The organism is Pseudomonas sp. QS1027 (genome assembly GCF_002814235.1).
GTDB lineage: Bacteria > Pseudomonadota > Gammaproteobacteria > Pseudomonadales > Pseudomonadaceae > Aquipseudomonas.
This window is the reverse complement of sequence record NZ_PHSU01000018.1, coordinates 115,343-158,884: the sequence shown is the minus strand read 5'-3', so window position 1 is coordinate 158,884 and position 43,542 is coordinate 115,343. Positions and strand designations below refer to the sequence as shown.

42 protein-coding genes are annotated in these 43,542 nt (G+C 61.5%); 17 read left to right on the top strand and 25 right to left on the bottom strand.

The window, feature by feature from the left end:
* Positions 1 to 57 precede the first annotated feature (57 nt).
* The 9 genes from pdxJ to lptF form a co-directional block, all read right to left on the bottom strand.
* A complete protein-coding gene (gene pdxJ / locus CWE01_RS17790) occupies positions 58 to 804 on the bottom strand; it encodes a pyridoxine 5'-phosphate synthase (protein WP_100941844.1) in 747 nt (248 codons plus the stop codon).
* 158 nt (positions 805 to 962) lie between these two features.
* Positions 963 to 1,652 (bottom strand): DNA repair protein RecO, encoded by a 690-nt coding sequence (recO, locus tag CWE01_RS17785; protein ID WP_100941843.1) that lies wholly within the window; start codon positions 1,650 to 1,652, stop codon positions 963 to 965.
* A 210-nt stretch (positions 1,653 to 1,862) separates the two neighbouring features.
* Positions 1,863 to 2,765: a GTPase Era gene (gene era / locus CWE01_RS17780; RefSeq protein ID WP_100941842.1), complete on the bottom strand. Its 903-nt coding sequence runs from the start codon at positions 2,763 to 2,765 to the stop codon at positions 1,863 to 1,865.
* The gene (gene rnc, locus CWE01_RS17775) at positions 2,758 to 3,447 is read right to left on the bottom strand and encodes a ribonuclease III (protein WP_100941841.1); all 690 of its coding nucleotides are present in this window, start codon (positions 3,445 to 3,447) and stop codon (positions 2,758 to 2,760) included. Before rnc ends, era begins: the two co-directional genes overlap by 8 nt.
* Positions 3,444 to 3,821, bottom strand: coding sequence for a DUF4845 domain-containing protein (locus tag CWE01_RS17770; RefSeq protein WP_100941852.1), 378 nt, complete (start codon positions 3,819 to 3,821; stop codon positions 3,444 to 3,446). Before CWE01_RS17770 ends, rnc begins: the two co-directional genes overlap by 4 nt.
* A 61-nt stretch (positions 3,822 to 3,882) precedes the next feature.
* Positions 3,883 to 4,737, bottom strand: a complete 855-nt coding sequence (gene lepB, locus CWE01_RS17765; protein WP_100941840.1) for a signal peptidase I — start codon at positions 4,735 to 4,737, stop codon at positions 3,883 to 3,885.
* 5 nt (positions 4,738 to 4,742) lie between these two features.
* Positions 4,743 to 6,542 carry a translation elongation factor 4 gene (gene lepA, locus CWE01_RS17760; RefSeq protein ID WP_100941839.1) on the bottom strand — a complete coding sequence of 600 codons (1,800 nt, stop codon included), beginning with the start codon at positions 6,540 to 6,542 and terminating at the stop codon, positions 4,743 to 4,745.
* 170 nt (positions 6,543 to 6,712) lie between these two features.
* Positions 6,713 to 7,774 (bottom strand): LPS export ABC transporter permease LptG, encoded by a 1,062-nt coding sequence (lptG, locus tag CWE01_RS17755; RefSeq protein WP_100941838.1) that lies wholly within the window; start codon positions 7,772 to 7,774, stop codon positions 6,713 to 6,715.
* A complete protein-coding gene (gene lptF, locus CWE01_RS17750) occupies positions 7,767 to 8,885 on the bottom strand; it encodes an LPS export ABC transporter permease LptF (protein ID WP_100941837.1) in 1,119 nt (372 codons plus the stop codon). Before lptF ends, lptG begins: the two co-directional genes overlap by 8 nt.
* Before the next feature lie 323 nt (positions 8,886 to 9,208).
* On the opposite strand from lptF, the gene CWE01_RS17745 reads away from it, so the two are divergent.
* The 5 genes from CWE01_RS17745 (at position 9,209) to rlmF (ending at position 15,743) form a co-directional block, all read left to right on the top strand.
* Positions 9,209 to 10,699 (top strand): leucyl aminopeptidase, encoded by a 1,491-nt coding sequence (locus CWE01_RS17745; RefSeq protein ID WP_100941836.1) that lies wholly within the window; start codon positions 9,209 to 9,211, stop codon positions 10,697 to 10,699.
* Between the two features lie 57 nt (positions 10,700 to 10,756).
* The gene (locus CWE01_RS17740; RefSeq protein ID WP_100941835.1) at positions 10,757 to 11,185 is read left to right on the top strand and encodes a DNA polymerase III subunit chi; all 429 of its coding nucleotides are present in this window, start codon (positions 10,757 to 10,759) and stop codon (positions 11,183 to 11,185) included.
* A gap of 8 nt (positions 11,186 to 11,193) precedes the next feature.
* A complete protein-coding gene (locus CWE01_RS17735) occupies positions 11,194 to 11,610 on the top strand; it encodes a DNA polymerase III subunit chi (protein ID WP_100941834.1) in 417 nt (138 codons plus the stop codon).
* Positions 11,611 to 11,748: 138 nt separating this feature from the next.
* Positions 11,749 to 14,595: a valine--tRNA ligase gene (locus CWE01_RS17730; RefSeq protein WP_100941833.1), complete on the top strand. Its 2,847-nt coding sequence runs from the start codon at positions 11,749 to 11,751 to the stop codon at positions 14,593 to 14,595.
* A gap of 119 nt (positions 14,596 to 14,714) precedes the next feature.
* A complete protein-coding gene (gene rlmF / locus CWE01_RS17725; protein ID WP_100941851.1) occupies positions 14,715 to 15,743 on the top strand; it encodes a 23S rRNA (adenine(1618)-N(6))-methyltransferase RlmF in 1,029 nt (342 codons plus the stop codon).
* Positions 15,744 to 15,831: 88 nt separating this feature from the next.
* Here rlmF and CWE01_RS17720 read toward each other — a convergent pair whose 3' ends face one another.
* Complete coding sequence (locus CWE01_RS17720) at positions 15,832 to 16,113, bottom strand: HU family DNA-binding protein (protein ID WP_040064476.1); 282 nt, start codon at positions 16,111 to 16,113, stop codon at positions 15,832 to 15,834.
* A gap of 390 nt (positions 16,114 to 16,503) precedes the next feature.
* On the opposite strand from CWE01_RS17720, the gene yejK reads away from it, so the two are divergent.
* Positions 16,504 to 17,511 (top strand): nucleoid-associated protein YejK, encoded by a 1,008-nt coding sequence (gene yejK / locus CWE01_RS17715; protein WP_100941832.1) that lies wholly within the window; start codon positions 16,504 to 16,506, stop codon positions 17,509 to 17,511.
* 3 nt (positions 17,512 to 17,514) lie between these two features.
* Entirely contained in the window at positions 17,515 to 17,865 is a 351-nt protein-coding gene (locus CWE01_RS17710) for a glutaredoxin family protein (RefSeq protein ID WP_100941831.1), read from the top strand.
* 124 nt (positions 17,866 to 17,989) lie between these two features.
* Here CWE01_RS17710 and CWE01_RS17705 read toward each other — a convergent pair whose 3' ends face one another.
* Positions 17,990 to 18,931, bottom strand: coding sequence for a glutathione S-transferase family protein (locus CWE01_RS17705; protein ID WP_100941830.1), 942 nt, complete (start codon positions 18,929 to 18,931; stop codon positions 17,990 to 17,992).
* Between the two features lie 150 nt (positions 18,932 to 19,081).
* Here CWE01_RS17705 and CWE01_RS17700 point away from each other — a divergent pair, with 150 nt between their 5' ends.
* The gene (locus tag CWE01_RS17700; protein ID WP_100941829.1) at positions 19,082 to 19,636 is read left to right on the top strand and encodes a hypothetical protein; all 555 of its coding nucleotides are present in this window, start codon (positions 19,082 to 19,084) and stop codon (positions 19,634 to 19,636) included.
* A 230-nt stretch (positions 19,637 to 19,866) separates the two neighbouring features.
* Here the strand turns inward: CWE01_RS17700 and CWE01_RS17695 are convergent, their stop codons facing one another.
* The 4 genes from CWE01_RS17695 to CWE01_RS17680 all read right to left on the bottom strand — a co-directional run bounded on the left by CWE01_RS17695 (position 19,867) and on the right by CWE01_RS17680 (position 22,772).
* On the bottom strand, positions 19,867 to 20,196 hold the full coding sequence (locus CWE01_RS17695) for a GIY-YIG nuclease family protein (RefSeq protein ID WP_100941828.1): 330 nt from the start codon (positions 20,194 to 20,196) through the stop codon (positions 19,867 to 19,869).
* Positions 20,197 to 20,242: 46 nt separating this feature from the next.
* A complete protein-coding gene (locus CWE01_RS17690) occupies positions 20,243 to 20,713 on the bottom strand; it encodes a nuclear transport factor 2 family protein (protein ID WP_100941827.1) in 471 nt (156 codons plus the stop codon).
* Between the two features lie 102 nt (positions 20,714 to 20,815).
* The gene (locus tag CWE01_RS17685) at positions 20,816 to 22,123 is read right to left on the bottom strand and encodes a CynX/NimT family MFS transporter (RefSeq protein WP_100941826.1); all 1,308 of its coding nucleotides are present in this window, start codon (positions 22,121 to 22,123) and stop codon (positions 20,816 to 20,818) included.
* Positions 22,113 to 22,772, bottom strand: coding sequence for a FadR/GntR family transcriptional regulator (locus CWE01_RS17680; protein WP_100941825.1), 660 nt, complete (start codon positions 22,770 to 22,772; stop codon positions 22,113 to 22,115). The genes CWE01_RS17685 and CWE01_RS17680 overlap by 11 nt, the downstream gene beginning before the upstream one ends.
* A gap of 214 nt (positions 22,773 to 22,986) precedes the next feature.
* Between CWE01_RS17680 and CWE01_RS17675 the strand changes: the two genes are divergently transcribed.
* Entirely contained in the window at positions 22,987 to 23,226 is a 240-nt protein-coding gene (locus CWE01_RS17675) for a YgiT-type zinc finger protein (RefSeq protein ID WP_100941824.1), read from the top strand.
* Positions 23,227 to 23,289: 63 nt separating this feature from the next.
* Here CWE01_RS17675 and CWE01_RS17670 read toward each other — a convergent pair whose 3' ends face one another.
* The 4 genes from CWE01_RS17670 to CWE01_RS17655 form a co-directional block, all read right to left on the bottom strand.
* The gene (locus CWE01_RS17670; protein ID WP_100941823.1) at positions 23,290 to 24,054 is read right to left on the bottom strand and encodes an amino acid ABC transporter ATP-binding protein; all 765 of its coding nucleotides are present in this window, start codon (positions 24,052 to 24,054) and stop codon (positions 23,290 to 23,292) included.
* A gap of 10 nt (positions 24,055 to 24,064) precedes the next feature.
* A complete protein-coding gene (locus tag CWE01_RS17665) occupies positions 24,065 to 25,162 on the bottom strand; it encodes an amino acid ABC transporter permease (protein WP_100941822.1) in 1,098 nt (365 codons plus the stop codon).
* A 10-nt stretch (positions 25,163 to 25,172) separates the two neighbouring features.
* Positions 25,173 to 26,354, bottom strand: a complete 1,182-nt coding sequence (locus CWE01_RS17660; RefSeq protein ID WP_100941850.1) for an amino acid ABC transporter permease — start codon at positions 26,352 to 26,354, stop codon at positions 25,173 to 25,175.
* Positions 26,355 to 26,420: 66 nt separating this feature from the next.
* The gene (locus CWE01_RS17655) at positions 26,421 to 27,452 is read right to left on the bottom strand and encodes an amino acid ABC transporter substrate-binding protein (RefSeq protein WP_100941821.1); all 1,032 of its coding nucleotides are present in this window, start codon (positions 27,450 to 27,452) and stop codon (positions 26,421 to 26,423) included.
* A gap of 480 nt (positions 27,453 to 27,932) precedes the next feature.
* Here CWE01_RS17655 and CWE01_RS17650 point away from each other — a divergent pair, with 480 nt between their 5' ends.
* The 5 genes from CWE01_RS17650 to CWE01_RS17630 all read left to right on the top strand — a co-directional run bounded on the left by CWE01_RS17650 (position 27,933) and on the right by CWE01_RS17630 (position 33,185).
* Positions 27,933 to 28,589 carry an alpha/beta hydrolase gene (locus tag CWE01_RS17650; protein ID WP_100941820.1) on the top strand — a complete coding sequence of 219 codons (657 nt, stop codon included), beginning with the start codon at positions 27,933 to 27,935 and terminating at the stop codon, positions 28,587 to 28,589.
* Positions 28,590 to 28,671: 82 nt separating this feature from the next.
* Positions 28,672 to 30,144, top strand: coding sequence for an ATP-dependent RNA helicase RhlB (rhlB, locus tag CWE01_RS17645; protein ID WP_100941849.1), 1,473 nt, complete (start codon positions 28,672 to 28,674; stop codon positions 30,142 to 30,144).
* A gap of 141 nt (positions 30,145 to 30,285) precedes the next feature.
* Positions 30,286 to 31,236, top strand: coding sequence for an ornithine cyclodeaminase family protein (locus CWE01_RS17640; protein ID WP_100941819.1), 951 nt, complete (start codon positions 30,286 to 30,288; stop codon positions 31,234 to 31,236).
* A gap of 25 nt (positions 31,237 to 31,261) precedes the next feature.
* Positions 31,262 to 32,389 (top strand): FAD-binding oxidoreductase, encoded by a 1,128-nt coding sequence (locus CWE01_RS17635; protein ID WP_100941818.1) that lies wholly within the window; start codon positions 31,262 to 31,264, stop codon positions 32,387 to 32,389.
* Between the two features lie 166 nt (positions 32,390 to 32,555).
* Positions 32,556 to 33,185, top strand: coding sequence for a transcriptional regulator (locus CWE01_RS17630; protein WP_100941817.1), 630 nt, complete (start codon positions 32,556 to 32,558; stop codon positions 33,183 to 33,185).
* 46 nt (positions 33,186 to 33,231) lie between these two features.
* On the opposite strand, the gene CWE01_RS17625 is transcribed toward CWE01_RS17630, so the two are convergent.
* From CWE01_RS17625 to CWE01_RS17605, 5 genes are all read right to left on the bottom strand, one after another.
* Positions 33,232 to 34,008 (bottom strand): ABC transporter substrate-binding protein, encoded by a 777-nt coding sequence (locus tag CWE01_RS17625; protein WP_100941816.1) that lies wholly within the window; start codon positions 34,006 to 34,008, stop codon positions 33,232 to 33,234.
* Positions 34,009 to 34,182: 174 nt separating this feature from the next.
* Entirely contained in the window at positions 34,183 to 34,632 is a 450-nt protein-coding gene (moaE, locus tag CWE01_RS17620) for a molybdopterin synthase catalytic subunit MoaE (protein WP_100941815.1), read from the bottom strand.
* A gap of 1 nt (position 34,633) precedes the next feature.
* A complete protein-coding gene (locus CWE01_RS17615; protein ID WP_100941814.1) occupies positions 34,634 to 34,876 on the bottom strand; it encodes a MoaD/ThiS family protein in 243 nt (80 codons plus the stop codon).
* Positions 34,873 to 35,346, bottom strand: a complete 474-nt coding sequence (gene moaC, locus CWE01_RS17610; protein WP_100941813.1) for a cyclic pyranopterin monophosphate synthase MoaC — start codon at positions 35,344 to 35,346, stop codon at positions 34,873 to 34,875. Before moaC ends, CWE01_RS17615 begins: the two co-directional genes overlap by 4 nt.
* A 107-nt stretch (positions 35,347 to 35,453) precedes the next feature.
* Positions 35,454 to 36,848 (bottom strand): PhoH family protein, encoded by a 1,395-nt coding sequence (locus CWE01_RS17605; protein ID WP_100941812.1) that lies wholly within the window; start codon positions 36,846 to 36,848, stop codon positions 35,454 to 35,456.
* A gap of 513 nt (positions 36,849 to 37,361) precedes the next feature.
* Between CWE01_RS17605 and CWE01_RS17600 the strand changes: the two genes are divergently transcribed.
* On the top strand, positions 37,362 to 38,972 hold the full coding sequence (locus CWE01_RS17600) for an alpha/beta fold hydrolase (protein WP_177410491.1): 1,611 nt from the start codon (positions 37,362 to 37,364) through the stop codon (positions 38,970 to 38,972).
* Between the two features lie 68 nt (positions 38,973 to 39,040).
* Here the strand turns inward: CWE01_RS17600 and CWE01_RS17595 are convergent, their stop codons facing one another.
* Positions 39,041 to 40,165 (bottom strand): polysaccharide deacetylase family protein, encoded by a 1,125-nt coding sequence (locus tag CWE01_RS17595; protein WP_100941847.1) that lies wholly within the window; start codon positions 40,163 to 40,165, stop codon positions 39,041 to 39,043.
* A gap of 128 nt (positions 40,166 to 40,293) precedes the next feature.
* On the opposite strand from CWE01_RS17595, the gene yaaA reads away from it, so the two are divergent.
* Positions 40,294 to 41,073 carry a peroxide stress protein YaaA gene (gene yaaA, locus CWE01_RS17590; RefSeq protein ID WP_100941811.1) on the top strand — a complete coding sequence of 260 codons (780 nt, stop codon included), beginning with the start codon at positions 40,294 to 40,296 and terminating at the stop codon, positions 41,071 to 41,073.
* 1,008 nt (positions 41,074 to 42,081) lie between these two features.
* On the top strand, positions 42,082 to 43,398 hold the full coding sequence (locus tag CWE01_RS17580) for a nucleotide sugar dehydrogenase (RefSeq protein WP_100941809.1): 1,317 nt from the start codon (positions 42,082 to 42,084) through the stop codon (positions 43,396 to 43,398).
* Positions 43,399 to 43,542: the final 144 nt, after the last annotated feature.

The window sequence follows — 43,542 nt, the reverse complement described above, 5'->3', positions numbered from 1 at the left end:
GTCAAGACAGTTGCTCCTACAGGTTTGGTGTACAGCCCGTCAGGATGAGGCCGGGCCTCAAGCCTTCGGCGCCGCCGCCAGGATCAACTCTTTCATCTCCACCACCGCGGCCTTGAATCCGACGAACAGCGCATGGGCCACCAATGCGTGACCGATGTTCAGCTCATTGATCCCCGGAATCGCCGCCACCGCCTCGACGTTGTGGTAATGCAGGCCATGCCCGGCATTGACGATCAGCCCCTGGGCCACGCCAAACGCCACGCCATCGGCGATCCGCTTCAGCTCTTCGGCGACTTCCGCCGGTGTATGGGCATCGGCATAACGCCCGGTGTGCAATTCGATAGCCGGCGCACCGACACGCTTGGCCGCGGCAATCTGACGCTCGTCGGCATCGATGAACAGCGACACTTCGCTGCCGATCTTGCTCAGACGCTCCACCGCCGCCTTGATCCGCTCCTCCTGCCCCGCCACGTCAAGGCCGCCTTCGGTGGTCAGCTCCTGGCGGGTTTCCGGCACCAGGCAGATATGCGCCGGCCGAATGCGCTCGGCAAACGCCATCATCTCTTCGGTCACGCCCATCTCGAAGTTCATCCGCGTCTGCAACACATCCTTGAGCAGCAGCACATCGCGCTCCTGGATATGCCGGCGGTCTTCACGCAGGTGCACGGTGATGCCATCGGCGCCCGCCTCTTCGGCATCCAGCGCAGCCTTGACCGGATCGGGATAACGCGTGCCCCGGGCCTGACGCAGGGTGGCGACGTGGTCGATGTTCACGCCGAGAAGGATACGAGTGCTGGTGCTCACGGAAAGACTCCTGAAGAGTGGAAGATTCGGTGCACAGCATACACGTCAGTCGTGGCCTGTACGGCCAGTTCTGTGTGTCGAGTGTGGATGTCGAGGGTTCACCGGGGATCACTGAAGCCGCCAACCAGACCTCGGCCCTGTCGCCAATGAGCCCGCCCTCAGGGCTTGCGAAACAACTCGCGACTGACCAGCGGCTTGCCGCCCAGGTGCACCGCCAGGGCCTGGCGCATCAGGCGCTTGGCCGCCGACAAGGCGCCCACCGCCGTCCAGTCGGCCTCGGCCATGGCCAGCAGCTCGGTGCCCTGGAACAGACCCGGTTGCAACAGGTAGACCCGCTCCAGGCCGGCATCGACTTGCAGGCGGTACAAGCCATCCGCCGCCAGCGGTTCGCCGTGAATATCCTGGTCCAGGGAAAAACCATAGCCGAGGTCGTCCAGCAGCCGCCATTCAAAGGAGCGCAGCAGTGGTTCGAGAGGTCGGCCTTCGGCCAGGGCGAGCAAGGTCGCGGCGTAATGGTCGAAGACCGCGGGGTGCGGGTCTTCGGCGGGGAGCAGGCGGATCAACAGCTCATTGAGGTAGAGACCGCTGAACAGGGCCTCGCCAACCAGCCAGGTGGCGACACCGGCGCTTTCCATCCGTCCGACGTTCTTCAGCTCGCCGCGACCGCGAAATTCAACTTCGAGGGGCACGAAGGGCCGCGCCAGGGTCCCGGCCTTGCCCCGCGCACTGCGCAGCACGGCACGCAGCCGACCTTGCGGGGTGATGAAATCCACCAAGGCGCTGTTTTCGCGGTAGGCACGGGAGTGCAGGACGTAGGCCGGTTGGCCGGGAGGTGGCTGGGTGGACATCGGCGTATGAATGTCTCTGAAGGAATACTACTTCTGGCAGGCAAACTTATTGTGGCGAGCGGGCTTGCCCGCGCTGGGCCGCGAAGCGGCCCTAAAACCAGAGATCGCGGTGTGCCAGGTAGAACGAGGTACCTGGTTTTGGGGGGGCTTCGCCCCCCAACGCGGGCAAGCCCGCTCGCCACAAGACCGCGTTAGCCACAAGATGGCGTGTTACAGGTCGCCGTAACCCAGCGAACGCAGTGCACGCTCGTCATCGGACCAGCCGCCTTTCACCTTGACCCACAGGTTGAGCATGATCTTCGAATCGAACAGCAGTTCCATATCCTTGCGCGCCTCGGTGCCGATGCGCTTGATGCGCTCGCCCTTGTCGCCAATGATGATCTTCTTCTGGCCGTCACGTTCGACGAGGATCAGCGCATGGATATGCAGGGTCTTGCCCTGCTGCTTGAATTCTTCGATTTCCACGGTGATCTGGTAAGGCAGCTCGGCGCCCATCTGCCGCATGATTTTCTCACGCACCAGTTCCGCCGCCAGGAAACGGCTGCTGCGGTCGGTGATCTGGTCTTCCGGGAAAAAGTGCTCGTTTTCCGGCAGGTGCGCGGCGATCAGGCTTTCCAGGTGCTCAAGGTTATGCCCGTGCTGCGCCGAGATCGGCACGATCTGCGCCTTGGGCAGCTGTTCCTGCAACCAGGTCAGGTGCGGCATCAGCTCAGCCTTGTCCTCGATCCGGTCGGTCTTGTTCAAGGCCACGATCACCGGGCCTTCGACGTACTGGATGCGTTCCAGGACCATCTGGTCCTCGTCGGTCCAGCGGGTCCGATCCACCACGAAGATCACCACGTCGACGTCTTTCAACGCCGCCGAAGCGGTCTTGTTCATGTAGCGGTTCAGGGCCTTTTCGCCGCCCTTGTGCATACCGGGGGTATCCACGTAGACCGCCTGCACGGTGCCTTCGGTCTTGATCCCGAGCATGTTGTGACGAGTGGTCTGGGGCTTGCGCGAGGTGATCGCCAGTTTCTGCCCGAGGATATGGTTCAGCAGCGTGGACTTGCCCACGTTCGGCCGGCCGACGATGGCGACGTAGCCGCAGCGTGTTGCCGTTGAATCAGTCATTACCATTCTCCACGCCCAGGGCAATCAGGGCTGATGCGGCCGCTACCTGTTCGGCAATACGACGGCTCACGCCCTGTCCTCGGCTTTTTTCATTCAATAGGGAGATCTCGCACTCGACGAAGAACGTCCGGCAATGCGGCTCACCCTGGATATCCACCACTTCGTAACGCGGCAGGTCGCAGGCCCGGGACTGGAGAAACTCCTGCAGCCGGGTCTTGGGGTCCTTGTTGGTGTCCACCAGCGTCAGGCTGTCGAACTCCGAGGTCAGCCAGGCCAACACCCGGTCCCGTGCCGCTTCCATGCCGGCATCCAGGTAAATGGCGCCGATCAGGGCTTCCAGGGCGTCGGCGAGAATCGATTCACGGCGAAAACCACCGCTCTTCAATTCGCCGGAACCCAGGCGCAGGTACTCGCCCAACTCGAAACCACGAGCCAGTACCGCCAGTGTTTCACCTTTCACCAGGCGCGCGCGCAAACGCGACAACTGGCCTTCGCGAGCCTGGGGAAAACGCTCGAACAGCGCTTCACCGGCGACGAAGTTGAGAATGGCATCACCGAGGAATTCCAGGCGTTCGTTGTTGCGCCCGGCAAAACTGCGGTGAGTCAGGGCCAGGAGCATCAGCTCCTGATCCTTGAAGGTATAGCCGAGCTGGCGCTCGAGACGACTTAAAGACACGCTCACGGTTTGGCCACGCTGAATTCGTGGTCGAACTTGACCACCAGATCGATGTTCTGGATCAGCGGATCACGCTGCTCATATTTCAAGTGCGCGAGGAACCGGTTGTCCTCCAACGTCACGCTTAACACCTTGTTCAAATCCAAATCCTGAATACTGTTGACCTGCATGCCGCGGGTAACGTGGGTATAAAAGTCGTTGACGGTGGTGATATCCGCCGCCTTGTCGGTTTCCACCGACATGATGATTCTCTTCATCGACAGATAGTCGAGGTAATGCGGGACCACCTTCAGCGCCACACTGGCGGCAAAGGCCACCAACGCCAGGGTCAGCAACCAGCCAAAAAACGACAGGCCTTTTTGCGAGCGAGCAGAGGTCATCTTCATGGTACTGCGGCACCTGAAAAAGCACTCGGCGCTGTGTTCACAGCGCCGGGTTTGGTTACTTGATCAGACCGACCCGGGAAAAATTCGGGAAGTGGCTGAGTTTCGGTTCGGGCCAGCTCATCCAGACCGCAAAGGCCTTGCCGACGATGTTCTCGTCGGGAACCATGCCCAGCAGCTCCTTGGGAATGTTCGGGTCATCCCAGTAGCGGCTGTCGTTGGAGTTGTCGCGGTTGTCGCCCATCATGAAGTAGTGGCCCGCGGGGACCGTCCACTCGTGATCAGGCGGCGCGCGGTAGCGGCCCATCTCCTTGCGGATCAGGTGCTCGGCGGCGCCCAGTTGCTCCTTGTAGAGCTCGGCGCTGCCCAGCATGCCCGGCTCGGCGCCGACCAGCTGTTCGGCCACCGGCTGGCCGTTGACGAACAGCTTCTTGTCAGTGGTGTAGCGCACCACGTCGCCCGGCAGGCCGACTACACGCTTGATGTAGTTGACGTTGGGGTCGCTCGGGTAGCGGAACACCATCACATCGCCGCGCTGCGGATCACCGACCTGGATGACCTTCATGTCGATCACCGGCAAACGGATCCCGTAGGAAAACTTGTTCACCAGGATGAAGTCGCCGACATCCAGGGTCGGCTTCATCGAGCCGGACGGAATCTGGAACGGCTCCACCAGGAACGAACGCAGCACCAGCACGATGAACAACACAGGGAAGAAGGATTTGCCGTATTCAACCAGCAAAGGCTCCTTGCTCAGCTTTTCGACCACCTCGCCATCGGGCTGCGTCACGCTGCCCTGATAGGCCGCGATAGCGGAACGCCGACGAGGCGCCAGAAAGATCAGATCGAACAACGCCAAGACACCACAGACGGCGACGGCGATGACCAGCAACAGCGGGAAATTTAGTGACATAGGACCTAACTATCCAACCTGAGCACTGCAAGGAAGGCTTCCTGTGGAATTTCCACGTTGCCCACTTGCTTCATGCGTTTCTTACCGGCCTTCTGCTTTTCCAACAGCTTGCGCTTACGGCTGACGTCGCCGCCATAGCATTTGGCCAGTACGTTCTTTCTGAGGGCCTTGACGGTTGTCCGCGCCACGATCTGCCCGCCAATGGCGGCCTGGATGGCAACGTCGAACATCTGACGAGGAATCAGTTCTTTCATCTTCTCGGTCAACGCACGACCTTTGTAATGCGCGTTATCACGATGCACGATCAGCGCCAGGGCGTCGACCTTTTCACCGTTGATCAGTACATCCAGCTTGACCAGGTTGGCCGACTGGTAACGATCAAAATGGTAGTCCAGCGAAGCATAGCCGCGACTGGTGGATTTGAGACGGTCAAAGAAGTCCAGGACCACTTCGTTCATCGGCAAATCGTAGGTCACCTGCACCTGGGAACCGAGGAACAGCATGTCGTGCTGGATGCCACGTTTCTCGATACACAGGGTAATGACGTTGCCCAGGTGCTCCTGCGGTACAAGGATATTGGCCCGCACGATCGGTTCGCGCATATCCTCGATGGCCGACAGGTCCGGCAGCTTGGACGGGTTGTCGACGTAAATGGTTTCACCGTTCTTGAGCAGCAGCTCGAAGATTACCGTCGGCGCGGTGGTGATCAGGTCCAGGTCGTACTCGCGCTCCAGGCGCTCCTGGATGATCTCCATGTGCAGCATGCCGAGGAACCCGCAACGGAAGCCGAAGCCCAGGGCGTCGGAGCTTTCCGGGGTGTACTGCAGCGAGGAATCGTTCAGCGTGAGCTTTTGCAGGGCTTCGCGGAAGTCTTCGAAATCGTCGGAGCTGACCGGGAACAGACCGGCGTAGACCTGCGGCTGGATGCGTTTGAAGCCCGGCAGCACGTCGACGTCAGGGGTGGTGCTCAGGGTCAGGGTGTCACCCACCGGCGCGCCGTGGATGTCCTTGATACCGGCGATGATAAAGCCCACTTCGCCAGCCTTCAGGTCGACGGTGGCGGTGTGTTTCGGGTTGAACACGCCGACGCTGTCCACCAGGTGCATCTTGCCGGTGGACTTGACCAGGATCTTGTCGCCCTTGCGCACACGGCCGTGGCGCACGCGCACCAGGGACACGACGCCCAGGTAGTTGTCGAACCAGGAGTCGATGATCAACGCTTGCAGCGGATCTTCGATATTGCCGGTCGGCGCGGGAATGGTGGTCACCAGGCGCTCGAGCACTTCGTCGACACCCAGGCCGGTCTTGGCGCTGCAGGTGACGGCGTCGGTGGCGTCGATACCGATGATCTTCTCGATTTCTTCCTTCACGCGGTCCGGATCGGCCTGGGGCAGGTCGATCTTGTTCAGCACCGGCATGACTTCCAGGCCCTGCTCGATGGCGGTGTAGCAGTTGGCAACGGATTGGGCTTCGACGCCCTGGCCGGCGTCCACCACCAGCAAGGCACCTTCACAGGCCGCCAGGGAACGGCTGACTTCATAGGTGAAGTCGACGTGGCCGGGGGTGTCAATGAAGTTCAGCTGGTAGGTGATGCCATCGCGAGCCTTGTAGTACAGGGTAACGCTATGGGCCTTGATGGTGATCCCGCGCTCGCGCTCCAGGTCCATGGAATCCAGCACCTGTGCTTCCATCTCGCGCTCGGCAAGGCCGCCGCACATCTGGATGAAGCGATCGGCCAGAGTCGACTTGCCATGGTCAATGTGGGCGATGATGGAGAAATTGCGGATATGACTCAAATCACTCACGGATCAACACTCAAAAAGGTTGCAGGCAGACTGCCCGCCGAAAAATAGCCGGGAATTGTACCTGATGCGCGACCAAGGCGTCACGTGAACAGGCCGGACGGCACGGACAAAAAAGCCTCGGTCAGTGGACAGAGGCTTTTCCGTGGATCATTTACCGCTCGATCGCTTCATCATCCGGCTCGACGCAACAGCCAGACACCGGCCACCGCACAGATCGCCGCCGGCACCACCACCGCCAGCAGCGGCGGGAAACCGAACACCAGGCTCGAAGGCCCGAGCAGGTCCTGGGCGATGCGGAAGGTGAAGCCCACCAGCACGCCGGTGAATACCCGTTGGCCCAGGGTAACCGAACGCAGCGGGCCGAAGATGAAGGAAATCGCCATCAATACCAGTGCCGCCGTCACCAGCGGTTGCAGGACCTTGACCCAGAACGCCAGCCAGTAACGACCATTCGCCAGGCCCTGGTCCGCCAGGTAGTGGATATAGCTCCACAGGCCGCTGATCGACAGGGCCTCGGGCACCATCACCACGGTACTCAGCAGGTTCGGGCTCAAGGCCACGTCCCAGCCCTCTTCCGGCACATTGATCACTTCGGTGCGACCGTCACGGAAATAGGTGGTGGTCACGTCCGTCAGCGTCCAGAGGTCCTTGTCGAAGTGAGCCTTCTTGGCAAAGCTCGACGAGAGCATGTGGCGCTCGCTGTCGAAGTGATAGCGGGTCACACCGTAAAGCAGGCCATTGGGCTGCACGGCGTTGATATGGATGAACTCGTCACCCTGACGATGCCAGAGGCCGTTGCGCGAACTCTGCGCATCCCCCGAACCCTGGGCCAGGGCCTTGGCCGCCTGGGCCTTGCTCTCGGTGGCCGGGGCGACGTACTCGCCGACCAGCACGCCGATCAGCATCAACAGCAGCATCGGCTTCATCACCGCCCAGACGATGCGCCCGACGGAGACGCCCGCCGCGCGCATGATGGTCAGTTCGCTGTTGCTGGCCAGGCTGCCGAGGCCGATCAGGCAGCCGATCAGGCCGGCCATCGGCAACATGTCGTAGACCCGGCGCGGCGCCGTCAGCACCACGAAGCTCAGTACGTCGCCCAGGGTGTAGGTATCGGAGATGCTGCCCATCTCGTCGATAAAGGCAAACAGCGAGGCCAGCCCGAGGATGATCCCCAGTACGGCAAGGATCGCCATGAATACACTGCTACCAATGTAGCGATCGAGCTTACCCACGAGCCATCTCCTTCACAGTGCGACGACTCGCCAGTTTCAAACGCAGGGGTTCCCAATACAGCAGCGCCAGGCCGATGGCCAGGAACAGGCCGTGCACCCACCACATGCCCAGCAGCGGTGACAAGTTGCCTTTCTCCAGCGCGCCACGGGCGGAAATCAGCATGGTCAGGTAGGCCATATAAAGAAGGATCGCCGGCAGCAGCTTGAGGAAACGGCCCTGGCGCGGGTTGACCCGCGACAGCGGCACGGCCATCAGCGTCACGATAAACACCAGCAGGGGCAGCGACAGCCGCCATTGCAATTCGGCGACAGCCTTCAGGTCCGGGTTGCCGAACAGGCTGGAGGTGGTCATCGCATCGCGATCGGTGACTTCTTCGCTGATCTCGGGCTTGGGCAGCATGACACCGTAGGTTTCGTACTTGATCGCCCGGTAGTCGGCCATCCCCGGGCTGCCGTCGTAGCGATAGCCGTTTTCCAGGATCAGGTAGCGATTGCCGTCCTTGCGCACTTCCTGGCGGCCTTTCTCGGCCACCAGCACGGAAATGCCCCGGTCCTTCTTGTTCACACCGAAGCGTTTTTCCGAAATGAACACACCGCCCAGGTTCGCCCGGTCATCGGAGAGTTGCTCGGTATAGGTGACCCGCGAGCCATCGTTGAGCTCCTGGAAGCGGCCGGGCACCAGGGTGTCGAATTCGGTCATGGCGTCCTGCTGGTTGAGCAGCAACTGGAATTGCAGGGCGCCCTTGGGTGCCAGGCTCAGGCTGATCCAGGCCACCAGCAAGGCCACCAGCAGCGCCGGCGCCATGGTCATGCCCAGCAGACGCTGCTGGCTCATGCCGGTGGCGGACAGCACGGTCATTTCGCTTTCGAGATAGAGCCGGCCGTAGGCCAGCAGAATCCCGAGGAACAGCCCCAGCGGCAGGATCAGCTGGAGGAAACCGGGCAGGCGGAAGCCCATGATCAGGAACAGCGAGCCCGGGTCCAGTTGACCCGAGGCGGCCTGGGCAAGGAACTTGACGAAGCGTCCGCTCATGGTGATGACCAGCAACACGGCGCTTACCGCACTCAAGGTGATCAAGACTTCGCGGGACAGATAACGAAAAACAATCAAACCAGACACTCCAGGGTTGTCAGGCTAAGGTGGCCGAACAAGCAAACATAGGCACCGACAGAGGGCTCGCCACGGCGGGCCGTCTAAAAAGAGGCGCATTATCCTGTGATTGACCGCGCCTGTCACTGCGCATGCGCAAGCCCCGGCCCCGGGAGCGGCCAAAGGTCACTGTGGGGGCCACCGATGATCGGTATTGGGACTTGCCCCCGGCCAGCGCCGAGGTTCAAACTGCGGCCTTTGCCGAAGACCACGCCCTTGCGTCGCTTCGCCCCGGTGCAGAGCTGTCTCTGCGCCCTTTGACCTTAATATTCAGGGACCCGGACATGGAACTGGTTGTAAAAAGCGTCAGCCCAGAAACGTTGAAAACCGCCACCCTGGTAATCGCCGTCGGCGAAGGCCGGACACTCGGCGCGGTCGCCAGCAAAGTCGATGAACTCAGCGGCGGCGCCATCAGCGCCATCCTCAAGCGCGGCGACCTGGCCGGCAAGGTCGGCCAGACCCTGCTGCTGCAAAGCCTGCCCAACCTCAAGGCCGAACGTGTGCTGCTGGTGGGCGTGGGCAAGGACGCCGAACTCGGTGACCGGCCGTTCCGCAAAGCCGTTGCCGCGATCCTCGCCACCCTCAAGGGCCTGGGCGGCAGCGATGCCGTGCTTGCCCTCGATGAAGTCGTGGTCAAGGGCCGCGACAGCTACGGCAAGACCCGCCTGCTGGCCGAAAGCCTGCTGGACGGTGAATACAGCTTCGACCAGTTCAAGAGCCAGAAGGCCGAACCCCGCGCCCTGAAGAAAATCACCCTGGTGACCATCAAGGCCGCGCAAGCCGAAGTCGAACGCGCCGTCAGCCACGCCCGCGCCATCGCCGGCGGCATGGCATTCACCCGCGACCTGGGCAACCTGCCACCGAACATCTGCCACCCGAGCTACCTCGCCGAACAGGCGAAGAACCTCGGCAAGGCGAACAAAGGCCTGAAGGTCGAGGTCCTTGACGAGAAGAAGATCAAGGAACTGGGCATGGGCTCGTTCTACGCCGTGGGCCAGGGCAGCGACCAGCCGCCACGCCTGATCGTCATGCAATACAACGGCGGCAAGAAATCCGAGAAGCCGTTTGCCCTGGTCGGCAAGGGCATCACCTTCGACACCGGCGGTATCAGCCTCAAGCCGGGCCTGGGCATGGATGAGATGAAATACGACATGGGCGGTGCCGCCAGCGTATTCGGCACCCTGCACGCCGTGCTCGCCCTGCAACTGCCGATCAACCTGGTGTGCATCCTGGCCTGTGCCGAGAACATGCCGAGCGGCGGCGCGACCCGTCCGGGCGACATCGTCACCACCCTCAGCGGCCAGACCGTGGAAATCCTCAACACCGACGCCGAAGGCCGCCTGGTGCTGTGCGACGCCCTGACCTACGCCGAACGCTTCAAGCCCCAGGCGGTGATCGATATCGCCACCCTGACCGGCGCCTGCGTCGTCGCCCTCGGCGCCCACACCTCGGGCCTGCTGGGCAACAACGACGAACTGATCGAGCAACTGCTCAGCGCCGGCCGCCAAGCCGATGACCGCGCCTGGCAACTGCCGCTGTTCGACGAGTACCAGGAACAGCTGGACAGCCCGTTCGCCGACATCGCCAACATCGGCGGGCCGAAAGCCGGGACCATCACCGCGGCGTGCTTCCTGTCGCGCTTCGCCAAACAGTTCAACTGGGCCCACCTGGACATCGCCGGCACCGCCTGGACCAGCGGCGGCAAGGACAAGGGCGCCACCGGCCGTCCGGTGCCCCTGCTGACCCAGTACCTGCTGGACCGCGCCAAGGCCTGAACCTGAGCCTGCCGGGTGGCGTCGGTCAATGACGCTGCCCGGAATCCGGAATCCCCTATGACCCAAGTCGACTTCTATATCCTTCCCAGTGCGGACCCTTCGGCGCGCCTGGACTTTGCCTGCAAGCTGACCGAAAAGGCCTGGCGCCTGGGGCACAAGGTCTACCTGCATTGCAGCGACAGTGCCCAGCGCGACGATCTCGATGCCCGCCTGTGGCAGTTCAAGGGCGAGAGTTTCGTTCCCCACGGCCCGGCGGAAAGCGAGCCGGAAGGCACCGTGGTGCTGGGACTGGGCGAAGACCCCGGCCCCCATCAGGACCTGCTGGTGAACCTCGATATGAAGGTACCGTCGTTTGCATCGCGCTTTGCCCGTGTGGCCGAAGTGGTGGTGGAAGACCCGGCGATTCGTCAAGCGGCGCGGGAGAGTTTCCGCTTCTACCGCGAACAGGGCTATCCTCTGCAAGATCACCGTCTACAGCGACTTTGAGCACCCCGATGGACACTCCAAAACAAACACAAAAAGCCGCGCCCTTGCTGGACGAGCTCGAATCGATCCGCAAGTTGCTGGGCGATGACACCCTGCAACCGCCGCTGCTGACCGAAACGGTCGCCAGCGAAGGACAGATCCCCCTGCTGTTCGACATGGTGGGTAATAAAACCAAGGTCGAGGTGCAGCCCGAAGCTGTCGTTGCGCCCGTCGTCAAGCCTGAACCGGCCCCCGTGGCCGTCGCCGCCGAGCCGAGCAAGAACAAGAGCCAGGACGCCCTGCTGCACCTGGACAGCGAACTGCGCGCCGCCGCGCAACTGATCATGCAGGACGTGATCGACGACTTCGCCCCGCATATCGAAACCGAGATCAAGCGTCGCCTGGACGCGCGCATGGAACGCCTGCTCAGCCAGTATCCTTCCTGACACGACGCCTCACCCGAGCCCTGTCTGCGCCAGCGGGCATTTTTGTGCCACCGGCGCTCACCTCGCTCTACGCCCCGCGCCATATCCCCGTTATACTTGTCGGCTTTCCTGAATTAATGCCTAAGGGTCCCGCCGCGCATGGATAAGACCTACCAGCCGCACGCCATTGAAACTTCCTGGTACCAGACCTGGGAGTCCGAGAATTATTTCGCCCCGCAAGGTACCGGCGACGCCTACACCATCATGATCCCGCCGCCGAACGTCACCGGCAGCCTGCACATGGGCCACGGTTTCAATAACGCGATCATGGACGCCCTGATCCGTTTCCGTCGCATGCAGGGTCGCAACACCCTGTGGCAGCCGGGCACCGACCACGCCGGGATCGCCACGCAGATGCTGGTGGAACGCCAACTCGAAGCCCAGGGCCAGAATCGCCATGACCTGGGCCGCGAGAAATTCCTCGAAAAGGTCTGGGAATGGAAGGATCAGTCCGGCGGCAACATCAGCCGCCAGATCCGTCGCCTGGGCTCGTCCGTGGACTGGAGCCGCGAGCGCTTCACCATGGACGACGGCCTCTCGGAAGCGGTCAAGGAAGCCTTCGTGCGCCTGCACGAAGATGGCCTGATCTATCGCGGCAAGCGCCTGGTCAACTGGGACACCAAGCTGCACACGGCGATCTCCGACCTCGAAGTGGAAAACCACGACGAGAAAGGTTTCCTCTGGAACCTGCGTTATCCACTGGCTGACGGCGCCAAGACCGCCGACGGCCTGGATCACCTGATCGTCGCCACCACCCGTCCGGAAACCATGCTCGGCGACTCGGCCGTGGCGGTAAACCCGGAAGACGAGCGCTACAAGGCCCTGATCGGCAAGTTTATCGAGCTGCCGCTGGTCGGCCGTCGTATCCCGATCATCGCCGACGATTATTGCGATCCTGAATTCGGCACCGGTTGCGTGAAAATCACCCCGGCCCACGATTTCAACGACTACGAAGTCGGCAAGCGCCACAACCTGCCGCTGCTCAACGTCTTCGACAAGAACGCGGCCATTCTCCCGGCCTGCCAGGTGTTCAACCTCGACGGCACGCTGAACGACAGCATCGACGGCAAGATCCCGGCCGAATACGTCGGCCTCGACCGTTTCGAAGCGCGCAAGCAGATCGTTGCCGCCTTCGACGCCGCCGGCCTGCTGGTCAGCGTTGACGACCACGGCCTGAAAGTGCCGAAGGGCGACCGCTCCGGGACCATCATCGAGCCGTGGCTGACCGACCAGTGGTACGTGTCGACCAAGCCCCTGGCCGAACCGGCCATTGCCGCCGTGGAAGACGGCCGCATCGCCTTCGTGCCCAAGCAATACGAAAACATGTACTTCTCCTGGATGCGCGATATCCAGGACTGGTGCATCAGCCGCCAGCTGTGGTGGGGCCATCGGATTCCGGCCTGGTACGACGAGTCGGGCAAGGTCTATGTCGGTCGCGACGAAGCCGAAGTCCGGGCCAAGCACAACCTCGGCCCGGACGTTGCGCTGCAACAGGACAACGACGTCCTCGACACCTGGTTCAGCTCGGGCCTGTGGACCTTCTCCACCCTGGGCTGGCCGGAGCAGACCGACTTCCTCAAGACCTTTCACCCCACCGACGTGCTGGTGACCGGTTTCGACATCATTTTCTTCTGGGTCGCCCGGATGATCATGCTGACCATGCACCTGGTGAAGAACGAGGACGGCACCCCGCAGGTACCGTTCAAGACCGTCTACGTCCACGGCCTGGTGCGTGATGGCCAGGGCCAGAAGATGTCCAAGTCCAAGGGCAACGTCCTTGACCCGCTGGATATCATCGACGGCATCGAACTCGAAGACCTGGTGCACAAACGCACCACCGGCCTGATGCAACCCAAGCTGCAGAAAGCCATCGAGAAGCAGACCCGCGCCGAGTTCGCCGAAGGCATCGCCAGCTACGGTACCGATGCCCTGCGTTTCACCTTCTGCTCGCTGGCGTCCACCGGTCGTGACATCAAGTTCGACATGGGCCGCGTCGAAGGCTATCGCAACTTCTGCAACAAGATCTGGAACGCCGCGCGCTACGTGCTCGACAAGGGCGAAGACTGCGGCCAGAACGGCGAAGCCTACGAGCTGTCCCTGGCTGATCGCTGGATCATCTCGCAGCTGCAACGCACCGAAGCCGAAGTGACCCGCCAGCTCGACCAGTTCCGTTTCGACCTGGCCGCCCAAGCCTTGTACGAGTTCATCTGGAACCAGTATTGCGACTGGTACCTGGAACTGTCCAAGCCGGTGCTGTGGGACGAGAATGCGCCGGTCGAACGCCAGCGCGGCACCCGTCGCACCCTGGTGCGCGTGCTGGAAGTGGCCCTGCGCCTGGCGCATCCGTTCATGCCGTTCATCACCGAGGAAATCTGGCAGCGCCTGGCGCCGCTGGTCGGGGCCGAAGGCAAGACCATCATGCTGCAACCGTGGCCGGTGGCGAACGAAGCGCGGATCGACGAGGCGGCCGAAAGCGATATCGAATGGCTCAAGACCCTCATGCTCGGCACGCGCAACATCCGCGCCGAGATGAACATCGGTCCGGGCAAGCCACTGGCCGTGTTCGTGAAGAACGCCAGTAGCGAGGACCAGCGTCGCCTCACCGAGAACGACGCATTGCTCAAGAAGCTGGCGAAGCTGGAGTCGATCACTGTATTGGCCGCAGGCGACGAAGCACCGCTGTCCGCCACCGCTTTGGTCGGCGAGATGGAAGTGCTGGTGCCGATGGCCGGCCTGATCGACAAGGACGCCGAACTGGCGCGCCTGGACAAGGAAATCCAGCGTCTGCAAGGTGAAGTGCAGCGGGTCGGCGGCAAGCTGTCGAATGCCGCGTTCGTCGACAAGGCTCCGGCCGAAGTCATCGAGAAGGAACGCGCCAAGCTGGCCGAGGCCGAACAGGCCCTGGGCAAGCTGGCCGAGCAACACGCACGGATCGCCAGCCTGTAAGCCTGGCGATTGACTGAAAAAGGGAGGCCCTCGAGCCTCCCTTTTTCATGCCCGCCGCAGCCCCGATGAATATGGGACAATACCCGCCATTCCAAGCCCTGCCCGAATCGACCCAGCCCATGACCGCCCCGAGCAAACCCAAAGCCCCACGCAAGAAGCCCAAGCCCGCCACCCCGGCCAAGGCCGTAGAGCCACGGGAAAAAGCCAGCCTGCACCCGCGCAACCGCCACCAAGGCCGTTACGACTTTCCCCAGTTGATCAAGGGCAGCCCCGAACTGGGCAAGTTCGTGGTCCTCAACCCCTATGGCAAGGAAAGCATCGACTTCGCCGACCCGGCCGCCGTGCGCGTGTTCAACCGCGCCCTGCTCAAGAGCTTCTACGGCATCGCCCACTGGGACATCCCGGCGGACTTCCTCTGCCCGCCAGTGCCAGGCCGGGCGGACTATGTGCACTTTCTCGCCGACCTGCTGGCCGAAGACAACGCCGGTGTGATCCCCCGGGGCCCCGCCGTGCGCGTGCTGGACATCGGCGTCGGCGCCAACTGCATCTACCCACTGATCGGCCACAGCGACTACCGCTGGCAGTTTCTCGGTTCGGACATCCATCCCACGGCGCTGGCCGCGGCCAAGGCCATCGTCCAGTCCAACGGCCTGAACAAGGCCATCGGCCTGCGCCTGCAAGCCAATCCGAAGCACATCCTCAACGGCCTGCTGGAAAGCACCGAGCGATTCGACCTGACCCTGTGCAATCCGCCGTTCCATACGTCCCTGGACGAAGCGCAAAACGGCAGCCGACGCAAATGGCGCGCCCTGGGCAAGGCCGATCCCCAGCGCAAACTGCCGGTGCTGAACTTCGGTGGACAAGCTTCGGAGTTGTGGTGTGAAGGCGGTGAAATACGCTTTGTGACCCAACTGATCGCAGAAAGCGCCACCCTCGGCAAGCAGGTGTTGTGGTTCAGCACCCTGGTGTCCAAGGCCTCCAACCTGCCGGCCATCGAAAGCGCGCTGAAAAAGGCCGGTGTCCTGCAGCGCCAGGTGGTGGAAATGTCCCAAGGGCAGAAACAGAGCCGTTTCGTTGCCTGGACCTTCCAGGATCAGGCGCAGCGCCAAGCGTGGCGTCAGGAGCGCTGGAGCCGGCTTAACGACTGAGGCGCAGCCCCTCCCGGGCTTCCGGCACTTTTCCACAGGCGAAAAAAAACCGTGCCCGGATCGCTCCGAGGCACGGTTTCAATGCATCTTACTTGTTTACAGCGTCGGTCAGAACCTTGGCCACAACCAGTTTGATCACTTTCTTGGCAGGGATTTCGATGGCAGCGCCAGTCGACGGGTTACGGCCGGTACGGGCAGGACGCTCGGTCACTTTCAGTTTGCCAACGCCTGGCAGAGTGATTTCGCCGCCGTTTTCCAATTGATCAGCAACGATCTGGGCCAGTTGGTCCAGAGCGGCACGCGCGGTGGTTTTCGGCGCGTCGATAGCTTCGGCGATATCGGCGATCAGTTGGTCTTTGGTAATAGCCATTGAGATGTTCCTTCCCTATCAAATTCATTTGGATTGCAGAGTGCAGTGTCAGCCATCGAGCCAGCCTTGTGCCCCCCCGCTGATTAACCACGACGGATCGCAGATGTAGATAGCAGAATCGGGGTTTGGTTCGACGTGACACCTGCTGAATGCACGCTTTGCGCCGTTACCGAGCGCAAGACCGGGCAAAACTAGCACAGAGACGGGGAAATATCCGCCTCTACCTAGCCATTTGGTCAGCTTTTGCGCTCGTTTTCGAAAAAAAAGCTGTCTGAAACCGCTCAAACCGCCCGAACGACGGTGCAAAGGCGGATTCAACCCGTGGGTGCGGTACACTGGGCGCTTTTCCGGGGAGCCCGCCTTCCCCCTGACAAATCAGCCGAGATACCTATGCCGATCCGTCATTGCATCGTCCACCTGATCGACAAAAAACCCGACGGCAGCCCTGCGGTCCTGCATGCCCGTGACTCCGAGCTGGCCGAATCCCAGGCCATCGAGCACATGCTTGCCGACCTCAACGAAAGCTACAACGCCAAGCAGGGCAAAGCCTGGGGCTTTTTCCATGCCGAGTCCGGCGCACATCCCTTCAGCGGCTGGCTGAAGGAATACCTGGACGGCGGCAAGGACTTCACCGCGTTCAGCCGGATTGCCGTCGAACATCTGCAAAAGCTGATGGAGGAGTCCAACCTCTCGGTGGGCGGCCATGTGCTGTTCGCGCACTACCAGCAAGGCATGACCGACTACCTGGCGATCGCCCTGCTGCACCACAGCGAAGGCGTGGCGGTGAACGCCGAGCTGGACGTGACCCCGTCGCGCCACCTGGACCTGGGCCAATTGCACCTCGCCGCGCGGATCAACGTGTCCGAATGGCAGAACAACAAGCAGTCCAAACAGTACATTTCCTTTATCAAAGGCAAGAACGGGAAAAAGGTTTCAGAGTATTTCCGCGACTTTATCGGCTGCCAGGAAGGCGTCGACGGTCCGGGCGAGACCCGCACCCTGCTCAAGGCCTTCAGCGACTTCGTCGAAAGCGAAGACCTGCCCGAGGACGATGCCCGGGAAAAAACCAAGACCCTGGTGGACTACGCCAGCAGCCAGGCAAAAATGGGCGAGCCCATGGGCCTGGAAGAGCTCTCCGGGCTGATCGACGAGGACCGTCCACGGGCGTTCTACGAACATATCCGCAACAAGGACTACGGCCTGTCGCCGGAGATCCCGGCCGATAAACGCACCCTGAACCAGTTCCGCCGCTTCACCGGGCGCGCCGAAGGCCTGTCCATCAGCTTCGAGGCTCACTTGCTGGGTTCGAAAATCGAGTATGACGAAGAAGCCGGCACCCTGATCATCAAGGGCCTGCCGACCCAGTTGACCGATCAGCTCAAGCGACGCAAGGACTGAGTCATGCTCACAGGCATGCTGAAGAAGGTCCTGCTGATCCTGCTGGTGGTGGTGGTCTATCAGAACTGGGGCAAGATCGAGCGGGTGTTCAATCCGGGGCAGATGGTCTCGGAACAGACCCGGGCCAAGGCCCGGGTGGTGCTTTATGCCACCGACTGGTGCGGCTACTGCAAGCAGACCCGGCGTTTCCTCGACCTGAAAGGCATTCCCTACCAGGAATTCGATATCGAGAAAAACGCCGAGGCGCGCAAGGCATACCTGGCCCTGGGTGGCGGCGGGATTCCGATGCTGGACGTGAACGGCACCTTGATCCGCGGGTTCGAGCCGGACACGATCCTCGCCGCTCTGAAATAACCAAAGCCGAGCGCGGACTGTGTGGGAGCCGGCTTGCTGGCGATGGCGGTGTGTCAGGCAACAACCATGTCGACTACCCGATCGCTATCGCCAGCAAGCCGGCTCCTACAAGGAGACGGTGTTTTCAGTCCTTTAGCGCTTCGATCCTGAATCCGAGCCGTGGGAAGTGCACATGCACCCGCCCACCGCGCTCGTCCTCACGACTTACGATCAACTCTTCGCGACCGGCAAACAGCAACTCGCCCGCCACCGGATCGACACCATAATCGGTCGCCGCGACGATCACCGACTGACCGGCGACAAAGCCGTTCGGGTCGCTGAAGGTCTCATCTGGGAGCGCGGCCGGCGTCGACTCGCGCGCCACCTGCAAGGCCTCCTCGGCCGTCATTTCACTCGGTGCGCCATGCCCGAACGCCATGACCCGGGCGAACCAGGCGGCCACTGCCGGATAGGCATCCACCAACGGCGCGGTCACCGGCGTCGCCTTGAGGAACCACAGTGGATGGGCCATGGCGATATCGGCAATGGACGGCTCGCCGAACAGGAAGTCGCCCTCCTCGTGCCGCAACTGCTGTTCCAGCCGCGCCATGAATACCGGCCACTGGTGCTTGGCGATCTCCAGCGGAACCTTCGAAGCCGAGCCGCCGCTGAACAGGCCGGCGCGGTCGATCATGAAGCCCTTGATCTGCTCCGGGGACAAGCGGGCAAAACGCACGGCCACGGACTCAGGCTGGAACACCAGGCTGACCGCATGGCTGAACACCACCGAGTCGGCCCAGGCGGCAAAAGTCGTCGCGACCATTTCCCGGCCCTCGGGGAACAGCCGCGGGGTGGCCTTTTCCTGCTCCAGGCGGCGAGCGATCAAGGCGGTGTCACAGTAGATATCGGCACCGATCTGCAACACCGGGGTTTTCCGGTAGCCACCGGTCAGCGCGGTCAGATCGGGTTTTGGCATGACCGGCGAGATATGTATCGAGCGCCAGGACAGGCCCTTGAAACCCAGCAGCAGGCGGGCCTTTTCGGCAAAGGGAGACGTCGGGTAGTGGTGAAGAATCAACTCAGACATGCTGGAGTCCGCCGGGCAAATAAGAACCCGCAGCTTAGCCTGCAAATCGTGAGCAGCCTACCCAGTCAGCCTGATGCCCTCTCATCAACGGTATCAATTGCCAGGGAGTCGAAAGGCAGCGTGGCAGGGTAAGCTGGCGGTTTGACCGGAATGGAGGCCGAAGTGACCGCCTATTTTCCAGCGCTGGCCATTGGCGGTCAGACGTACGATTTTACTCACCTTGAGCCATTCACCTTCACGATTTCAAGCCAGTTGGCCAAACGTGATTTGCGCGTGCATGTAACCTTCTCCAATCACTGTTTTACCCAGGGCTACGACGCAGTAACGCATCCGGCTGGAGAGCCGATCATTCCTGACGGTAAGCGGCAACGGACATTCTGCCCCATTCGTTATCGGCTATCTCAGAACCTGCCGGCCGTTATTTTGCAAAGACTGACGCATCCAAAAGCCAAGGTATGGGAAACGTCGGCCGAGCGTAATTGGTGCTTTTCCATCACCGTTGAGGACCCGAGTGGACCTTATCATGTCTTTTTTGAGGTAAGACGCGCCGCGCACGAAAAGCGCCAATGGCAGGAGCTGAATCTGATAGTGGAGAGTGCGTATCACGAAGGAAAAGACGGCGGTCCAAACCTGAAAGGATCAATGGCCTTTGCACTACTGTGCGCTAAGGTCTACTTGCGTCAACCAACCGCAACCAAACGCTAGAGGGAGAAACGAAAAAAGACGCCATGAGCGTCTTTTTCGTATTCGATAAAACAGATCCGGACACCACTTTCGAACCGCCTTGCGCGATTACGGCTTTCACCGCTGGGAAGCGCTCAATCTCATCCGGTCAGTCGCTTCGATGGGACAATCATATTCGAGCATGACGGTGTCGTCAATTGCAGTCACGGCCAGGCGTCGGCCTGCGATGAGACGCCGAAAAACGCCCCTGCTCATTTCCTCCCGGCAGCAAAGGCCTCCAGACTGAACCCCGCCGCCAGGGTTTCCTTGGCGCTCTTGCGCAACTTCTTGATCAGCCGCTCCTGGCGCAGGGCCTCGCCCTTGTCGCGGCAGGCCTCCACATACACCAGCGCGACCGCCGGGCTGGAATAGAAGAAGCGCGCGCCCTTGCCACTTTGATGCGAGGCAAAACGCCGCTGCGGGTCATCGCTGATCCCGCAATACAGCGAGCCATTGGCGGCGCGCACCAGATAGACAAACCAGGGTTTGACCGCGGGCGCTGCCGGCTCGGTCTCGGCACTGAGCGTTTCGCTGATGTTCACGTGGCAAAGGGCTTGATCGCTGACGGGGCAGCGATCTTAGCAGAACCTAGCGGCTTGCCTGGAAGGCCTTCAAGCCTTTCAGGGCCTGGGCACGCACGGCGCTCCTGACCAATGGCGTCCAGCCCAGCAACAAGCCCTTGGTCCCCAGCGCCTGACGCGACCAGCGCCACAGGTCGAAGTGGTCATGGTGCTCGCAGATCTTGCCGTCGCGAAACACGAAGCGCGCATTGATATCGTTGACCACGGTGTTACCGGTCTGGCTGAACAGGTAGGTCGCGACCCAATGGGCACCGCCACTGCGCTCGTCGGCACGGACATTGTCGAAGGTCAGGGAGAAGTCCTTGGCCCGGGTGGTCAGCATGCGCCACATATCGCCGGCATCACGGCCACGCAATTCGCCGAACGCCGGATCACTGAACACCACATCCTCGGTGTAGCAGGCACTCATGGCCTCGGCATCCAGCCGCTGGAAGGCTTTATAGAACTCAGTAATCAACGCGCTGTGGGCATCACTCATGAACAGGCTCCGTACAGGTAAAAGGATCGCCTGCACGATAGTCTGCAAATGCCTGGCTGACTATCGGCATTCGCGATCCGAATACCGGGAGTGTGGCGTGATTCAGAGTTTTTCGCAGGTGACCTGGACATAACGCGCCCGACCGGCACCGAGGCCGAAGACAATGGCACCCAGGCCGATCACGCCGAAGATCCAGCCCAGCGCCTGCCAGCCGCCAGTGAGGTCGTGCACCAGCCCCACCGCGAATGGCCCCATGGATGCCAGGGTGTAACCGATGCCCTGGGCCATGCCCGACAGGTTCGCCGCCACATGGGCATCGCGCGAGCGCAATACAATCAGGGTCAGCGCCAGGCTGAAGGTCCCGCCCTGCCCCAAGCCGAGCAGGATCGCCCAGCCCCAGAGCCCTTCGAGCGGCGCATACAGGCAACCGAACAGACCGCCCAACGTCAGCACCATGACCACGACAATCGCCAGCCGCTGATCCTTGCCCCGCGTCGCCAACCAGGGCGTCGCCAATGAACTGATCAGCTGGATCAGAATCGAGCCGGACAGCACGATCCCCGCCTGGGTGGCGCTCAGGCCGCGTCCGATCAGCACCGAGGGCAACCAGCCGAAGACGATATAGGCCAGGGACGATTGCAGCCCCATATACAGGGTGACCTGCCAGGCCAGCGGATCGCGCAGCAAACCGCGTACACGGTAGGCCACGTGATGAGCGCCGTGTTTCTGCCCCACTTGCGGCAACCAGAAAATCGCCGCGACCAAGGCGGGCACGACCCAGAAACCCAGGCCGACCGACCAGCTCTCGCCAAAGTGCTGGCTCAGCGGCACCGTGGCCCCCGCCGCCAGTGCCGCCCCCAGGCACAGGGCCATGGTGTAGACACCGGTCATGGTCCCGGCCTGTTTCGCGAAGTCACGCTTGACGATGCCGGGCAACAGCACCCCGATCACCCCGATACTCGCACCGGCCACCACGCTACCGGCAAACAGGCCGAACTCGCCCAGGGAACTGCGCAGGATGATCCCGCCGGCCAGGGTCAGCAGAATCCCCAGCACCACCCGCTCGCTGCCGAAACGTCGGGCCAGCAACGGCGCCAGGGGCGCGGCCAGGCCGAGACAGAGTACCGGCAAGGTGGTCAACAGACCGGCCTTGGCCGCCGACAAACCCAGGCTGCGGGACACCTCGCCGAGCAACGGCGCCATGCTCGACAACGCCGGGCGCAGGTTCAAGGCCACCAGCACCAGGCCCAGCAGCAACAGCCAGGGCCGGCGCAGCACGGGCTGTTGCTGCTGGACCAGATCGTCATCGGCCTCGGCGTCGATCAGCAGTCGATCAAGCTCTACCGGCCGCGAGGCTGCACCGGGTTCTACAGGAGCACGGGACATGGGGCTCTCGTTTTCAAGGTTCATTGATCAAGCTCCGGCACAAGGCCTTGGCGCGCTCGGGGTCCTGTTGCTCCACCGCTTCGAGCAAGGCGACATGCAGGTCGAACACCGATTGACGACGGGGGGTGATATCCAGGGTCTGGCGCAGGGCGCCGGCGATCACGCTGGAAAAGTAGCGGTACAGCTCGCTGAGCATCGGGTTGTGCGCGGCGTCGATCAGGCGCTGATGAAACACCAGGTCGCAACTGATAAAGCTGTCGAGATCGCCGTGATAGTGGTCACCGCTGACATGCAAGGCCTCGCGCAACCCCTTGAGATCTTCCTCGGTACGCCGCAGGGCCGCCAGGCCGACGGCCTCGACTTCAAAGCTGTGCCGCGTCTCGCGGGCCTGGTCGAGGGAACAGCGCGACAACGCCTGCATGGTCGCCAGAGGATCGATGGTCGCTCGCAGATAGCTGCCGTCGCCCTGGCGAATCTCGATCAACCCGGAAAACGCCAACACTCGCAGGGCTTCCCGCATGGTGTTACGGCTGATGCCCAGCTCCGCGGCCAGTTCCGGCTCGGTAGGCAGCCGCTCGCCCACGGCCCAGGTGCCACGGGTAATGCGTTCACGCAATTGCTCCAGGGCCTGGTCGACCAGGGAGCGTTTGACAAGGGGAATGCTTTGAGACATGAAGAGTAGCCCTAACATCCAGTCATAGGATGAATTTTCCGAAAGGTTACTCCAAACCTGACTTCGAGTTCAAGAACCAACGTTTCCTACAGGAGATGGAGAAGACGCCGCCTATCTAAAAACCAGCCTGAGCAGATAGCTTTTAGACCTGCTACATCAACGGTCACTGCCCCATCGGGGGGCCTCAGGTATCTCCTTCAAAGGAGAAAGAGCCATGAAACGACAGGACTGCGTCAGCTGCGGCACAAGCAACGTCATGTACAGGTTTGAAGATCGGGACGTAGAAATCGATTTAAAAGCGTTGAGAGCATCGGTCCCCCTGCTCTCGGGCTGGCAGTGCGAAGCCTGCTCGGAGATCGAGCTTGATCCTGAAAGTGCCCAGCGCTACTCAGACGTCAGCGATGAGCTTGTTTATTCATTGAGGCGCCCTCTGGATCGATATCCACTCACCTGATCGATAAAACCCAGGCAAAAAAAACCCGGACCAGGTCCGGGTTTTTCATTCAACGTCAGCCGATCAATGCAGGATCTGGCTCAGGAACAGCTTGGTCCGATCATTCTGCGGGTTGTCGAAGAAGTCGTTCGGCGCGGCCTGTTCGACGATTTCGCCCTTGTCCATGAAGATCACGCGGTTCGCCACGGTACGGGCGAAGCCCATTTCGTGGGTTACGCAGAGCATGGTCATACCGTCTTCGGCCAGGCCGATCATGGTATCCAGAACCTCTTTCACCATTTCCGGGTCGAGTGCCGAGGTCGGCTCGTCGAACAGCATGATTTTCGGCTTCATGCACAAGGCACGAGCAATCGCCACACGCTGCTGCTGACCACCGGACAACTGGCCCGGGAACTTGTGGGCCTGCTCCGGGATACGCACGCGCTCCAGGTAATGCATGGCGATCTCTTCCGCCTGGCGCTTGGGCATCTTGCGCACCCACATCGGTGCCAGGGTGCAGTTCTGCAGGATGGTCAGGTGCGGGAACAGGTTGAAGTGCTGGAACACCATGCCGACTTCACGACGGATCGCTTCGATCTGCTTGAGGTCGTTGGTCAGCTCCACGCCATCGACCACGATGCGGCCCTGCTGGTGCTCTTCCAGACGGTTGAGGCAGCGGATGGTGGTCGACTTGCCCGAACCCGACGGGCCGCAGAGGACGATACGCTCGCCCTGCTTGACGTTCAGGTTGATGTCTTTCAACACGTGGAACTGGCCGTACCACTTGTTCACGCCCTGCATCTGAATAATGCCTTCAGGACTCACAGGCTGTTTGATCGCTTCACTCATGAAAAAACTCCTAACGCTTGTGGCCTGTGTCCAGCTTGCGTTCCAAATGCATGGAATAGCGGGACATACCAAAACAGAAAATCCAGAACACCAGGGCGGCGAATACGTAGCCTTCAGTGGCCATGCCCAGCCATTTCGGGTCGGCGGCGGCTTGCTTGACGCTGTTGAGCAGGTCGAACAGACCGATGATGATCACCAGGCTCGTATCCTTGAACAGCGCAATCACGGTGTTGACGATCCCCGGGATCACCAGCTTCAAGGCTTGCGGCAGAATCACCAGGCCCATCGCGCGCCAGTAGCCCAGGCCCATGGCGGCAGCGGCTTCGTACTGCCCCTTGGGAATGGCTTGCAGACCACCGCGAACCACTTCGGCGACATAGGCCGACTGGAACAGGATCACGCCGATCAACGCCCGCAGCAGCTTGTCGAAGTTCATGCCTTCAGGCAGGAACAACGGCAGCATCACCGAGGACATGAACAGCACGGTGATCAACGGCACGCCACGCCAGAACTCGATGAAGGTCACGCAGACCACCTTCACCGCCGGCATGTTCGAACGCCGCCCCAACGCCAGCATGATCCCCAGCGGCAAGGCCCCGGCGATACCGACGGTGGCGATGACCAGGGTCAGCATCAGGCCGCCCCACTCGGTGGTGGCAACGCTGGGCAGGCCCAGGTAACCGCCGCGCAGCAGGGTGAAGGCGATGATCGGGTACAGCACCAGGAAGCTCAGGCCGTAGATCGCCTTGCGCGGGAAGCGCGGGATGAACAACGGCGCCACGCCGATGATCGCCAGCAACACGGTCAGGTCCACGCGCCAGCGCATCACGGGCGGGTAGTAGCCATACATGAACTGGCCGAAACGCTGCTCGATAAACACCCAGCAGGCACCGCTCTTGGTGCAGTCGGCGCGGGTGGTACCGACCCAGTTGGCGTCCAGGATGGCCCAGTGCAGCAGCGGCGGGACGATCAGGTAGATCAGGTAGAAGGCAAACAGGGTCAGCAGCGTGTTGAGCCAGCTGGAGAACATGTTCGCCCGCATCCACGCCACCACACCGATACTGTTGCTCGGTGGTGGCATGTCGGGTTTGAAAGTATGCGAACTCATGGGCGTTTCCTCACCGCTCGATCAGCGCAATGCGCTTGTTGTACCAGTTCATCAGCAGGGAAATGCTGATACTGATCGCCAGGTACACGCTCATGGTGATGGCAATGACTTCGATGGCCTGCCCGGTCTGGTTCAGCACCGTACCGGCAAACAGCGAAACCATTTCCGGGTAACCGATACCGGCGGCCAGGGACGAGTTCTTCGCCAGGTTCAGGTATTGGCTGGTCAGCGGTGGAATGATCACGCGCAGGGCTTGCGGGATGATCACCTTGCGCAGGGTCGGACCGTTACGCAGGCCCAGGGAACGCGCCGCCTCGGTCTGACCGTGGCTGACCGACTTGATGCCCGAGCGCACGATCTCGGCGATGAACGCCGCGGTGTACACCGTCAGGGCCAGGGTCAAGGCCAGCAACTCAGGGATCAATACCCAACCGCCAACGAAGTTGAACCCTTGCAGCGTGGGCATTTCCCAATGCACGGGGGCACCGAAGATCAGGGCACACAACGCCGGGATCACCACCATCAACGCCAGGCCGACCCAGAACTTGTGGAACGGCACGCCGGTTTCTTCGAAACGCTTGGTCGCCCAGCGGCTCATCAGCACGGTGGCCACGATGGCCAGCACGACGCTGATCACGAACGGCCAGAAACCGTTGGAGGCAATGGCCGCCGGCATGTTCAGGCCACGGCTGCTGACGAAGAACATGTCACCGAAGTTATGGCTGTTGCGCGGTCCCGGCATGGTCAGGAACACCGCGAAGTACCAGAACAGGATCTGCAGCAACGGCGGAATGTTGCGGAACACCTCGATATAGACGGTGGCCAGCTTGTTGATCACCCAGTTCGACGACAGTCGCGAGACGCCGATGATGAAACCCAGCAGGGTTGCCAGGATCACGCCGATCACCGTCACCAGCAGGGTGTTGAGCAGACCGATGACAAACACCCGGGCATAGCTGTCCGATTCGGTGTAGTCGATCAGGTGCTGAGCGATGCCGAAACCGGCACTGCGCTCAAGAAAGCCGAAACCCGAGGTGATGCCCCGGTGTTGCAGGTTGGTCTGGGTATTGTGAAACAGGTACCAGCCCAACGAGACCACCGCGACAATCGTGATGATCTGAAATAGCCACGCACGCACTTTGGGGTCGCTGAGACTGAGTCTCTGCTTGGGTGCGCCGATTTTATTTTGCATGAAGTGCCCCAGGAAAAACGGAACAAGAACATCGCCCGGCAGTTGGCCTGCCGGGCGATAGGTCAATCAGCGCACAGGTGGTGCGTATTGAATGCCGCCCTTGGTCCACAGAGCGTTCAGGCCACGGTCGATTTCCAGGGGAGTGCTCTTGCCGAGGTTCTTCTCGAAGATCTCGCCGTAGTTACCGACCTGGGAAACGATCTTGACGACCCAATCCTTCGGCAGTTTCAGGTCCTTGCCGTATTCGCCGTCGGCGCCCAGCAGACGAGCAACGTCCGGGTTCTTGGTCGACTTGGCTTCTTCCAGGACGTTTTTCGAAGTGATACCGGCTTCTTCGGTGTTGAGCAGCGCGTAGCCGACCCAACGCACGATGGCCAGCCACTCGTCGTCGCCGTTACGCACCACTGGGCCCAGAGGCTCCTTGGAGATGGTTTCCGGCAGTACCACGTAGTCCTTCGGCGAAGCCAGCTTGCTGCGCTGGGCGAACAGCTGGGATTTGTCCGAGGTCAGTACGTCACAACGACCGGATTCCAGCGACTTGGCGCTTTCGTCGGAGGTGTCGAAGGTGATCGGGGTGTACTTCAGGCCATTGGCGCGGAAGTAGTCGGACACGTTCAGCTCGGTGGTGGTACCGGCCTGGATGCAGATGGTCGCGCCATCCAGTTCCTTGGCACTTTTCACGCCCAGTTTGGTGTTGGCCAGGAAGCCGACGCCATCGTAGTAGGTGATGAAGCCCGGGAATTTCAGGCCCATGCCGGCGTCGCGGGAGCTGGTCATGGTGGTGTTACGCGACAGGATGTCGATTTCGCCGGATTGCAGCGCGGTGAAGCGCTCCTTGGCGTTCAACTGGCTGAACTTGACCTTGGTCGCGTCGCCGAAAACGGCAGCGGCCACGGCACGACAGACGTCAGCGTCGATACCGACGATCTTGCCGGAAGCATCAGGCACCGAGAAGCCCGGCAAGCCGTCACTCACGCCACACTGAACAAAACCCTTCTTCTGTACGGCATCCAGGGTAGCGCCCGCTTGCGCGAAACCGCTGACGCCCAGTACGACGGCTGCAGTCACGACTGCCAGGGTGGATTTCAACATCTTCATTCAAACCTCCAGTTGCTCTTGTTGTGTCGGAGCTAGAGTCTAGCCGCACCCTTATGAGGCGTTGTTAACCCGTGCTGGCTTTTTTTTGGGTCAAGCGGCTAAAGACTTGAGCTATGAGTTTAGTAGGAGAAAGTCTCCCGTCTGTAAAACTCACCGCCCACCAAATGGGCCGAACGGGCCTCAGCCCTTTCCAGATTCGCTAAAGCCCAGCCGGCCCTCGGCGAACGTGAATCAGAACCCGCCGAGACGGATTCATTTGCTATCCCACGGCCAGCGGTAGACTGATAGTGTTACCGCCAGGGGTGAATGCATTCACTCGGTTCTCCCATAGCAAAGCCCGTACCACAGTGGCGGCTAAAGCGATTCAGCCACAGGTCAATAGAAAAACGATCAATAACGCGACATTTAATTAACAAATCCACTCTTTACGCACCATCACCGCGCACACATCTGGAGCGCACGCACACTAATGGAGCACACATGACTGAACCGCTGATCATTCACCCCGCCAAGACCGCAGACGCCTGTGTTATCTGGCTTCACGGCCTGGGGGCAGACCGATATGACTTCCTGCCGGTGGCCGAGGAGCTGCAAGAGAGCCTGACGAGCACACGCTTCGTCCTGCCCCAGGCGCCGACCCGCGCCGTGACCATCAATGGCGGCTACGCCATGCCCAGCTGGTACGACATCAAGGCCATGAGCCCGGCGCGCTCGATCAGTTTCGAGGAGCTTGAAGAATCCGCGGCAACCATCATCGAATTGCTGGAAGCCCAGCGGGCCGCGGGTATCGACCCCTCGCGGATCTTCCTCGCGGGCTTTTCCCAGGGCGGCGCCGTGGTGCTGCACACCGCTTATCTGAAGTGGCAAGGCGCCCTCGGCGGCGTGCTGGCGCTCTCGACCTACGCCCCGACCTTCAGCGATGCGCTGCAACTTTCCGCCAGCCAGCAGCGAATTCCAGCCCTCTGCCTGCATGGCCACTATGACGAGGTGGTCCAGAACGCCATGGGCCGAACCGCCTATGAGCACCTCAAGCGCCTTGATGTCACCGTGACATGGCAGGAATACCCAATGGGCCACGAAGTGTTACCCGAGGAAATCCAGGACATCGGTACCTGGCTGGCCGCTCGTTTGCGCTGATATCGGTAACGCACTACGCCGCGCCCGATTCTTGCATTACACTGGCCGGCGTACATTCCTTAACCAAATTAACGAGATGACCGTGCTCAAAGCACTCAAAAAAATATTCGGTAAAAGCGAGGCTGAGCAGCTCGCACCAGGCTCCAGCGCCCCTGTTCCCAACTCCGATAGCCGTCATCACGGCCAACCTGCGGAGCGCGCCGAGCCTGTCGCCAAACCGAAAGCCCCGGCCGCCATCCCGGAACAGCCCGCTGCTGTGGTTGAAGCGCCACGCGTCGAACAGCCGAAAGCCGAGCAACCGCGCCGTGAACGAGCGCCGAAGCCTCCCGTCAAACCCTGGAAACTCGAGGACTTCGTCGTCGAGCCCCAGGAAGGCAAGACCCGCTTCCACGATTTCAAGCTGGCCCCCGAGCTGATGCACGCCATCCAGGACCTCGGCTTCCCTTATTGCACGCCGATCCAGGCGCAGGTCCTGGGTTTCACCCTGGCCGGCAAGGACGCCATCGGGCGCGCCCAGACCGGCACCGGCAAGACCGCCGCGTTCCTGATCTCGATCATCACCCAGCTGTTGCAGACCCCGCCGCCGAAAGAGCGCTACATGGGTGAGCCGCGGGCGCTGATCATCGCGCCGACCCGCGAGCTGGTGGTGCAGATCGCCAAGGACGCCGCCGACCTGACCAAGTACACAGGCCTCAACGTCATGCAGTTCGTCGGTGGCATGGACTTCGACAAACAGCTCAAGCTGCTCGAAGCCCGCCACTGCGACATCCTCGTTGCCACCCCCGGCCGCCTGCTGGACTTCAACCAGCGCGGCGAAGTGCACCTGGACATGGTCGAAGTGATGGTCCTCGACGAAGCCGACCGCATGCTCGACATGGGCTTTATCCCGCAAGTCCGGCAGATCATCCGCCAGACCCCGCCGAAGAACGAACGCCAGACCCTGCTGTTCTCCGCCACCTTCACCGAAGACGTGATGAACCTGGCCAAGCAATGGACCACCGAGCCGTCCATTGTCGAGATCGAAGCGCTGAGCCCGGCCAACGCCAACGTCGAACAGCACGTCTACGCCGTGGCCGGCGCCGACAAGTACAAGCTGCTCTACAACCTGGTCACCGACAATGGTTGGGAACGGGTGATGGTCTTCGCCAACCGCAAGGACGAAGTGCGGCGGATCGAGGAGCGCCTGGTGCGCGACGGCGTCAACGCCGCGCAGTTGTCCGGCGATGTGCCGCAGCACAAGCGCATCAAGACCCTGGAAGGTTTCCGCGAAGGCAAGATCCGCGTGCTGGTGGCCACCGACGTGGCCGGGCGCGGGATTCATATCGACGGCATCAGCCACGTGATCAATTTCACCCTGCCGGAAGTGCCGGACGACTACGTCCACCGCATCGGCCGGACTGGCCGGGCCGGTGCTGACGGCGTGTCCATCAGCTTCGCCGGTGAAGACGACTCCTACCAGCTGCCGGCGATCGAGACCCTGCTGGGGCACAAGATCAGCTGCGAAATGCCGCCCACCGAGTTGTTGCGACCGGTGGTGCGCCAGCGTCCGGCCTGACCGCCCAGGCCGAGAGGCACGCTGCCGAGCAAAACGTCGCCCGATACCCGGCGGCGTTTTTTTTCGCCCGGAGATTGCCGAATTAAACTAAAAGTCCATAATGGACAAATTAGTTTACATGCAATCATTCGGGAGCACCCCATGTCCGGCCATACCCCTTACGTGATCGACAGCCAGCAGGCCCATCGACTCCTGCAGCAGATCGACGTGCCGCAGATCCTGCGCAAGCTGTTTCGCGACCTCGCGGCCGGACAGGCGGTGCAACCGGCACAGCAACTGGTGGAGTTCCCGCAAGGTGCCGGCGACTTCATCAACTACCTCGGCGTGCTGGCTGACGACCAGGTCTATGGGGTCAAGACCTCGCCCTACATCGTCCGCGAGCAAGGCCCGCTGGTGACCGCCTGGACCCTGCTGATGTCCATGCAGACCGGCCAGCCGCTGCTGCTCTGCGATGCCGGCGAACTGACCACTGCCCGCACCGCGGCGACCACCGCCGTGGCCGTGGACGCCCTCACCCCGCTGGACGCCAAACGCCTGGCCATCGTCGGCAGCGGTCCGGTGGCCCAGGCACACCTGCACTACGCCAGGGGCCTGCGCGATTGGCAGGACATCAGCCTCTACTCGCCCAATGTGAATGCCGACAAACGCGCACGCCTGAACGACATCGAGCCACGCCTGCGGATCGTCGAGCACCTGGAGCAAGCCCTGGAGGACGCCGACGTCATCCTGCTCTGCACCTCCTCGGCGACCCCGGTGATCGACCCGAGCCAGTTGCGCAAACCGGCGCTGATCACCTCCATCAGTACCAATGCCGTGCGCGCCCATGAAGTGCCGCCGCAAGCCTTGAACGACATGCAGGTCTATTGCGACTATCGCAAGACCACGCCGGGTTCGGCCGGGGAAATGCTGATCGCCGCCAGCCAGCACGGCTGGGACGCCGGACAGATCCATGGCGACCTCGCTGAGTTGCTGAGCGAGCAGACGCCCCGGCCGACGTACGCGCGCCATGTGTTCTTCCGCTCCATCGGCCTGGGCCTGGAAGACATCGCGCTGGCCAATGCGCTTTACCATCTGCACCACAAGGCGAGCTGAACAGCACTTTTACAGGAGACCTTGAATGAACCAGGCAGATTTCATCATCATCGGCGGCGGCATTGCCGGCGCCTCCACCGGTTTCTGGCTGGCCCGGCATGGCCGGGTGATCGTGCTCGAACGTGAATCGCATCCGGGCTATCACTCCACCGGACGCTCCGCCGCCCTCTACACCGCCGCCTACGGCACACCCCAGGTGCGCGCCCTGACCCTCGCCAGCCGGGCCTTCTTCGACGCGCCGCCGCCCGGTTTCGCCGAACACCCGCTGCTCACCCCACGGGGCGAAATGACCGTGGACTTCACGGGCGACCCGGATGAGCTGCAACAGCAATACCTCAGCGCCAAAGCCAGCGTGCCCGAGATGCAGTTGCTCAGCGCCGACGAAGCCTGTGCGCGGCTGCCGATCCTGCGCCGGGAAAAAGTCCACGGCGCGATCTACGACCCCAGCGCCAGCGACATCGACACCGACGCCCTGCACCAGGGCTATCTGCGCGGTATCCGCCGCCAGAAGGGAGAAGTCCACACCGACTGCGAAGTCCTCGGCCTTGAGCGCGATGCCGACGGCCTGTGGCAGGTCCGCAGCGCCGGGCAAACCTTCAGCGCCAAGGTGCTGATCAACGCCGCCGGCGCCTGGGCCGACCAGATCGGCGAACTGGCCGGTGCCCGTCCCCTGGGCCTGCAGCCCAAGCGCCGGGCAGCCTTTATCTTCGCGCCGCCCGAAGGCCTGGATAACCACGACTGGCCGATGCTGGTCAGCCTCGACGAGTCCTTCTATATGAAGCCCGATGCCGGCATGTTCCTCGGCTCCCCGGCCAACGCCGACCCGGTCGAGCCCCACGACGTGCAACCCGAAGAACTGGATATCGCCATGGGCATCTACCAGATCGAGGAAGCCACCACCCTGACCATCCGCCGCCCGACCCGCACCTGGGCCGGCCTGCGCAGTTTTGTCAGCGACGGCAACCTGGTTTCCGGTTTCGATCCCCAGGTCCCCGGCCTGTTCTGGGTCGCGGCCCAGGGCGGCTATGGCATCCAGACTTCACCGGCCATGGGCCAGGCCAGCGCGGCATTGGTGCGTGGCCAGGCCTTGCCCGAGCACCTCGAACACTTCGGTCTCAACGCTGCGATGCTTTCCCCTACCCGTCTCGGGTGACGACTGGCGCTGATTGCGGCACACTCTTTAGTACGCCCGTACCCGGGGCGCTACCCTTTCGCCGCTCGGTGATCAGGCCAACCTCTTTCGAGGCGACCCGATCACCGCACCAGCTGTTTTCCTTTGGCTCCCCCCCAAGGATGCTGAAGTTGCCTGGAGAACCACCATGACCGCCAAACAGGCCCCCGCCCTGGATAACTTCCGGGCGATCGCCGATGCCATCGCCACGTTATTCTTTCCCCATGCCGAAGTGGTGCTGCACGACTTGCGCACGCAGCAGATCGACTACATCGCCAACAACATCTCCAAGCGCGAGATCGGCGATGACGCGGCGCTGGAGGACATGCTTGAGGAAGGCATCAACGAGCGCAATATCGGCCCCTACGAGAAACTCAACTGGGACGGTCAGAAGATTCGCAGCGTCAGCACCGTGCTGCACGACGTCGAGGGCGTGCCGCTGGCTGTGCTGTGCATCAACCTGAATATTTCCCTGTTCGAAAGCGCCAGGGCGGCGCTGGACCTGTTCCTCTCACCGAACAAACTGATCCCGCAGCCCGACGCACTGTTTCGCGATGACTGGCAGGAGCGGATCAACACCTTCCTGCACAGCTGGCTGCGTCAGCGCCAGCTGGGGCTGAACCTGCTGAGCCGCGACCACAAGCGCGAACTGGTGCTGGCGTTGCACGCCGAGGGCGCGTTCAAGGGCAAGAGCGCGGCCAACTATGTGGCCAATGTGCTGAATATGGGGCGGGCGACGGTGTACAAGCACCTGAAGGAATTGAAGGCGGAGGTTTGAGGACAAACACCGGATCTGCAAGGAGCAGATCCGGCATGCCGGTCAATCAGTCGCCGTAGATATCCGTCTTGAAGTACTTGCCCTCGATCTTCTGGTACTCGCCGCTGGCGCGCAGCCCGTCGATGGCCTTGTTCAGCTTGCTCACCAGCTCGGTGTTACCTTTGCGCACTGCGATCCCGGCGCCCTCGCCCACGTACTTCGGATCCTTCAGCTCCGGCCCGACAAAGGCGTAACCGGCGCCGCGCGGCATGGAGAGGAAATCGTCCAGCGGGATGGTGTCGGCAAAGATCGCGTCCAGGCGCCCGGACGCCAGGTCCATGTAGATCTCCTCGTTGTTGCTGTAGCGCATCACCTTGATGCCCAATGGCTCGAAGACTTCCGTGGCGTAACGGTCGGTGGTGGTGGAACGCTGCACACCGATGGTCTTGCCTTTCAGGCTGGCATATTGGTCATCCACCACCGCGCCCTTCTTCATCACCAGACGCGAGGAGGTGAAGTAGTACTTGTGGGTGAAATCCACTGACTTCTTGCGCTCGTCAGTGATGGTCATGGACGATAGCGCGGCGTCGATTTTCTTGACCTTCAAGGCCGGGATCAGGCCGTCGAACTCGCCTTCGATCCACTCGCACTTGACCTTCATCTGCGCGCACAGGGCATTGCCGATGTCGTAGTCGAAACCGACGATGGTGCCTTCGGCGGTCTTCGAGGCGAAGGGCGGGTAAGCCGCCTCGATGCCGATACGCAAGGTCGGCTCGGCGGCAAACGCGGTGCTGCTGGCCAGCAGGCCCAATGCCAGGCCGCCGATCAGGGTGAACTTCTTCATGCTGGAACTCCCGCTCTTTTATTTGAGGTGTGGTGGCAAGACAGTAGAAGGAAGACGATAGCGCTATTTTGTACTTATTAGTCCATCGTGGACTTATAAGTACAAATCGTCAACGAGCAAATGCGTGCACTCTGCCAGAAAGCCATGCACAGATGAATGTTGGAGGGTGAGCCGCTACTTCCAGCGTTCCGCCGCCGCATGATCGCTGGCGCGACCCTCGACCCAGCGCGGGCCGTCGGCGGTGTTTTCCTTTTTCCAGAACGGTGCCTGGGTTTTCAGGTAGTCCATGACGAAATTGCAGGCATCGAACGCCGCCTGACGATGGGCACTGGTCACCCCGACAAAGACGATCGGCTCACCCGGTTCCAGGGCACCGACCCGATGCAGCACTTCCAGCCCGAGCAACGGCCAGCGCTCATGGGCTTGCGCGACGATCTTGCCCAGGGCCCTTTCGGTCATCCCCGGATAATGCTCGAGGAACATCCCCATCACGTCACGCCCGTCGTTGAAATCGCGCACGTAGCCGACAAAACTCACCACCGCACCGATTCCCAGGTTGGCGGCATGCAAGGCATTCACCTCAGCCCCCGGATCGAACGCTTGCGCCTGCACGCGAATCGCCATCTCAGCCTCCGGTCACCGTGGGGAAAAACGCCACTTCGTCGCCATCGACCAACGGCTCGGCAAGGGAGCACAGGTCTTCATTGCGCGCGCACATCAGGTTCTGTTCGCCAAGGACCTGCGTGCCCTCGCGCAACAGCAGGAACCGGCGCACATCATCAACGCTGGCGAAATCCCCCTCCACCGTCAACTCATCCACCCCGAGCACTTCGCGGTAACGGGCAAAGAACTTCACCACGATCTTCATGGCGCATCCGCCAGGTAGTGCCCGCTCTTGCCGCCGAGCTTTTCCAGCAGGCAGACGTTTTCGATGATCATGCCGCGGTCCACCGCCTTGCACATGTCATAGATCGTCAGCGCCGCGACACTCGCCGCGGTCAGCGCTTCCATCTCCACCCCGGTCTGCCCGGACAGCTTGCAGCGCGCGACGATGCGCACGGCATCCTCGCCGTCGGCGCTCAGCTCGACCTTGACGCTGGTGAGCATCAGCGGATGACAGAGGGGAATCAGCTCGGAGGTTTTCTTCGCCGCCTGGATACCGGCGATCCGCGCCACGGCGAACACATCGCCCTTGGGATGGCCGCCGCTGACGATCATTTGCAGGGTCTCGGGCAACATGCGCACACGGGCCTGGGCCACCGCCTCGCGGAAGGTCACGGCCTTGTCGGTGACGTCGACCATATTGGCGCGACCTTGGGAATCGAGATGAGTCAGCACAGCGATACTCCTGATCAGGAGCGTCGATTGTAAACCTGCGGGTCAGCTTTGCGCGACAGGGCTAATAAAAAGGGCGGCCACTTGGCCGCCCCTGGGTGTGGATGGGATTACAGGTGGGATTCGGCGTATTCGGCCAGGATCGAACGCGGCACGCCCTGCAGGGTGATGTGCACGCCGTTCGGGAAGTCCTTGAAGCGTTCGGTCAGGTAGGTCAGCCCGGAGCTGGTCGCGGACAGGTAAGGGGTGTCGATCTGTGCCAGGTTGCCCAGGCACACCACTTTGGAACCGGCGCCGGCACGGGTGATGATGGTTTTCATCTGGTGCGGCGTGAGGTTCTGGCACTCATCGATCAGGATCAGGCTCTGCTGGAAGCTGCGACCGCGGATGTAGTTCAGGGATTTGAACTGCAACGGCACCTTGCTGAGGATGTAGTCGACGCTACCATGGGTGCTTTCGTCATCCATGTGCAAGGCTTCGAGGTTGTCGGTGATCGCCCCCAGCCAAGGCTCCATCTTCTCCGCCTCGGTGCCGGGCAGAAAGCCGATTTCCTGGTCCAGGCCCTGCACGCTACGGGTCGCGATAATGCGCCGATAGCGCTTGCTGACCATGGTCTGCTCGATGGCGGCGGCCAGGGCCAGGATGGTTTTCCCTGAACCGGCGGCACCGGTCAGGTTGACCAGGTGGATGTCCGGATCGAGCAAGGCGAACAGCGCCAGGCTCTGGTAGATGTCACGCGGTTTCAGGCCCCAGGCTTCCTGGTGCAACAGGGGTTCCTGATGCAGATCGAGAATCACCAGCACATCGGCGCGGATCTCCTTGACCCAACCGACAAAGCCCTGTTCATCGATGATGAATTCGTTGACGTGCACCGCCGGCAGATTGTCGGTCAGTTGCACCTGGTGCCAGGTGCGGCCATGGTCCTGGCGGGTCTCGACCTTGCTGACGCGATCCCAGAACGAGCCTTTGACGTCGTGATAACCGTTGGGCAGCAAGGACACGTCGTCGACCAACTGGTCGGTGCTGTAGTCCTCGGCCGCGATCCCGCAGGCGCGCGCCTTGAGGCGCATGTTGATGTCCTTGGTCACCAGGACCAGGCGCAGGTCCTTGTCCCGCGCATGCAGATCGATCAACTGATTGATGATGATGTTGTCGTTGAGGTGTTCGGGCAGCACCAGGTTCGGTTCGCTGCGCTTGCTCATCAGGATCGACAGCAGGCCCTTGGGACCGCTCTTGCCACGCTGGATCGGGACGCCCAGCTCGACGTCCTCGGGGCAGGCATCGCCCAGGGTCTTGTCGATCAGGCGGATCGCCTGCCGGCATTCGGCGGCGACGCTGTGATGGCCGCCCTTGAGCTTGTCGAGCTCCTCGAGCACGGTCATCGGGATGGCGACATGGTGTTCTTCGAAATTGAGCAGGGCGTTTGGATCGTGGATCAGTACGTTGGTATCGAGCACGTAAAGGATTGGCTGGTTGGAAGAAGGAGTGCGTCCGTGATCATCCATACTCGGTCACCTTTGTGGGAGCCAGTCGACGCAATACCTTGACGGTGATGCGCCTCGAAGTGACCGCCGAATTCGCCTGTGAAGGGGCAGGCGCTCTGTGCACAAGTAGGGTCTTGTAAGACGCCACCTGAGTTGCAGGTTTCGGCGGTCTGACTCCGTAATACCGCAAAAGACATGACAGGAAAAAGCACTTTGACGTTTTTTTGAAGTTTATTTTTCAAGCTGACGAATAGCCCTTGGCGAGGCGCCCGGACACCGTTACAGTCGGAAGTCTGCCTGCATCGAAATCATCAGCTGATTTTCCCCCGGCCCAACAAATACGGGCTTTTTTGCGAACCGACGCGCCAAGCTCGCAAGACCCGGGTCGCCTCCAGGCAATCGCCCTGAAACCCGCTCCACGGGGCAAGTCCCTGCGCCGTTACGACGATAAGATTTCGTACTATTCCTACATTCCGCTCCCGCCTCTCCTTGCAATAATCCCGGCCATCTGGACGTGAACTGCGAGAGCGAATTATGACGAGCGGCAAACTGACGAAGCGCTGGGCCATATGGGGCGGCCTCTGTGCCAGTACCTTCTGGGCTGTCGAGGCGGGTGCCGCGACGCCAGCACCGGAGTTGGGTATCCGATGGCTACCGAGCTGCGAGGAACTTCCCAGCGGCGGACTGGATCCCGAGGTCATTGCCAGGACCCGATGCGGCATCGTCACCGTGCCACTGGACCACCTGAATCCCCGCCTCGGCACCCTCGACCTGGATATCACTCGCGTTGCCGCCAGGCGACCGGTACAACGAGCCGGTGCCATATTCACCAACCCCGGCGGTCCTGGCTCGAACGGCAATGACATTTTCACCGTATTGCTGGCGTCAATCTGGAAAGGCTACATCGACAAACCCGAAGGCGAGCCATACCGGCATTTGACCGATGCCTATGATCTGATCGGCATAACACCTCGCGGGCAGAGCAGCGCGCCGGACTCACAACTGGTGTGCCAATCCGACGAGGCGATCGTCGCGCAAGGCGACATCACCGAAGACCGCTCCCCCGCCAACCTCGCGGCGATCCAGCACAACGCCGCGGTACTGGCCCGCGGTTGCGCCAGCCAACCCCTGGCGCCCTACATCAATACCGACCAGACAGCGCGGGACATGGAGTTCGTCCGCGCCCAGCTCAACGAAAACAAACTCAACTACTTCGGCAACTCCTACGGCACCTGGCTGGGCGCCTGGTACGGCGGACTGTTCCCGCAGCATGTCGGTCGCATGGTACTGGACTCGAATGTGGACTGGACCTCGACGTTCCAGGACGCCAGTTTGAGCGCCGCGCCGGAGAAGGAGCGCGTCTTCAACCGCTTCGTCGCCGAGCACGCCGCGAGCCACCCGCAGGTCTACCGGATGGGCAGCGATCCGGCGGCCGTACGTGAAATCTTTCTGCAGTTGCTCCCTCGGGTTCGAGCCGCGTTGCGTTCCGACAACGAGCTCTATAGTTCCCCCGCACACCTGATGGCCGCACGGGTTCTCAGTGACTGGTGGCGAGTCTCGCCGGGGATAACGGACACCGAGCTGAAAAGCCGAGCGCAAGCCCATGGGTTCAGCCCGGACAACGCGGTCGATCAGCATGCGAGACGGGCATTTACCGATCTGCTGACGGCCACCCGCCAAGCGGCCCCATGGAACGGCATAGCACCGGGTCCGCTGAAGCTGACACCCGCCGACTCGGTGCGCAGCACCGTCTTGTGCAACGACTCGCGCACCTCGGACGAAACCTTCTGGATCGAGAAAGAAGACCAGTACGCCACACACTACCCGGTCGCTGGCAACTTCCTCCAGGCCAGGCATTGCGCCCACTGGAGCGGGACACCAGCGTCCGCGGTGCCCTTTCAAAACCTGTCGCGGGTGGACAGCATCGTCATGGTCCAGGCCGAGTACGACGACCAGACACCCGCAGCCCAGGCCTTCAAGGCATTCGCCAGCTTGCCCAATACCCATATGACACTGCTCAAGGACACCTACCGGCACGGCGTCTCTTTTGACGGCATCAGCGCCTGCGTCAACCGGCAAGTGGGCGAATACCTGGCGTATGGTCGTAAACCCGAGCGGTTCTCGACCTGCGATGCATCGGACTGAGAACAGCCCCGGGCCCCTGCGCATCCGCCCAGGTCGTCGGCCGATGCCGGCACTTGCGCTTTTTCCGCCTAGCGAAACGCCTCCTTGCATCCCTGCCAGCCGATCCCGCTTTCGGCGGTCTGCTTGAGCAGCCAGGGCAATGCCGTGCGCGCTTTGTCCTGGGTGTCATGAAAGACGATGACGCCACGCCGCCAAAGCAGCATCAGGGTCATCACCCGCTGGGCGGACTGCTCGGCGCTGAGCTTGCCGGTGGCATCCGCCGAATCGATGTCCCACAACGCGACCTGCAAGTGCTGGGCCTTGAAAAACGCCGCGCCGTCGGCCCGCCGCTGCCCGTAAGGCGGGCGGAACAGTGCGGCATAGTTGTCCGGCAAGGCGCTCTGCACCAGCGAGATGCTGCGCAGGATCGAGTCTTCCCAGTCCTGCCATTGACTGTGGGAGCGGTACTGCCAGCCCTCCACGCCGACGCATTGCTGGCGGTAAAGCTCGCGCACCGCCGGCATCGAGGTCTTGTCCAGACGGGTCTGCAAGGCATTGCCGATCACAAAGAACAGGCCGCTCATCTTCTGTTTGCGCAGGTAGTCGGCCAATTCGTCGGTATTGCCCTGGGCCATCGTCGGCCCGCCCTCGAAGGTCAGCAGGAACAGGCGGTCATTGAAGCCTTCACCATTGCGCTCGTGATCGCCCATCAGCTGGATTTCGCTGCTGGTCTGCGGCAACAGCGCGGCCAGGCGCAATTGCTCGTCCAGGTAACGTTCATTGAATGTCCGGGCCGGGTCGGCCCAGCGGACATAAAAGGAGTCATCGGCGACCCGGAACTTGCCGGCGGCTTTTTGCAGGCTGTCCATGTCCTCGACATAGAAACAGAAGGACGCATCCTCATCGCAGCTCTGCTGGGCGGCGTTGTAGCTGGTCAGCAGGCGCTGCCACATGCGCTGGCGCACCGTGTCGATGGCGGTCATGTTGATCTGCTTGAGGCCCAGGCGCTTTTTCAGGGCCGGTTCGTCGAGCAGCTCGCTGACCAGCAGCAGATGGGCGAACATCAGGATTTCCGCGCGCGAGGCGACATCGAACAGTGCCGGGCTGCTCAGCTGTTCGGGCCAGGTGCTGCGATCCAGGGTCGCGGGGTCGTTCGGCGCGGCAACGGCGGCGAAGCAGGCCAGCAGGGCCGAGAAGAAAAGAACGATACGCAAGAAGGGTGCCTCCATTTCAGAACCCGCCGCGCACTATAGCCGATCCTGTGCCGCCCCTATCGCCATCATAGGTGGAGTCAAACCGCCCAACCCCCTAGAATCCCCCGACGATTAAAGGAGACGACTTCATGCTGATGGTGATTTCCCCCGCCAAGACCCTCGATTTCGAAACACCGGCGGTGACCCAGCGCTTCACCCAACCGCAGTACCTGGACCACTCCCAGGAGTTGATCGAGCAACTGCGCACCCTGAGCCCGGCGCAGATCAGCGAGCTGATGCACGTCTCCGACAAGATCGGCGGCCTCAACGCCGCGCGTTTCGGCAGCTGGAACCCGGCCTTTACCCCCGACAACGCCAAGCAGGCGCTGCTGGCGTTCAAGGGTGACGTCTATACCGGTCTCCACGCCGAAGACTTCAGCGACGCCGACTTCGACTACGCCCAGACCCACCTGCGCATGCTTTCCGGCCTCTACGGCCTGTTGCGCCCGCTGGACCTGATGCAGCCCTATCGCCTGGAAATGGGCACCAAATTCGCCAACGCCCGGGGCAAGGACCTCTATGCCTTCTGGGGCACGCGCATCAGCGAATGGCTGAATGAAGCCCTGGCCGAACAAGGAGACGAGGTGCTGCTGAACCTGGCGTCGAACGAATACTTCTCGGCGGTCAAACGCCCGGCCCTGAACGCACGGATCATCAACACCGAGTTCCGCGACCAGAAGAACGGCCAGTACAAGATCATCAGCTTCTACGCGAAGAAGGCCCGGGGGATGATGGCGCGCTTTGTGATTCAGGAGCGTATCCAGAACCCTGAGCAATTGAAGGCGTTCGACGAACAGGGCTACCGGTTCAGTGCGGAACTGTCCAAGGCGGACAATCTGGTGTTTTTGCGCGATCACGCGCCGGAGTAACTACCGAACACCTACTTGTGGCGAGCGGGCTTGCCCGCGTTGGGGCGCGAAGCGGCCCTAAAATCAGCGACTTCATTGTGTCAGACAGAACGCAATCGCAGGTTTTACGACTGCTTCGCAGCCGAACGTGGCGGTGCGGCGTCCCGACAAGCCCGCTCGCCACAAGACCGCGCCCCAGGTACACACATCTGTTACCCTGCCCCCACTCGGTGCACTACACGCAATGTGTAACCCCGACGATTCACCTCTTTACCCCTCCTGCAACACCCTAAAAAACCAATTACTTGACGCCAATAAACCGACTGTTACAACCATGAAAATTCTTTCACTCGACATTTCCAATTTTTTTGAGTAGTGGCACCAGAATTTTTTTCCCATAGTGGCAAACCACCATCTCGGCATTTTTAATCCCCATAACTAAAGGGCGAAACGGAAAGTGCTATCAATATGAAGCCGTGCCATCTTTCATCCTATTCCCAGGAATTCCAGGAAACAGGATGAGCGGACCGGAACTTATGTTCCGAAACATCGCTCATACCACCCGTAACGATTCTCACAGAGCTTGTAAGAGAAGACTTACATGGAGGCGGGATGAAATGTTTAAGTTGCCAACAGCGACTTACAACCGCGACCCACACATTCAACCGACAGTAAAGGACAGGAGATACAGCCCCATGATATCCCCTACACAGGCCAAGGCAGGCCCTCAGACAAAGCCGTTGCAAGGCGACTACAACCTGTTGATCCACAATATTTTTTCCGTGGACACAAGCAGGCTTTAGGCACGCTGGCAAAGGCCTTCCCCAGGAACGCCGGCCATATTCAAGGGCATGCCCCTAATAACAAGGCCACGCTGCGCACAACTTGAGTGCAATTATTTAGCCACTCGATAGTTATATGCCTGCACTCCCGAATGCGACCTCTTTGGCCGCCCTGCGAGTGCACCACGGTGACTGGCTACATCAACTTCGGCCATTTAATGGCGTGATCAAGATAGAGGTAAGTGCAATGCGCATTAGCATATTCGGTTTGGGTTACGTCGGTGCAGTCTGCGCCGGTTGTCTGTCTGCACGGGGCCATGATGTGGTTGGCGTCGATATCTCCCAGGACAAGATCGACCTGATCAACAACGGCAAATCGCCGATTGTCGAACCCGGCCTGGAAGCCCTGTTGGCCCAGGGCATTGCCACCGGCCGACTGCGTGGCACCACCGACTTCGCCGAAGCGATTCGCGCCACCGACCTGTCGATGCTCTGCGTCGGTACACCGAGCAAGAAGAACGGCGACCTGGAACTCAACTACATCGAATCGGTGTGCCGCGAAATCGGTTTTGTCCTGCGGGACAAGACCACCCGCCACACCGTCGTCGTGCGCAGCACCGTGCTGCCGGGTACCGTGAAAAACGTGGTGATCCCGATCCTCGAAGACTGCTCGGGGAAAAAGGCCGGCATTGACTTCGGTGTCGCGGTCAACCCGGAATTCCTGCGTGAAAGCACCGCGATCAAGGACTACGACTTCCCACCGATGACCGTGATCGGCGAATTCGACAGCGCCTCCGGTGACGTCCTGCAAGCCCTCTACGAAGAACTCGACGCGCCGATCATCCGCAAGGACATCGAAGTCGCCGAGATGATCAAGTACAGCTGCAACGTCTGGCACGCCACCAAAGTGACCTTCGCCAACGAGATCGGCAACATCGCCAAGGCGGTCGGGGTCGATGGCCGCGAAGTGATGGACGTGGTCTGCCAGGACAAGACCCTCAACCTGTCCCAGTACTACATGCGCCCCGGCTTTGCCTTCGGCGGCTCCTGCCTGCCCAAGGACGTCCGCGCCCTGACCTACCGTGCCGGTTCCCTGGACGTCGACTCGCCGCTGCTCAACTCGCTGATGCGCAGCAACGAAAGCCAGGTGCAGAACGCCTTCGACCTCGTCGCCAGCCATGACAAACGCCGCATCGCCCTGCTCGGCCTGAGCTTCAAGGCCGGCACCGACGACCTGCGCGAAAGCCCGCTGGTGCAACTGGCGGAAATGCTCATCGGCAAGGGTTTCGACCTGAGCATCTACGACAAGAACGTCGAGTACGCCCGTGTCCACGGCGCGAACAAGGACTACATCGAATCGAAGATTCCCCATGTGTCGTCCCTGCTCAACGCCGACTTCGACGAGGTGATCGACAACAGCGACGTGATCATCCTCGGCAACCGTGACGAGCGCTTCCGCGCCCTGGCCGAAAACGCCCCCCACGGCAAACAGGTCATCGACCTGGTCGGCTTCATGTCCAAAGCCACCAGCGCGAGTGGCCGGACCGAAGGTATCTGTTGGTAAACCAACAGCAACCGCTACGCGGTTGATCGCCGGCAAGCCAGCTCCTACATGGACGGGGTGGAACGCGAACATTACGTACGGCTCCGTACTGTAGGAGCCGGCTTGCTGGCGATGGCGTCCGAAAGGACGCCCCGTAACGCCTGC

Bases quoted from the DNA above. Each gene is read 5' to 3' on its own strand.
- CWE01_RS17690 (WP_100941827.1), bottom strand. From the start codon at position 20,713: ATGAGTGATGCCCACAGCGCGTTGATTACTGAGTTCTATAAAGCCTTC.
- CWE01_RS17680 (WP_100941825.1), bottom strand. From the start codon at position 22,772: ATGTCTCAAAGCATTCCCCTTGTCAAACGCTCCCTGGTCGACCAGGCC.
- recO (WP_100941843.1), bottom strand. From the start codon at position 1,652: ATGTCCACCCAGCCACCTCCCGGCCAACCGGCCTACGTCCTGCACTCC.
- CWE01_RS17685 (WP_100941826.1), bottom strand. From the start codon at position 22,123: ATGAACCTTGAAAACGAGAGCCCCATGTCCCGTGCTCCTGTAGAACCC.
- era (WP_100941842.1), bottom strand. From the start codon at position 2,765: ATGACTGATTCAACGGCAACACGCTGCGGCTACGTCGCCATCGTCGGC.
- CWE01_RS17640 (WP_100941819.1), top strand. From the start codon at position 30,286: ATGTCCGGCCATACCCCTTACGTGATCGACAGCCAGCAGGCCCATCGA.
- CWE01_RS17650 (WP_100941820.1), top strand. From the start codon at position 27,933: ATGACTGAACCGCTGATCATTCACCCCGCCAAGACCGCAGACGCCTGT.
- CWE01_RS17665 (WP_100941822.1), bottom strand. From the start codon at position 25,162: ATGAGTTCGCATACTTTCAAACCCGACATGCCACCACCGAGCAACAGT.
- CWE01_RS17770 (WP_100941852.1), bottom strand. From the start codon at position 3,821: ATGACCTCTGCTCGCTCGCAAAAAGGCCTGTCGTTTTTTGGCTGGTTG.
- yejK (WP_100941832.1), top strand. From the start codon at position 16,504: ATGCCGATCCGTCATTGCATCGTCCACCTGATCGACAAAAAACCCGAC.
- CWE01_RS17745 (WP_100941836.1), top strand. From the start codon at position 9,209: ATGGAACTGGTTGTAAAAAGCGTCAGCCCAGAAACGTTGAAAACCGCC.
- CWE01_RS17655 (WP_100941821.1), bottom strand. From the start codon at position 27,452: ATGAAGATGTTGAAATCCACCCTGGCAGTCGTGACTGCAGCCGTCGTA.
- CWE01_RS17605 (WP_100941812.1), bottom strand. From the start codon at position 36,848: ATGGATGATCACGGACGCACTCCTTCTTCCAACCAGCCAATCCTTTAC.
- CWE01_RS17710 (WP_100941831.1), top strand. From the start codon at position 17,515: ATGCTCACAGGCATGCTGAAGAAGGTCCTGCTGATCCTGCTGGTGGTG.
- CWE01_RS17720 (WP_040064476.1), bottom strand. From the start codon at position 16,113: ATGGCTATTACCAAAGACCAACTGATCGCCGATATCGCCGAAGCTATC.
- CWE01_RS17615 (WP_100941814.1), bottom strand. From the start codon at position 34,876: ATGAAGATCGTGGTGAAGTTCTTTGCCCGTTACCGCGAAGTGCTCGGG.
- moaE (WP_100941815.1), bottom strand. From the start codon at position 34,632: ATGGCGATTCGCGTGCAGGCGCAAGCGTTCGATCCGGGGGCTGAGGTG.
- CWE01_RS17670 (WP_100941823.1), bottom strand. From the start codon at position 24,054: ATGAGTGAAGCGATCAAACAGCCTGTGAGTCCTGAAGGCATTATTCAG.
- CWE01_RS17675 (WP_100941824.1), top strand. From the start codon at position 22,987: ATGAAACGACAGGACTGCGTCAGCTGCGGCACAAGCAACGTCATGTAC.
- CWE01_RS17730 (WP_100941833.1), top strand. From the start codon at position 11,749: ATGGATAAGACCTACCAGCCGCACGCCATTGAAACTTCCTGGTACCAG.
- CWE01_RS17700 (WP_100941829.1), top strand. From the start codon at position 19,082: ATGGAGGCCGAAGTGACCGCCTATTTTCCAGCGCTGGCCATTGGCGGT.
- rlmF (WP_100941851.1), top strand. From the start codon at position 14,715: ATGACCGCCCCGAGCAAACCCAAAGCCCCACGCAAGAAGCCCAAGCCC.
- CWE01_RS17580 (WP_100941809.1), top strand. From the start codon at position 42,082: ATGCGCATTAGCATATTCGGTTTGGGTTACGTCGGTGCAGTCTGCGCC.
- CWE01_RS17735 (WP_100941834.1), top strand. From the start codon at position 11,194: ATGGACACTCCAAAACAAACACAAAAAGCCGCGCCCTTGCTGGACGAG.
- CWE01_RS17660 (WP_100941850.1), bottom strand. From the start codon at position 26,354: ATGCAAAATAAAATCGGCGCACCCAAGCAGAGACTCAGTCTCAGCGAC.
- CWE01_RS17635 (WP_100941818.1), top strand. From the start codon at position 31,262: ATGAACCAGGCAGATTTCATCATCATCGGCGGCGGCATTGCCGGCGCC.
- CWE01_RS17625 (WP_100941816.1), bottom strand. From the start codon at position 34,008: ATGAAGAAGTTCACCCTGATCGGCGGCCTGGCATTGGGCCTGCTGGCC.
- CWE01_RS17600 (WP_177410491.1), top strand. From the start codon at position 37,362: ATGACGAGCGGCAAACTGACGAAGCGCTGGGCCATATGGGGCGGCCTC.
- CWE01_RS17740 (WP_100941835.1), top strand. From the start codon at position 10,757: ATGACCCAAGTCGACTTCTATATCCTTCCCAGTGCGGACCCTTCGGCG.
- CWE01_RS17630 (WP_100941817.1), top strand. From the start codon at position 32,556: ATGACCGCCAAACAGGCCCCCGCCCTGGATAACTTCCGGGCGATCGCC.
- yaaA (WP_100941811.1), top strand. From the start codon at position 40,294: ATGCTGATGGTGATTTCCCCCGCCAAGACCCTCGATTTCGAAACACCG.
- lepB (WP_100941840.1), bottom strand. From the start codon at position 4,737: ATGTCACTAAATTTCCCGCTGTTGCTGGTCATCGCCGTCGCCGTCTGT.
- CWE01_RS17705 (WP_100941830.1), bottom strand. From the start codon at position 18,931: ATGTCTGAGTTGATTCTTCACCACTACCCGACGTCTCCCTTTGCCGAA.